Origin of the sequence: Novosphingobium sp. PhB165 (assembly GCF_004341845.1) — a bacterium.
Lineage (GTDB): Bacteria > Pseudomonadota > Alphaproteobacteria > Sphingomonadales > Sphingomonadaceae > Novosphingobium.
Genome location: NZ_SLVB01000007.1, coordinates 1 through 57,671, shown reverse-complemented (window position 1 = coordinate 57,671; position 57,671 = coordinate 1). Strand labels below are relative to the sequence as shown.

General features: G+C 61.9%; 50 protein-coding genes and 1 pseudogene (1 of these 51 running past the window's edge). 21 read left to right on the top strand and 30 right to left on the bottom strand.

The genetic code is table 11. From position 1 onward, the window contains the following. On the top strand, positions 1–630 hold the 3' end of the coding sequence (locus EDF56_RS19685; protein WP_243652715.1) for a hypothetical protein. 1,170 nt of this gene lie to the left of the window's left edge; 630 of the gene's 1,800 nt are visible here — the last part of the coding sequence; its start codon lies off the left edge, out of view; the stop codon is at positions 628–630. A gap of 128 nt (positions 631–758) precedes the next feature. Here EDF56_RS19685 and EDF56_RS19680 read toward each other — a convergent pair whose 3' ends face one another. Beyond that, on the bottom strand, positions 759–2,324 hold the full coding sequence (locus EDF56_RS19680; protein WP_132390730.1) for an EAL domain-containing protein: 1,566 nt from the start codon (positions 2,322–2,324) through the stop codon (positions 759–761). Positions 2,325–2,688: 364 nt separating this feature from the next. On the opposite strand from EDF56_RS19680, the gene EDF56_RS19675 reads away from it, so the two are divergent. Then, the gene (locus EDF56_RS19675) at positions 2,689–3,210 is read left to right on the top strand and encodes a hypothetical protein (RefSeq protein ID WP_132390728.1); all 522 of its coding nucleotides are present in this window, start codon (positions 2,689–2,691) and stop codon (positions 3,208–3,210) included. Positions 3,211–3,406: 196 nt separating this feature from the next. On the opposite strand, the gene EDF56_RS19670 is transcribed toward EDF56_RS19675, so the two are convergent. The 6 genes from EDF56_RS19670 to EDF56_RS19640 all read right to left on the bottom strand — a co-directional run bounded on the left by EDF56_RS19670 (position 3,407) and on the right by EDF56_RS19640 (position 11,845). Then, complete coding sequence (locus EDF56_RS19670; RefSeq protein WP_279389727.1) at positions 3,407–3,700, bottom strand: HU family DNA-binding protein; 294 nt, start codon at positions 3,698–3,700, stop codon at positions 3,407–3,409. Positions 3,701–4,391: 691 nt separating this feature from the next. After that, positions 4,392–4,706 carry a hypothetical protein gene (locus EDF56_RS19660; RefSeq protein WP_132390722.1) on the bottom strand — a complete coding sequence of 105 codons (315 nt, stop codon included), beginning with the start codon at positions 4,704–4,706 and terminating at the stop codon, positions 4,392–4,394. A gap of 256 nt (positions 4,707–4,962) precedes the next feature. Continuing rightward, on the bottom strand, positions 4,963–6,471 hold the full coding sequence (locus tag EDF56_RS19655) for a tryptophan halogenase family protein (RefSeq protein ID WP_132390720.1): 1,509 nt from the start codon (positions 6,469–6,471) through the stop codon (positions 4,963–4,965). Between the two features lie 76 nt (positions 6,472–6,547). After that, positions 6,548–7,852 carry a cation:proton antiporter gene (locus tag EDF56_RS19650; RefSeq protein ID WP_132390718.1) on the bottom strand — a complete coding sequence of 435 codons (1,305 nt, stop codon included), beginning with the start codon at positions 7,850–7,852 and terminating at the stop codon, positions 6,548–6,550. Between the two features lie 553 nt (positions 7,853–8,405). Further along, positions 8,406–10,496 carry a radical SAM protein gene (locus EDF56_RS19645; protein WP_132390716.1) on the bottom strand — a complete coding sequence of 697 codons (2,091 nt, stop codon included), beginning with the start codon at positions 10,494–10,496 and terminating at the stop codon, positions 8,406–8,408. Between the two features lie 530 nt (positions 10,497–11,026). Then, complete coding sequence (locus EDF56_RS19640) at positions 11,027–11,845, bottom strand: alpha/beta hydrolase (RefSeq protein ID WP_132390714.1); 819 nt, start codon at positions 11,843–11,845, stop codon at positions 11,027–11,029. A gap of 80 nt (positions 11,846–11,925) precedes the next feature. Between EDF56_RS19640 and EDF56_RS19635 the strand changes: the two genes are divergently transcribed. Then, the gene (locus EDF56_RS19635; protein WP_132390712.1) at positions 11,926–12,126 is read left to right on the top strand and encodes a hypothetical protein; all 201 of its coding nucleotides are present in this window, start codon (positions 11,926–11,928) and stop codon (positions 12,124–12,126) included. Positions 12,127–12,306: 180 nt separating this feature from the next. Here EDF56_RS19635 and EDF56_RS19630 read toward each other — a convergent pair whose 3' ends face one another. Both EDF56_RS19630 and dctA read right to left on the bottom strand, forming a co-directional pair. After that, a complete protein-coding gene (locus EDF56_RS19630; RefSeq protein ID WP_132390710.1) occupies positions 12,307–13,737 on the bottom strand; it encodes a carbohydrate porin in 1,431 nt (476 codons plus the stop codon). Between the two features lie 68 nt (positions 13,738–13,805). Continuing rightward, complete coding sequence (gene dctA / locus EDF56_RS19625) at positions 13,806–15,119, bottom strand: C4-dicarboxylate transporter DctA (protein ID WP_132390708.1); 1,314 nt, start codon at positions 15,117–15,119, stop codon at positions 13,806–13,808. A 308-nt stretch (positions 15,120–15,427) separates the two neighbouring features. On the opposite strand from dctA, the gene EDF56_RS19620 reads away from it, so the two are divergent. From EDF56_RS19620 to EDF56_RS19605, 4 genes are all read left to right on the top strand, one after another. Beyond that, positions 15,428–16,675 carry a LysR family transcriptional regulator gene (locus EDF56_RS19620; protein WP_132390706.1) on the top strand — a complete coding sequence of 416 codons (1,248 nt, stop codon included), beginning with the start codon at positions 15,428–15,430 and terminating at the stop codon, positions 16,673–16,675. Positions 16,676–17,013: 338 nt separating this feature from the next. Beyond that, entirely contained in the window at positions 17,014–17,328 is a 315-nt protein-coding gene (locus tag EDF56_RS19615; RefSeq protein ID WP_132390704.1) for a metalloregulator ArsR/SmtB family transcription factor, read from the top strand. Then, the gene (locus EDF56_RS19610; protein WP_132390702.1) at positions 17,325–17,684 is read left to right on the top strand and encodes an SRPBCC domain-containing protein; all 360 of its coding nucleotides are present in this window, start codon (positions 17,325–17,327) and stop codon (positions 17,682–17,684) included. The genes EDF56_RS19615 and EDF56_RS19610 overlap by 4 nt, the downstream gene beginning before the upstream one ends. 46 nt (positions 17,685–17,730) lie before the next feature. Continuing rightward, a complete protein-coding gene (locus EDF56_RS19605; RefSeq protein WP_132390700.1) occupies positions 17,731–18,357 on the top strand; it encodes an ATP-dependent Clp protease proteolytic subunit in 627 nt (208 codons plus the stop codon). 141 nt (positions 18,358–18,498) lie between these two features. Here EDF56_RS19605 and EDF56_RS19600 read toward each other — a convergent pair. After that, positions 18,499–18,687, bottom strand: a pseudogene (locus tag EDF56_RS19600) (hypothetical protein); the annotation flags it as partial. 267 nt (positions 18,688–18,954) lie between these two features. Between EDF56_RS19600 and EDF56_RS19595 the strand changes: the two are divergent. Together EDF56_RS19595 and EDF56_RS19590 are read left to right on the top strand one after the other, a co-directional pair. Then, complete coding sequence (locus EDF56_RS19595) at positions 18,955–19,677, top strand: MBL fold metallo-hydrolase (protein WP_243652714.1); 723 nt, start codon at positions 18,955–18,957, stop codon at positions 19,675–19,677. Between the two features lie 97 nt (positions 19,678–19,774). Further along, positions 19,775–20,095, top strand: coding sequence for a cupin domain-containing protein (locus EDF56_RS19590; protein WP_132390698.1), 321 nt, complete (start codon positions 19,775–19,777; stop codon positions 20,093–20,095). A 91-nt stretch (positions 20,096–20,186) separates the two neighbouring features. Here the strand turns inward: EDF56_RS19590 and EDF56_RS19585 are convergent, their stop codons facing one another. From EDF56_RS19585 to EDF56_RS19570, 4 genes are all read right to left on the bottom strand, one after another. Continuing rightward, positions 20,187–21,608: a hypothetical protein gene (locus EDF56_RS19585; RefSeq protein WP_132390696.1), complete on the bottom strand. Its 1,422-nt coding sequence runs from the start codon at positions 21,606–21,608 to the stop codon at positions 20,187–20,189. Next, a complete protein-coding gene (locus EDF56_RS19580) occupies positions 21,605–22,171 on the bottom strand; it encodes a TetR/AcrR family transcriptional regulator (RefSeq protein ID WP_132390694.1) in 567 nt (188 codons plus the stop codon). The genes EDF56_RS19585 and EDF56_RS19580 overlap by 4 nt, the downstream gene beginning before the upstream one ends. Positions 22,172–22,296: 125 nt before the next feature. Beyond that, positions 22,297–23,508: an acyltransferase gene (locus EDF56_RS19575; protein WP_243652713.1), complete on the bottom strand. Its 1,212-nt coding sequence runs from the start codon at positions 23,506–23,508 to the stop codon at positions 22,297–22,299. Positions 23,509–23,574: 66 nt separating this feature from the next. Then, on the bottom strand, positions 23,575–24,573 hold the full coding sequence (locus EDF56_RS19570) for a LacI family DNA-binding transcriptional regulator (RefSeq protein ID WP_243652712.1): 999 nt from the start codon (positions 24,571–24,573) through the stop codon (positions 23,575–23,577). Positions 24,574–24,832: 259 nt separating this feature from the next. Between EDF56_RS19570 and EDF56_RS19565 the strand changes: the two genes are divergently transcribed. From EDF56_RS19565 to EDF56_RS19555, 3 genes are all read left to right on the top strand, one after another. Continuing rightward, a complete protein-coding gene (locus tag EDF56_RS19565; RefSeq protein WP_132390688.1) occupies positions 24,833–25,048 on the top strand; it encodes a hypothetical protein in 216 nt (71 codons plus the stop codon). A gap of 82 nt (positions 25,049–25,130) precedes the next feature. Next, complete coding sequence (locus EDF56_RS19560; RefSeq protein WP_132390686.1) at positions 25,131–25,745, top strand: hemerythrin domain-containing protein; 615 nt, start codon at positions 25,131–25,133, stop codon at positions 25,743–25,745. A gap of 297 nt (positions 25,746–26,042) precedes the next feature. Next, positions 26,043–26,252: a hypothetical protein gene (locus tag EDF56_RS19555; RefSeq protein ID WP_132390684.1), complete on the top strand. Its 210-nt coding sequence runs from the start codon at positions 26,043–26,045 to the stop codon at positions 26,250–26,252. A gap of 416 nt (positions 26,253–26,668) precedes the next feature. Here EDF56_RS19555 and EDF56_RS19550 read toward each other — a convergent pair whose 3' ends face one another. The 8 genes from EDF56_RS19550 to EDF56_RS19515 form a co-directional block, all read right to left on the bottom strand. Next, positions 26,669–26,899: a hypothetical protein gene (locus EDF56_RS19550; RefSeq protein ID WP_132390682.1), complete on the bottom strand. Its 231-nt coding sequence runs from the start codon at positions 26,897–26,899 to the stop codon at positions 26,669–26,671. 264 nt (positions 26,900–27,163) lie between these two features. Then, complete coding sequence (locus EDF56_RS19545) at positions 27,164–27,397, bottom strand: hypothetical protein (protein ID WP_132390680.1); 234 nt, start codon at positions 27,395–27,397, stop codon at positions 27,164–27,166. Positions 27,398–27,767: 370 nt separating this feature from the next. Beyond that, positions 27,768–30,326 (bottom strand): TonB-dependent receptor, encoded by a 2,559-nt coding sequence (locus tag EDF56_RS19540; protein ID WP_165912263.1) that lies wholly within the window; start codon positions 30,324–30,326, stop codon positions 27,768–27,770. Positions 30,327–30,574: 248 nt separating this feature from the next. Continuing rightward, positions 30,575–31,321, bottom strand: a complete 747-nt coding sequence (locus EDF56_RS19535; protein WP_243652711.1) for a glutathione S-transferase N-terminal domain-containing protein — start codon at positions 31,319–31,321, stop codon at positions 30,575–30,577. A gap of 4 nt (positions 31,322–31,325) precedes the next feature. Then, complete coding sequence (locus tag EDF56_RS19530) at positions 31,326–32,213, bottom strand: SDR family oxidoreductase (protein ID WP_132390676.1); 888 nt, start codon at positions 32,211–32,213, stop codon at positions 31,326–31,328. After that, a complete protein-coding gene (locus EDF56_RS19525) occupies positions 32,176–33,972 on the bottom strand; it encodes an AMP-binding protein (protein WP_132390674.1) in 1,797 nt (598 codons plus the stop codon). The genes EDF56_RS19530 and EDF56_RS19525 overlap by 38 nt, the downstream gene beginning before the upstream one ends. Positions 33,973–34,027: 55 nt before the next feature. Further along, the gene (locus EDF56_RS19520; protein ID WP_132390672.1) at positions 34,028–35,182 is read right to left on the bottom strand and encodes a 12-oxophytodienoate reductase; all 1,155 of its coding nucleotides are present in this window, start codon (positions 35,180–35,182) and stop codon (positions 34,028–34,030) included. A 179-nt stretch (positions 35,183–35,361) separates the two neighbouring features. Then, positions 35,362–35,946, bottom strand: a complete 585-nt coding sequence (locus tag EDF56_RS19515) for a TetR/AcrR family transcriptional regulator (protein WP_243652731.1) — start codon at positions 35,944–35,946, stop codon at positions 35,362–35,364. 294 nt (positions 35,947–36,240) lie between these two features. On the opposite strand from EDF56_RS19515, the gene EDF56_RS19510 reads away from it, so the two are divergent. Then, a complete protein-coding gene (locus EDF56_RS19510; RefSeq protein WP_243652730.1) occupies positions 36,241–38,178 on the top strand; it encodes an energy transducer TonB in 1,938 nt (645 codons plus the stop codon). A gap of 33 nt (positions 38,179–38,211) precedes the next feature. Here the strand turns inward: EDF56_RS19510 and EDF56_RS19505 are convergent, their stop codons facing one another. Beyond that, the gene (locus tag EDF56_RS19505; protein ID WP_132390666.1) at positions 38,212–39,096 is read right to left on the bottom strand and encodes a 3'-5' exonuclease; all 885 of its coding nucleotides are present in this window, start codon (positions 39,094–39,096) and stop codon (positions 38,212–38,214) included. A 119-nt stretch (positions 39,097–39,215) separates the two neighbouring features. Between EDF56_RS19505 and EDF56_RS19500 the strand changes: the two genes are divergently transcribed. Beyond that, positions 39,216–40,073 (top strand): oxygenase MpaB family protein, encoded by an 858-nt coding sequence (locus EDF56_RS19500; protein ID WP_132390664.1) that lies wholly within the window; start codon positions 39,216–39,218, stop codon positions 40,071–40,073. A gap of 40 nt (positions 40,074–40,113) precedes the next feature. On the opposite strand, the gene EDF56_RS19495 is transcribed toward EDF56_RS19500, so the two are convergent. After that, on the bottom strand, positions 40,114–41,361 hold the full coding sequence (locus tag EDF56_RS19495; RefSeq protein WP_165912261.1) for a cell wall hydrolase: 1,248 nt from the start codon (positions 41,359–41,361) through the stop codon (positions 40,114–40,116). A gap of 330 nt (positions 41,362–41,691) precedes the next feature. Between EDF56_RS19495 and EDF56_RS19490 the strand changes: the two genes are divergently transcribed. The 4 genes from EDF56_RS19490 to EDF56_RS19475 all read left to right on the top strand — a co-directional run bounded on the left by EDF56_RS19490 (position 41,692) and on the right by EDF56_RS19475 (position 45,545). Further along, positions 41,692–43,008: a cytochrome P450 gene (locus EDF56_RS19490; RefSeq protein WP_132390660.1), complete on the top strand. Its 1,317-nt coding sequence runs from the start codon at positions 41,692–41,694 to the stop codon at positions 43,006–43,008. Continuing rightward, entirely contained in the window at positions 43,005–43,211 is a 207-nt protein-coding gene (locus EDF56_RS19485; protein WP_132390658.1) for a ferredoxin, read from the top strand. The genes EDF56_RS19490 and EDF56_RS19485 overlap by 4 nt, the downstream gene beginning before the upstream one ends. Positions 43,212–43,605: 394 nt before the next feature. Continuing rightward, a complete protein-coding gene (locus tag EDF56_RS19480) occupies positions 43,606–45,246 on the top strand; it encodes a cyclic nucleotide-binding domain-containing thioredoxin-disulfide reductase (RefSeq protein ID WP_132390656.1) in 1,641 nt (546 codons plus the stop codon). Next, positions 45,243–45,545 (top strand): UBP-type zinc finger domain-containing protein, encoded by a 303-nt coding sequence (locus tag EDF56_RS19475; RefSeq protein WP_132390654.1) that lies wholly within the window; start codon positions 45,243–45,245, stop codon positions 45,543–45,545. Before EDF56_RS19480 ends, EDF56_RS19475 begins: the two co-directional genes overlap by 4 nt. 29 nt (positions 45,546–45,574) lie before the next feature. On the opposite strand, the gene EDF56_RS19470 is transcribed toward EDF56_RS19475, so the two are convergent. From EDF56_RS19470 to EDF56_RS19445, 6 genes are all read right to left on the bottom strand, one after another. Further along, the gene (locus EDF56_RS19470; protein WP_132390652.1) at positions 45,575–48,037 is read right to left on the bottom strand and encodes an AMP-binding protein; all 2,463 of its coding nucleotides are present in this window, start codon (positions 48,035–48,037) and stop codon (positions 45,575–45,577) included. A gap of 333 nt (positions 48,038–48,370) precedes the next feature. Continuing rightward, positions 48,371–49,468, bottom strand: coding sequence for an NAD(P)-binding protein (locus EDF56_RS19465; protein ID WP_132390650.1), 1,098 nt, complete (start codon positions 49,466–49,468; stop codon positions 48,371–48,373). Between the two features lies 1 nt (position 49,469). Then, on the bottom strand, positions 49,470–50,558 hold the full coding sequence (locus tag EDF56_RS19460; RefSeq protein ID WP_132390648.1) for a type III polyketide synthase: 1,089 nt from the start codon (positions 50,556–50,558) through the stop codon (positions 49,470–49,472). Further along, the gene (locus EDF56_RS19455; protein WP_132390646.1) at positions 50,555–51,772 is read right to left on the bottom strand and encodes a beta-ketoacyl-[acyl-carrier-protein] synthase family protein; all 1,218 of its coding nucleotides are present in this window, start codon (positions 51,770–51,772) and stop codon (positions 50,555–50,557) included. The genes EDF56_RS19460 and EDF56_RS19455 overlap by 4 nt, the downstream gene beginning before the upstream one ends. Beyond that, positions 51,769–51,999, bottom strand: coding sequence for an acyl carrier protein (locus EDF56_RS19450; protein ID WP_132390644.1), 231 nt, complete (start codon positions 51,997–51,999; stop codon positions 51,769–51,771). Before EDF56_RS19450 ends, EDF56_RS19455 begins: the two co-directional genes overlap by 4 nt. Beyond that, entirely contained in the window at positions 51,996–52,427 is a 432-nt protein-coding gene (locus tag EDF56_RS19445) for a DUF2147 domain-containing protein (RefSeq protein WP_132390642.1), read from the bottom strand. The genes EDF56_RS19450 and EDF56_RS19445 overlap by 4 nt, the downstream gene beginning before the upstream one ends. A gap of 180 nt (positions 52,428–52,607) precedes the next feature. Between EDF56_RS19445 and EDF56_RS19440 the strand changes: the two genes are divergently transcribed. From EDF56_RS19440 to EDF56_RS19430, 3 genes are all read left to right on the top strand, one after another. Beyond that, entirely contained in the window at positions 52,608–53,021 is a 414-nt protein-coding gene (locus tag EDF56_RS19440; protein ID WP_132390640.1) for a cupredoxin domain-containing protein, read from the top strand. 35 nt (positions 53,022–53,056) lie between these two features. Beyond that, complete coding sequence (locus tag EDF56_RS19435; protein WP_207904795.1) at positions 53,057–53,728, top strand: methyltransferase domain-containing protein; 672 nt, start codon at positions 53,057–53,059, stop codon at positions 53,726–53,728. Positions 53,729–54,148: 420 nt separating this feature from the next. Next, positions 54,149–57,671 (top strand): MBG domain-containing protein (locus EDF56_RS19430; RefSeq protein WP_132390636.1); only part of this gene is annotated, 3,523 nt, incomplete at its 3' end.

Sequence of the window (57,671 nt, the reverse complement as noted above, 5' to 3'; positions counted from 1 at the left end):
GCGAAGCGATTGGCGACGGTCCATCGCATCACTAGCGATGTGCAGCAGATGGCGTGGAACACCGATCTGCGCTGCTATCGCATGGGCACGGAAGGGCGCGGACTGGCGGTGGTGGCCGCCGAGATCCGCGGATTTGCCGCCACCCTGGCGACGATCGCATCGGCCATCGCGCAATCGTTCGACGGGCTGACTGCTGCTGCCGCGACGATTGGCGGCACCGAAGAGGACGAGCCGGTGGACGCCGGGCAGGCACTGAAGGAGTCGCTGGATTGCATCCGTGACGGTGGCCAGCGCATGCGTCGCGGGCTGTCCGAACTGGACCATGGCGCGTCGGCGGTGGCGGAAATCCTTCAGGAAACGACTGACAGGATCGATTGCGAGGCCGAAGTCGGCGACCCCTTGCTGGAAATTGCCGATCGCCTGGCGGTGCTCGGCCAGGAATGTGCCGATGTGCCCGAAGAGGCCGTGGCCGCGCTCGGCGACCTGCTGGGCACGATCGCCGCGCGCTATACGATGGCCCGCGAACGCGAAGTGCACCGCGCTTTCATGCCGAACGCCAGCGAGGATGCCGCACCGACAGTCGACATGTTCGACGATGATGATGACGATTTCGACGACGGCCTGTTCTGACCGGCGTCGAGGCTGACCTGCATCGGTACCGTGCGGTGGGCCCGGCCGCGGGCGTTTGGCAGGAGGTCGGTATCGTTGCGGTTTGTCCCCCTCCAATTGCTGACCTGAGGAAGGGGGCATCCACCCGATCAGTTCGGTCCATCATTCAACTGATGGCAGTACTCGATGAATTTTTCGGCCGACAGCGCCGGTGAGTAGAGCCAGCCTTGCGCAAATTCCACCCCCGCCGAGCGTAGGTATGCTTCTTGGGAAGGCGACTCGACACCCTCGGCGACTATGGTGAGATTGAGGCTGTGCGCCATATCGATCAGGTGCGGCGTGACGACGCTGGTCGCGGCGCTCCGGCCTATCGTATCGACGAATGATTTGTCGATCTTGATCGTGTCGACCGGGAGCGCTTCGAGCAATGACAGGCTCGAATAGCCGGTACCAAAATCGTCGATCGAAACCGCATGCCCTGCGGCGCGGGCGCGCTCGATAGTGGCGCACGCCAGTTCGGGCTTGATGAAGCCACGCTCCGTCGCCTCGAGCCAGATGTGGCTTGCCGGTATACCCCACCGCTGCAACGCCGCATGCAGGTTGGGCAGGAAACGCCCGCTTTCCATATCATTTGCGCTAATGTTGATGGCTACATGTACATCGAGCCCAGCGCCGAGCATCCGTGCGAGATCCTCTGCAACGCATTCTATCATCAGGTCGGTAATGGCTTCGATCAGGCCCGTTCTTTCCGCGAGAGGGATCAGCAGATCGGGTGGCATGCGGTCGGGACCGGGGCGCCTCCAGCGGACCAGCGCTTCCGCGCCAATGCATCGTCCACTCTGCAACTCTATGAGGGGTTGATAGTGGGCAATCAGCTTGCGGTGCCGAATGGCGAAATCCAGCTCATTCTCAGGCGAAAGCCGCTGGCGGGAGACCCAGGCAATGGTCCCGATGAGAATTGCCGACACAATCAGTCCGGTCGGCACAAGCAGCAACCACTCCCGGCGCAGGCGTCGCTCAAACTCTTCGCGGTCGGAGACGGCAAAGGCCATCAAGCCAGCCCCGCTCGTTGATACGAACATATTGCGATCGTCCATGCCGGACCCGGTATGGTGCGCCATCGCAGATATAAGGCTGTTATCCACGTGGCCTGAAATAGCGATCGGCCGGCCATCGGCAGTGGCAACCCCCAGCGCCATTTCACCATCGCGAAGTACGTCAACCAGCCGCTGAGGATTGATCAACACTCTATGATCGCCAAGAACCAGCCCGATCACGGGGTGACCTTGGCTGACCAGGGGATTGACCTGTAGCTGCAGGGCAAAACCGCCAGGAAGCGGATGTTCCGGTGCCTGTTCGGGAACCGAGTGAGACACCGTCCCCCAGCTCGTGCAGGCAAGTTTTCCATCGTTGAAATAGCCAACCTGGTCGATAAATCGATTATCGAAGGCAAGTTGCCGCATGCGGGCGATGTGCGCGGGTGAACAGCCAACCCAACCTTCCTGCTCCAGCTGCTTCAACGTAGCTTGGGCGTTGCTCAGCGTGAGGGTTGCGCGCTCAAGGGTCCAGCCAGCGTATTGCGCCAGATGTGCGCGCTCGGCTTTGTGCGCGCGCTCTCGTGAGAGCAGCGAAACGCAGATCAAAGGCAAAATAGCCGCGCTCAACGCAAGAAGCGTTGCAGCATACAATATAGAGCGACGACGCCTAGCAATCATCCTAGGCTCCTCAAATTGACCGCCAAAGTTACGGTTACGCCGCGAATTTATATTCCAAATCGAGAGCAATTCCATTTTGTAATTAAGGCAGCCGGCACGGTTTTTGGAGTGTGCCTGACTGCGTAATCCAGTGTGGATTTTCCGGGCCGGATGCTTCAAACAGCTAGGCAGCCTTTCGTCCGGGGAGATAAAGAATTCAACGCCGTAGCTCCCGACGATCTGAAATCAGTTCAAGCACGGCATGATGACCTCGGCAGGGACTGGCGCCCCATCCATCCTCGATTTTGACAGCCCGATTGCGGCAAGTTGCCGAGCCTCAGGCCGGCAAGCGCCGCTAGAACACACCGTCAGGGAGCACATTTCTATGCGTAAGATTATTTCGGCAGTCGCCGTGAGCTTGGCGCTTTGCGCGACGACCACGGCGCAGGCGGCCGATACGGCAAGCTGCATTACCCAGCAGGAAATGGACGGGATCATCACCTACTTTCTGCCCAAGGTGTTCGACCAGGTCGCGCAGAAGTGCAGTTCCGTTTTGCCTGCCGACAGCTACGTTCGCACCTCACTGCCCAGCCTGGCGACGCAGTTTGAGAACCGTAAGATTGCGGCGTGGCCTATGGCGAAATCAGCGTTTCTCAAACTGGGTCAATCGGAAGGCAAGGAGATCGCCGGCGTGTCGGATGACGTGTTGCGCCCATTGATCGACGAGGCGTTATCCGCCCGAATGTCCATTCCGATCAAGCCTTCGACCTGCGGCGACGTGAACGACATCATGGAAGCACTGTCACCTCTTTCACCCGAGCAAACAGTGCATCTCGCCTCTGCGATCATCACGGTGGCGACCCGCGATGGGAAGGCAATCCTTCCTTGCCCAAGGCGCGCGGACTAATCCGAACGTCGAACTAGGGGCAATCGAACCGCAACCCGGGCCTATCGTGGCTGCAAAGCTCCGGGGCCCCTGGGATAGCGCGCGTTGCAGTAAGGTGTTTTCCGCCACAAGATCTCGTGGCGCAGATGTCGGCGGCCCATGAAGAGGACGGCACGGCGCTGGTGGCGGCGTGCCGTCCCATTTTTAAAGTGCTGGCTTAGCCGTTCAACTTGTCCTTGACGGCCTTAGCTGGGGCGAACGTCAGCTTCTTCGAGGCTGCGATCTGGATGGTCTCGCCGGTCGAAGGGTTGCGGCCTTCGCGAGCCGGAGAGTCCTTTACTTTGAACTTTCCAAAGCCGTTCAGCGAAATTTCGTCGCCCGCAGCCGCCGCTTCGGCGATCGCTACGAAGACCGCATCCACGGCCTTCTTGGCATCAGCCTTCGTGACGCCAGTTTCAGCAGCCAGCTTCTCGGCGAGATCGGAATTGTTCATTGTCGTATTCTCCTGCAGTTATGACTGAATTCTGCCGAGAGGATTATAGCCGACGACGCAGGTCAGCAATGTCATCCCGCCAACGCCTGTGCACAGTTCACCCGGGCCCCTCGGATTTCATCCAGCCCCCTGTCCGATTACCCCGGTCGGCAAGCCGGGTGGGGCATGCATGGTCAGCATCTCTGACTGGTCGGTCGGCGTCGCGATCCACGGCGGGCCTGCGCCCTATGACGGAGTGTTCGGCCCACGGCTCAACATCGCTGCGATCTCGCGTTCTGCATCCGTCGCGTCACTAATGAGCAGGCGCAATGCCTTCGCAGTGTCTTCCAAGAGGCCGGCGCCAATAGGCCGCTCGCCATTTATGAAACGTCGGATAGCCCGCTCATCTATGTTGAGGCGCCGCGAGAAAGCAGTGGTGCCTCCAAAGAGTTGGACGCAATAGGCAAAATGCTCGCGTTGCTCGTCGCTTGAAGAAATCGTCATTCTCTCTGCCTGTTGGTTGGTTTTCGCAGTTATAAGTTATCTTGCGAATGACGTAAAACGGGGCGTGTCGGAGGGGGCGCAGCCGTTCAACCATGCATGTAACTGCCTTCAAGTTTCGGGATACCCGTTCTTCGGTGGCGCTCCAGTTATCTCGAAATCAGCTCGCTATCCCATGGTTTGACGGAACGGACGCCGCCCTCATCTGATCCGCTGCGGCAGCCATTGCCTAGTTGCCGTCTGCATCGACCGTGAAAACCATGGGCTTGCCCCGAGAATCGGGTTCCCACCCAGCCAGCAACGCTGCCCGGATTCCCCGAGAGACAATCGCGTCGCCGATTTGAAGGCGCCCTCGTTGCATTCCTTTTAGCAAACGCTTCGGCGGGGGAAACTCCAGCAAAGCGCCGCGCTGGGTGTGTTTGCGGAGCAATGCAACTGTCATGCCTCTCCAGCCATCGAAGTCACTCCACTGCGGCTCGCTCCGGAGCTCCCATTCATATTGAAGTCCATCGACCTCGACGATACCGGCTAGCTTGTTGGTCATGGCAACACGCCTAGCAGGTCTCTGCTCGCAAACCACCCGTCGATCCTCAAAGTAGCCAGATGGGCGGGACCGCTGTTTATGGGCGCGGAAGGGCGCTCTACAACGGCGTATCCCATCTCCTTCAGGAGGTGCTGGGGAAAGCGGCCGATACTCTCGTGATCTTTCAGGAGGACTGGGGACGAAGTGGCCTCTCCGTCCCCGCCTATGCGCCACTCCTACGAGCCCTGATTGATCAGGGCTGGGTCGGGTCCGATCGTCAGAACGCCTCGGCCGGACAATAGGACCTGATGAAGTCCGGATGGGTCGGCATCTTCGCGGCGATTTTGGAAATTTCAGATCGCATCCGATCCAGATGGCCTCGCAGCTCAGCGTCCGGCATCATCTCGGCAAGTCGATGATAGCCAAGAGGGGCGAGGCGCTGGCCCAGCAGGACTGACGTCCAGCTGTCGACGCGGAAAAGCTCGTCCTCCAGCTTGAAGGCGCGCGCATCTTCGCGCCACAGGTCCAGCCGTTCCTTCAGGGAATCGGGAATGTCCATGGTCCGGCAACGGCGCCAGAAGGCGGAATCGTCCCGCTCGGTGACGTGATAATGCAGAATGATGAAATCGCGGATGGATTCGAATTCCAGGCGCGATTTCTCGTTGAAATGGTCGATCAGCGCTTCGTTGCAGCCGTTGAACGGGAAGTCCTGGATCAGCCGGGTGACGGCCGCCATCATCAGGTGGATGCTGGTCGATTCCAGGGGCTCGATGAAGCCGCCGGCAAGGCCCAGGCCCACGCAATTGCGGAACCAGCTCTTCACGCGCATGCCGGTCTTGAAGCGCAGGAGCCAGGGCTCGATCGTCGGCTCGCCGTCGATCTCGGCCAACAGCTTTGCCCGGGCTTCGTCATCCGACATGAATTCGTTGCAGAAGACGATGCCGTTGCCTTCACGGTGCTGCAGTGGGATCTTCCAGCGCCAGCCCGCCTCGTGCGCGTAAGCGCCGGTATAAGGCTGGGGCGGATTGGACGATCGCGACTGGACGGCGACGGCGCTGTTCGTGGTGATCCAGCGCCCCCAATCCTCGAATTCGACGCCGAGAGCCTGCCCCAGAAGAAGGGAGCGGAAACCGGTGCAATCGACGAAAAGGTCGCCTTCGACCCGCTCTCCCGATTCCAGCGTCAGCGCATCGATGAAGCCGCTTTCGGGATGGAGATCGACATTGCGGATCTTGCCTTCGATCCGTTTGACGCCCGCCGGCTCGGCAATGGCGCGCAGGAAGCGGGCGTAGCGCGTGGCATCGACATGATAGGCATAACCCATGTTCGGTGCCGCGTTCACCGACATGCGGTTGGCCTCTCCGGCTACCCATTCCAGGCAATATTCGCCCAGTTCGCCGCCAAATCCGCGCGATTTTGCATGCAGCCAGAAGTGGTGGAATTCCGCCATCCACGAAACGCGCGTGCCGATCGTGCCGAAGGGGTGGATGTAGCGATCGCCAACCCGGCCCCAATTCCTGAACTCGATCCCCAGTTTGAAGGTCGCCTGTGCGGCGGCCATGAACTGGTCCTCCTTGATCCCCATCAGGTCATGGAAGCTCTTGAAAGTCGGCACGGTGGATTCGCCGACACCGACGGTCGAGATCTCTTCCGATTCGATCAGGGTCACATCGATCAGCCGCCCCAGATGACGCGCGAGCGCCGTGGCGGTTACCCAGCCAGCGGTGCCGCCTCCTGCGACTACGACGCGTTTCACCACACGGTCCGACGAAGGATCCTGCTGCATTTCCACTTCCCATGATGGCGGCATCGAGGCCGCATTGTACGATATTCGAACGACTGTGTCCGGCTGAGCGGACGGTTCAGATGGCCGGGACGGTCGGACGTTCCGCCGCTTCGTCCGCATCCTCGTTCAGTGAGCCCAATGCGCCGCTGGCCCGGGCGCGTCGGCCATAGACGAGTTCGAACAGGGGGGAGGCCATCAGCGTCGTCACCAGTGCCATGACGACGAGCATCGAGAACAGTGCCGGGCCGATGATGCCCTTCTGCAGCCCGATGTTGATGATGATCAGTTCCATCAATCCGCGCGCGTTCATCAACGCGCCAACGGCCAGCGCGGTCGGATTGTCCTGCCCGGTTAGCCGAGCCGCCGCCCAGCAGGCCGCGCCCTTGGCAAGGATGGAGCCGATCAGGATAACCAGCGCGATGCCGACGAGTGCGATGCTGTTTACCAGCGTCAGCTGCGTGTTGAGGCCGGAGAAGGTGAAGAACATCGGCACCAGCAGCGCCAGCGTGAAGGGTTCCAGCTGGTTTTTCAGTTCACGGCTGAGCAGCCCGCGCGGCATCGCCACGCCCAGCAGGAAGCCGCCGAACACCGAATGGAGACCGGCCGTATCCATGGCCCAGGCGCTGAGCATGAACAGCGCCACGATGGTCGCCAGCAGTGGCGGCACAATGCGTCCCTCGCGCTCTGCCCAGCGCGCCAGCGGCGCCAGCAGGTGGGGGCCGGCGGTGAGCATGAACAGCGCGAACAGTCCCCCGCCCGCCACGGCCTTGATCGCCACGGCCGGGCCGCCGCCGAAACTGGCAAGGACTATCGCCAGCACCGTCCAGGCGCCCACGTCGTCGATCGCGCCGGCCGATAGCGACAGCGATCCCAGCGGCGTACGCGCGAGCCCGCGCTCCTGAATGATGCGGGCAAGGACGGGGAAGGCGGTGATCGAGATGGCTGCTCCCATGAACAGCGTCGCCTGGAACGTGCTGACCTGTGGTCCGAACAGGTTCAAGCCGAACAGCCAGGGGGTCATCGCCACGGCAACCAGGAAAGGTGCTGCCATGCCGGACAGGGACACGGCAAAGGCGCTGCGGGCGTTCACGCGGAAATGGTCGGTCCTGAAGCCAAGGCCAACGAGAAACATGTAAAGCCCCACGCCCAGTTGGGCGCCGACGTAGAGGACGGATTTCGTTTCCTTGGGAAACAGGAAATGCTGGATGTCCGGGGAAAGCAGCCCGAGCAGCGATGGGCCGAGCAGAATGCCGGCGATCATTTCTCCGATGACCTGCGGCTGATCGAAGAAGCGCTTCATGGCCCAGCCGGTCGCGCGGCATGCGGCGATGATCACGAACATCTGCAAGAAGAACGCGACGCTCAGTTCCGCGGGACTCATGCATCTCTCTCCAATAGCCCAGCTGCCGCGCTTGGGTTGCGCGGTCATTCAGGCGAGGGAAGTGAGCCGGGCTTGCCTCTTCGCGCAAGCGGTTTTCCCTGGCGGCAGTGTCCCTGGGAACCGATTTTCAAAGGTGAGGCGCGGTTTGTTGCCGAAGTGCCACAAGTGCCGGAAATTGGGCATTGATTGCGATGTCATAGCGCCCCGGAAACACATCCGCACCATGCCCATCCGGTTAATGACGTGATCAGCCTCCCACATGGTGAAGAATGGTCAATGCTCGCGTCTCGCCGGGTTTCCAAGGCAGCCGCGCCACCGCCGACAGATGATGCCCCGTGTTGCAGAATCGGCACGTCCATTCGGGCAGCCCCAGCGCTATCAGGGCAAAGCGTAAGCTTCTGGTATAGCTCAGGCAGCGCGGCCCGCCGGACGCTTCCGCTCGAACCGCTTTTGCATCACCCGAAAGGAAGCCTGTCTCCAACAAAGTGAGGTCAGAATCTGACCTCAAATCTCCCAAAAAGCTCGCGCTAGGAACGAGATCATGCCCATCGGCTCAGATCCCGTCGCGGAAATGCCCGGCAGGGCGTTCCGGCCCTGACATCTGCTTGCTGGCACAATGCCGCTCGGTCCCACCAAGACAGATCTGGCAGCCACGACTTGTGGCGATACCGTTAGAAAGCTGCGCAAACATTCGCAGCGCCTGCTGGCTTGTCAGCGCATCGTGCAGATTGTCGAAGTCCGACAGAGAGCCAAAAGTCGCGGTGCTGTTGAGATCGAGACAGCAGATGCCGAGCCGGCCCGTGGCAAAAATCGCCAGCGAAGGAACCTTGGTAAAGCCGCAACTCCGCCCGGTCACCAGCTTGCGATCGACAGCCCAGCGCGGATCGTATTCGAGCAGCAGATTGGCATAAGTGCCAACCGGCCGTGCCGACATGAAGGCACTCTGCCTTCCGCCGTTCACATCCACCCAACTCAGGATCGGCATATGGTCGTGATCGCCATGGCTGGCCTTGAGAAAAGCGCGGTAAATGTCCTCCTGGCTACTGCTGAGCGCTATGACCTGTGCCTCCGGCGGCGCAGCGGCAGCGATATCCGCAGCGATAGCCTCCCATTTGCGGACATGTTTAAGCATCCGTTCCGGCGTTTCAGGGAAGGCACTGCGGGTAACTTCATCGACGCGGAGATCTACAGCTCCGTTCGAAACCATCTGATAGAGGCGAAGGTGTGATGGCGCCTGTTCGTAGGCCATCTGCCGCAGCAGCCCGGAAACGCGTGTGACCAGCGTCTCGTAATCGCCGATCTTGTGGCTGCGGGTCGCCTCGTAGGATTCCTGGCTGTCGTTATGGAGCGAGATCGCGATACCGGCGGGATAGTTTCCGGAAAGCTGCTTCAGCTTCTTCTCAACCAACGTCATCCCGTGGGACGTGAAGAAGGTGGGAAACGGTAGCTTGCGCTCACGAATATAAGCCAGGATCTCTGAAATATTCGGATGCAGCAGGGGTTCGCCATAAGCGTTCAGCTGCATCGATCCCACGCTGAGCGTATCTGCCAGCTGGTCGATCAGATCCTTCACTTGCTGAAGCGGCAGCCAGGAACGCGCATCCTCGCGGAACATATCCGGGCAGAAAGTACACTTCTGATTACAGTGGTTCGTGATCTCCAACCACACAGTGTCGACGTGGGGCTTCCCCCCACGCATCGGATAGCCGGTCACCGCCGGGTTTGCGCCAGGTGCCACGAAACTGCGCAACATGGCCGCAGCACTTTCCGCCTCGGCGGTGTCAAGGAACGGGAAGTTGCCGCCGGCCATCTGCGCCTCAAGAATGGCAGCCGCAGCAGACGTTACCTTCGGCGCCGCAGCGAAAGCCCAACGCATTTGGTCGGCTTGTAGACTGGCTTCATCGCCACATGCAGCCTGAACCGCAACGAGCAGCGCGAGATCCGCAGCCAGTTCCATCTTGTCCTCGTCCCCCACTGGCAGCGCCAGGGCAGCGCCGGCGAGGGAGCGGGTCTTCGCAAGATCACCGGCGGCCAGCGCGAAGCGAATTCCCGCCCGGTGTGCGGCAAGGTTGATTGGGGATACGTCGATTTCAGCCCGCGCCGCCTCGGCATCAGCAAAAGCAATAGCCGCATCGGCCAAGTAGTCGCCTATCGATGATGCACAGCTGGCCCAACGGCACCGCGCCACCCAGGCAGAGTGGTTAAGGCCCGGACCAGTGCGCTGCTTGCGGGCATCGGCGAGCAAAAGCGCAGCCTGCTCGTGTGCACCGGCGCAGGAAAGCAGGCCGACAAGCGCCAACAAACTCTCCTCGTTCAGCACACTCACATCTCTGGGACCGCTCCCGAAAGTGCATTCCAGCATCAGGTCAAACATCAATCCGGCCAGTTGTGGCGGAATGGCCAGGAGTGCATCATAGACGGCAGGCGCCCGGGCATCGGTGCGAAACGCTTCGATCAGCAGACGAACGCTGAGGGCGAGGACCGAGTTGATCCCCGGCATCTGCTCTTGCGTTACGCCTTCCAGCGGGGCGAGCGCATCACCGATGCCGGTCAGACCGTCGCGTTCGATTAGACGCTGTGCCTGTTCCACCACGTCGACCGGCGCGATAGGACGCGCTTCAGGATGGATGATGGATTCAAACATAATGGACTGCTCCAGCTGAGCGCATCCGGCCTTCTGCCGTCGCGTTAAGGTGTGGCACCGAATGCCCGGTTTATTATAGGCGCTGCTGGCGCACTGTCGGTCGCATGCGGCGCGACTTTCAGCCTATGGTCGAGGTGGTAGGCATAGGGAGCCGCCCTGTGTCTGGACTGGGGGCGCTCAGCTGCCGAAGCTTCTGCGGTGGCGACGGCCGCTACCCAACGGGTTCTCGGTTAAACATTTGAAAGTCTCGCGGTCCGCTTGGGCGGAGTGGGCAACTTCCACATGCCGCGGTTACCCTTCAAGCTCCCTCGGGCGGGCAGGGAGCGAGGCGCGAAGCCTGCGGCGGAACGCACCTCCGTCAAGGCCAGACGACGCTGCGTGGGCCGCTGTTTTGATTGAGCTGTTGGTCGACGAATTTTCGAGGAGGATTTGGGCTTCCTGTTCGTTCCTTCGTCACGATGATGAAACCCGAATCCTCCTCAATTTATGACCCAAATGCTTACCTCAACGGTGATGGGTTAGAGATGTCGTCATGACCTGATGAACGAAAGCAGGTCAGGATTGAGGACATCTGCATGTGTGGTCAGCATGCCATGGGGATAGCCGGGATAGATTTTCAGCGAACCATTCTCAAGCAGTTCGACCGCGCGTGGCACTGAACTTGCGAACGGGACGACTTGATCCGCTTCGCCGTGCATCACCAGTACCGGCACGGTGATCTTCTTGAGGTCTTCGGTATAATCTTCGAGCCAAGAGTCGACAGTCGCGTGGTGAGCGAGAGCACCGCCGGCCATCCCTTGGCGCCACCAGTTGGCAATGACAGCCTCCGAAGGCTCGGCCCCATCGAGGTTGTAGCCGTAGAACGGATTCTCAGGCACAAAACGGAAGAACTCCGACCGGTTGCCCAGCACACCTGCCCGTATCGCTTCGAACCATTCCGGCGGTTGCCCGGACGGGTTGTCCTCGCTGCGGTACATGTTCGGCGTCAGTGAAGCGACCAGCACGGCCTTCGCGACGCGCTCCTGATGGCGAGCGACATAGCGAGCCACCTCACCGCCACCTGTCGAGTGTCCGATATGGATCGCGTCGCGCAGGTCGAGGTGTTCAGTCAGGGCCGCTAGATCGGCAACCCAGTGATCCATGTCGTTGCCGGTGCCGGGCTGGTCGGACCGGCCATGGCCGCGCCGGTCGTGGGCAATCACCCGATACCCGTGATGAAGGAAGAACATCATCTGTGCATCCCAGTCATCCGCCGTCAGCGGCCAACCGTGACTGAAAACGATCGGCTGACCTGCCCCCCAATCCTTGTAGAAGATCTTTACGCCGTCTGTGGTTGTAATCGTAGACATTGTTCAGCTCCTTCACAATGTGCCGCGGATGACAGTCATTGTTCGCTGGCGCGGCGCTCCAGCGATGATCCGGAAAATAAATGACCCGTCGGCTATTAATTGGTCAAAATGTTCAGCTCAGCAGGGAAGGCAAAGCAAAGCGCTCGAAGCTGTCGAAGGGCGACCGGCTACATTCGATTGGCTCGCATGACCGCTCCTTCATCAATCGGCGCGACGGCAAGCTGTCCTGGATTCTTTCCAGCCGACAATTCCCCATCCTCCTGCGCTTCACGCAAGCATGAGACAAGCGCAACCGACCACTCGCGATAGATTCGAGCTTGATCCGCACGTCCTCGCCCGTCGGCGTGACCTCCATCGCCTCCCAATATTGGGGCATTACCGCGACGGCAAAGGCCCGGAGTGCTGATGAGGTCTTCCCCTCACTGCATTGCGGTCACGCGAATGTACGGATCCAGCTCCAATCATTTGCCGAAAAACTGGGCGAGTTTGAGGTCGACGCGAACGCCCAGAACGACCGCGTTGGGTATGTCGGTCTTGCGGCTCGTCGCGTAGATGGGGTCCGGATTGATGGCGTATTGCACATTCGGCATGATCCGCAGACCCGGCAGCGCGGCAAAGCCATAATTGAGTTCGGCAATGATCTCGTTCGATCCCGGGGATCCGGTACCTCCGGCCTTGGCCCGCAGGTCGCGCAAGTACGCAATCTGCTGGGCGCTGAAATGGGTGTCGGAGACAATGAAGCCGATGGTGTCGTCGTCGCGCCCTTTGAAGGTGCCTGTCTTCACCAGTCCCGCCGAGGCAAACCAGTCAAGCTGCTGGGTGTTACCCGCATTCACGAAGAGGCGGCCGAATGCCGCAAGGCTGCGCTTGCTCTTTCCCGGTGCACGCGCAATCGTCTGGTCGACCATCGCGTAGATCCCGAGCCGGTTGCCGCCCAGCGCAGCCCGGGCAAGACCGCTCTGCGCCGCGCTGGCGCCATGGATATCGTAATAGGGGCTCTGGCCGCCGTCGGTGTTGAGGTAAAAGCCCAGCTTGTAGAGTCCGGGCAACCGGCTGGTCGCAGGATCGCTTTCATAGCCGACTTCGCCAGCGATGAGCGCGCCCGTGCCTTTACCGAGCGATAGATCGACGCCGCCTTTTCCTTTGAGATTGAGATCGTTGTTGTAGTCGAAAACGCCGAGCTGCACGTAGGCCCGCTTGCTGAGGGAATATTGCGCCTTCGCTGCCCAGGACGAGTTCGGGAATGCGGTGATGCCGATATCGCTGATGCCGCCGTACGCGGTGAGGCAGGCGGTATTGCTCATGAACACGCAGTTGAGCGGCGAGTTGTTGAAGTAGCTGTTCACGGCGGCGCGCCCGACCATCAGATTGAGACGGCCGAAATCGTGCTCGATGTTGAACTGGGTCAGGCGTGGTCCGGGCACCGGGCGCCAGGTCTGCTGAAAGCTGATCGAGTTGCCGATATAGTCCCGGCCAAGGCTGTCTCCGCTGAACCAGGCGCCCTGGACGTGAAGGCGGGTGTCAGACCAGCCGAGCACCTTTTCAAGATCGACATTGGCCGCAGCGCTGACCCAGTGAGATTCGGCAAAGCCTTTGCGATTGCCGCCGATCGGGTTGCCGGCAATGTTGCCGACGACATCGAGCGAGAGGTCCACGCCATCCTTCTTGAGCGAGCGGAGCTCTTTGCCGATCACATTTTCTTGCTGAAAACGCGCGAAACCGGAAAGCGGAGTGGCCGTCGGCGCGGCGCCGGCCGACTGGTCGCCGACAGCAGCCGGCGCGGCCGCAGGTTCTTCGACCGGTGCAGCAGGCACTTCTTGATCCTGCGCGAAGGCGGCTGCGGGCAGGACCTGCGAGGCCATGAGCACGGCCAGGACGCGGGTTACGGACATGAATCTCTCCTCTTCCGGCCGCGCCGTGGCGCGACCGGGCTATTGTCTTCGGGGATTGGGGACGCCGTTTAGGCGGCGATGCCCAGTCGGCGGCGCGCCGCGTCAGTGCCGACGGCAGCTGCCAGGGTTCGCTCGTCGAGCTTGCCTTCCCACTTGGCGATGACGATCGTTGCCACCGTGTTGCCGACAAGGTTCACGAATGTGAGGCCTTCGGCGAGGATGCGGTGGATCCCGAGGATCAGCGCGATCGAGGCGACGGGAATAGTGCCGGTCGTATTGAGCGTGGCCGCCAGGACGACGAAAGCCGCGCCCGCGACACCCGCCGCGCCTTTGGACGTCAGCAGCAGGACGGCAATCAGACCGAGTTCGTGCCAGAATGTCAGATGGGTATTGGTCGCCTGCGCCAGGAATACCGCAACGGTGGTGAGATAGAGGCAGGTGCCGTCCAGATTGAACGAATAGCCCGCAGGCACGACGAAGCCGACGACGCTTTCCTCGCAGCCGAGCGCCCGCAGCTTCTCGATCAGGCGCGGCAGGACCGTCTCCGTCGACGTGGTCGCCGCGACAATCACGATCTCGTCCCAGATATACCCGAGCAACCTGAGAAGGTTGACGCCGCACCACCAGGAGATGCTGCCCATGACGATCGCGGTGAAGGCTGCGCAGATGACGAAGAATTCGAGTATCAGTTCGCCGAGCGAGAGCAATGATGCCGTGCCGAACTGGCCGACCGTGAATGCGATCGCGCCGAAGGCGCCTAGTGGCGCGAAATACATGATGTATCCGATGATCCGGAACAGGCCTTGCGAGGCGCTGTCGATCACGTTCATCATCGGCTTTGAACGCTCCCCGCCCGCCGCCATGGCAATGCCGAACAGGACTGCGATCAGCAGGACCTGGAGGACATGGCCTTCGGTCAGCGCGCCCGGGAATGTGTCGGGGATGATGGCCATGAGATAGCCGGAGATCGACTGGTCATGGGCGCTGGCGACGTAGCCCTGGATCGAAGCGGTGTCGATCGAGGCCGCATCGATGTTCATTCCCGCGCCCGGCTGCCAGAGAGCTACTCCGATCAGGCCAAAGATCAGCGCGAGAATGGTGATGACTTCAAAGTAGACGATCGACTTCAGCGCAACGCGCCCGACGCTTTTCATGTCGTTCATGCCGCCGATGCCGTGCACCACCGTCACGAAGACGATCGGTCCGATCATCATCTTGATCAGCTTGATGAAGGCATCGCCCAGCGGCTTCATGGCCACCGCAGCATGCGGCACGAAATGGCCGAGCAGGATGCCGATCAATGTCGCTGCGAGCACCTGAAACCACAACTGCCCGAATATGCCGAAACGCCCGGCAGGCTTCTTCTCTTCCAACGCTTTCATAACTCAGCTTCTTGTTTCGTTTTTGGCGACCCATCGGATTGAAGCTGTGCCGTTCGCGAACAACGGCTGTTTAGCGGCGAATGAGTTGGGCTCGGCAAATCCGGAATGGCCGGGACGATCCGTGTCTGCCTGCGCAAGTCGGCTCGCCGCGCACAGGCAACAATTCACCGTTCCGTTCATTCGTGACCATAAGCTCAAGCATTCGCTCGATTGTATCCTCAACCCGTGTGTTGTCCTATCTACACGGCAGTGAGCGCATTCCGGCAACGTCGAAATGCAACCCATCCATAAGCAAAGCTGAAGTCCCAATGATCGACCCGATGCGCCTGAACCTCCGCCACCTCGACGCGCTGGCTGTTGCTGCGCGGCTGGGCTCCATCAGCGGGGCATCCAAGGAACTGCACCTTTCCCAGCCCGCCGTGACGCAAGCGGTGGCTAGCCTGGAAAGCCAGCTCGGCTATGTTCTGCTGGACCGTCAGCCCTCCGGGGTGCAGCCGACCGAGGCCGGGCGCCGCATGACCGCGCGTATCGAGCGTGCGCTGTCCTATCTTGAGCGCGGCGGCCGGGTCCTTCGGCGCAGCGCCCGCCTGCCCGTGCTCCCCAATATCGAACGGCGCATCACGCTCGGGCAGCTTCGGACGCTTATGGCGGTGGACGAAGCCGGCAGTTTCGCACTGGCTTCGGAGCGTGCCCAGCTATCGCAGCCTGCGCTCCATCGCTCGGCCCGCGAGCTGGAAGAACACCTGGGCGTGCCCCTGCTGGAGCGGCAGGGCAGGACCGTGGTCTCGACTCCGACGGCGGCGCGTTTCCTGCGCTTTGTCCGGCTCGTCCGCGCCGAGCTTGAGGCGGGTATCGACGAACTCAGTGCGCTCCATTCACAAGGTGGCGGACGTGTCAGGATAGGGACGATGCCTGTGGCCAAGGCAGTCCTCCTGCCGCAATCGCTTGCCCGTTTCGCACATATCTATGCCGATGCTCAGGTAAGCGTCGTCGAGGGGCCCTATCCTGAACTCCTCAACAGCCTGCGCCACGGCGAACTGGACATTCTGGTGGGTGCGCTGCGCGATCCGCTGCCCGTGGCCGATGTCACCCAGGAAGGACTGTTCTCCGACGATCCCGTCATTGTCGCGCGGTCCGGACATCCGCTCGCCGGGCGAAAATTTGAATTCGAGATGCTGCTGGAATTTCCATGGGTCATTTCGGCCGGCGGAACGCCCGGACGAAAGCGCTGGGAAGAGATGTTCACGTCGCGCGGTCTCGCGCCTCCCAAGCTGCGGATCGAATGCGGATCTTTGCTGGTCATCCGGGGCCTGATGCTGGAAGGCGATTGGCTGACACTGCTCTCACCGGATCAATTCCTGTTCGAGGCGCGCGCAGGATTGCTGACACGCATATTTGGCGGCGGTTTGACGTTGCAGCGCCGGATCGGAATCACAACCCGTACAGACTGGCAACCCACCAAGTTACAGGCCGCTTTTGTGGAAACCTTTCGACAAGTTTGTGACGCATGGGAAACCGGGAAAACGGGCGAGGCCGAACCGTTCCGGTTTGGCTAGAATCCTCGCCGCTCGTCATGGTCGATAGCGAGCGGGATGTGGTAGCAGCCGGTTTCGGGGAGGGCGCTTTCGGCGGCGAACGGCCGAATAGTTGGCGAGATCGAGCCAACGCTGCTGTGCTGCGCAGTCGATCCCGGACCGCCGTTCAGCCAGGTCAAAACCACGCAGCCTGAACATATCTCACGCAAGAGGCGGACGATTGGTTGCCGGCGAAACCTGGAGGGGTGAGCGATCGGAGCGGTGCGCGATTGAAGAAAGTAAAGCGTCTCGGCGCACTCACTTCTTCAAAGTTCATATCAGGGCTTGCGAATCGGATAAGTGTAGGCTTATGTGTTGGCATGATCGAGAACGACATCTTCAAAGCTCTGGCCGATCCGACCCGCTGCGCAATCTTCGAGAAGTTGGCGGCGGGGCGCATGAATGCCAGCGCTTTGCGCAATGGCATGACGATCAGCCAACCGGCGATGTCGCAGCATCTATCGGTTCTGCGGAATGCCAAGCTAGTCCGAGAAGAACGACAGGGCCGCTTTGTCAACTACGAGGTGGATCCGGACGGTCTTGCCGCGCTTGCCGGGTGGCTCGCGAAATATCGCGTTTACTGGCCGGAACGGGTCGATGCCCTCAAATCCTTGCTGAAGGATATGGAACCATGACCGAGAGAAACACCGACGATCAAGGCAAAACCCTCTCGTTCATCTATGACATTGATGAGCCGCCTCACAAGGTCTGGCGCGCGATCACCAATCCCGACTTTCGTGCACATTGGCTGCCAGCCAAGGACTTGGCCGATCCGCGAGCGGCGGCCATGATACTGGGAGAGTCAGTCAGCTACCGGATGCGGGAAAGTACGCCGCCATATCTGGAAAGTCTCGTCACCTTCCGGATTGCGGCCAACGACGACGGCGGAACGAGCCTGCGGATCATTCACGAGCTTGCGGATGCGCGGATCGATCGGATGATCAAGGCTGCTGCCAACACCAACGGCTCGCCCGTCATGCTTGCAGCCTGACCGGACACGACTCCCACACACATCACGGAAGTCAGGAGTTCGCCAAATGCGCGAAGCGATGCAACTCGTCCCCATGGTCATCGAGCAATCCAGCCGGGGAGAGCGGTCTTTCGACATCTACTCCCGATTGCTACGAGAGCGGATAATCTTCCTCAACGGTGAGGTGAACGACACCGTATCTGCGCTTGTCTGTGCGCAGTTATTGTTCCTGGAGGCCGAAAATCCCGGGAAACCCATCAGCCTCTACATTAATTCGCCGGGCGGCGTCATCACCAGCGGCCTCGCCATGTATGACACCATCCAGTATATTCGCGCGCCGGTGCACACGTTGTGCATGGGCACGGCCTATTCGATGGGCTCCTTTCTCTTGATGGCCGGCGCACCCGGCGAGCGGGCTGCGCTCCCCAATGCGAGCATCCTCATTCATCAGCCGTCCGGCGGCGCGCAGGGCAAGGTGTCCGACATTCTCATCCACGCCGAGGAAATTCAGCGGACCAAGAACCGGGTCACCAGTCTCTATGCCAAGCATTGCAGTCGCAGCTACGAAGAGTTTGAGCGCGCCATGGACCGCGATCACTTTATGACCGCCCAGGAAGCAGTTGAATGGGGTCTGATCGACCGGATAGTGGAAAGTCGGGCGGAGCCTGGGGATCTGCCTAGCGCAACAGCTTGATCCAGCTCGGCGTCGGACAGGCGCGGAGATCAACTTGATGAATGAATGGGGTATCAGGACGGCCAGAAGCCCCAATTTCAGCGGCCAGCGTCGAGGTAAGCCGAGTGGCTGCCTTCAATCGTTTATTTCCAAATGTGCCGGGGCCCCCGCGCCCCACAGTTCCATCCATCGCACGTCGACCTTGTTGCCGATCTCTTGCGGACGGATATAGTCGTGGTTCTGATCGGCCACAGCGCCTCGCCAGAGGCCGATCGGGGCCGAAGTCTTGCGGTCAACGTAGCTTTCGTGCGGCGCGCGTCCGTACTATTCCACCGTATCCAGATTGGAGGGGCAGGGCCAAGGCGCATAGGGAAACGAGCTTTGTGAAAACGACAATCGCTTCTACGCTGCGGAAATGACAGGTAAAGCTAGCTCTTCCGCTCTTATAATGGCCCTGCAATCCCTGCTGCTGGTATGCGGAACGGCGTCTCCGCTCGCCGCCGCCGATATGCGATACGACCCGCCTCGATTTTCCAAATGGATTGATGGCACATCCGCGAATGAGCCCGAGACGCAGGTGCAACGCATCGACGCAGATACCTTCGTGATCCGCCATCCGTGCAAACCAACTTCGAGGCGCCTTTCCTCTATTTGCTGTTCGGTCGCGACCGGGCGCTCCTTCTCGACAGCGGCGCCGGGGGGCTGCGGATCCGGCCTACGGTGGATCGCCTGATCGGCGAATGGCAGCGCAGGAATGGCAACCGCCCGGTTCACCTGACTGTGGCCCATTCTCATGGCCATGGTGATCACGTCAGCGGTGACGGCGAATTCCGGGACAGGCCAGATACGGAGGTAGTTGGTCATACACCCGCGCAAGTTTCGGCCTATTTCCGGATGGCGGACTGGCCCCGTGACATCGGCCACTTCGATCTTGGCGGCCGGGTCCTGGATATAATTCCGACGCCCGGACACGAGCCGGCGCACATCATGGTCTATGACCCCGGAACCCGGCTGCTTTTTTCCGGCGACATGCTCTACCCTGGCAGGCTTTATGTTCCGATCGATCATTTCGACGAGTTTCGCGAGAGTGTGGAACGGCTTGCCGCCTTCTCCAAAAGTCACCCGATCCGCGCATTGCTCGGAGCCCATATCGAAATGACGTCCGTCTCGGGGCAGGACTACCCGATGCGCGCGCCCGCGCATCCCGCCGAGCATCCGCTACCGTTGCCTCCCTCTGCCATCTACGAACTTCAGCGCGCTGTTGAACACGCAGATGTTCCGCCGGTGATCGATCGGCATGCCGATTTCATCCTCTACCCCCGCCCGGCCCATCCTTCATAACGAATCCGAAAGCGGCCGGGACGTCATCCTTGCCTTTTCATTTCCCAGGCTGGTGGACATAGTCGAGACGATGGATCAAGGCGCGGATCGGACAGAAATGCCACCTTCCAATCTCTTTGTCGTAGAGCAAGGGTTCGAGGCGGACGAGCGGTTCGAGGACCTGCTGCGGCGGCCCGGTATTCGAATCGAACGGATCGTCTCGCATGGTCATGTGACGCCTCCGGAACAGCCTTACCAACAGGACTGGGACGAGTGGGTTCTCGTGCTCGAAGGCGCTGCCGAACTCATGCTGAACGGTCTTGAGCGGCATGCACTCGCGGTTGGAGAGCACTTGCTGATTCCCGCCGGTACGCCGCACCTCGTAACCTATACTGCTTCACCGACGATCTGGCTGGCCATCCACATCGGCGAGAGTTGAATCGGCAATACATGCTGGGGAGGACGTCAGTCTGGCGCTGCTGACCTGCGCTCAAATCGAGCTTCGGACGCCTTCTTGCGAAAACGCCGGATCAGGTTCGGGCAGATGCCAGTTCACATGATGGACGCCGGATTGTCATTGCCATGATCGCAAGGCCTAACGTCACGGCAAGGCACACCCACGCAAAGGCGTCTCCGACCCGGGCGTAGAGTGTTTCGCCGCCCCTGCCAGCAACGGGCAAGTCACCAATGGCGACGGTCAATCCCTCTCGAACCGGCTGCTTCACCAACACTCGGCCGTAACGGTCATTCAGTGTGAGCAGCCCATCCCGCGCGCTGCGCGCAAGAGGCGTGCCGGTCTCGATCGAGCGTAGTATTGCGGGTCTGGCATGTGCCCAGGCATCGCGTCCGAAATCCCATGCGGGCACCGCAAACATCATCGGATGGTTCGCCGCTGCATCCTTCCGGATCGTCGCCTGAAAATCCATGTCCTTGCAGATTTCCGGCATCACGCCGCCCGGCAGCGTCAGCGAAGTGGTACCGGGCGTGAAATCGGGGGTTTCCAAGCCGACCACCAGGTGCCGCTTGGCGTAAGTCGCATTGCGCGCGTCTGCGCCCACCGCAGTAACAAGATTGCGCCGCGCGCCGGCGAAATCGCCGTTGTAGCCGACCAGCGCAATGGCGCCGATTTCACGCGCAGCGGCATCCACGGGCGCAAGTGCCGCCTGCGCCCATTCCGGCCCCAGACGGGTACTGTTTTCCGGTAGCAAGACGACCGCCACGTGCTTTCCGGCAAGAGCGCGGATCGCCTTGGCGTATGCCGCAAAGATCTGCCCTGTTCGCGCCTCGTCCAGCGCGTCGGTGTTAGCGGCGAGGTTGTTGCTCCCCATCAGCGCCACGCGTACCGAGCCCTGACTCTGCCCCGTCATGCGCCACGCGCCCAGACCGGCGTTTGCGGTGAAGATCGCGGTCGCTGCGAGGAGCCAGGCAAGGCTGCGTCGGCGCGCGCCTTCGGCAAGAGCAGCGGCGACCAATCCGATCAGGAAAGTCACCGCCGCAAATCCGCCCAAGGCAGCGGACTGCGCCATGATCGGCACGTCGATCTGAGAATTGGCGGGCGAACTTACTGCCCCGCCAGCAGGGGCGAAGGAGATAAGGAAATCCGTTGCCGCGAACCCTGCGGCAAAGGCGAGGACGCCCGCTATCGCCCCGAGCCTTAGGTGAACCTTTCGCGAAAGCATCACCGTCAGCCCGAAAATCAGTGCGGGGCCAAATAGTATCTGCGCAAGCACGGCTACGGGCATCACCGAGCCATAGGCAATCAGCAGGTTGCTTGCTCCAAGTGCGTAACTGACGAAGGCGGCAAGGAAACTCGAAGCCGCGCGCTTGCCCGAAAAGGCGTACCACAGCACCGGAACTGGCGCGATCCAGGCGAGGTACCAGTGCGTGCCAAGACCCAGAGAGAGGAAGAATCCCGCTCCGGAAAGGAGCGTCGCAGCCAGCCAGACGATCATGCCTTGTCCTCCCTGATCTGACTTTCGATAAAGCGGCGCATCGTGGTGCGGTAGAAGGTCCTGAAGTTCTCGACATCGCCGGTAACGCGTCCCGCCCGGTGAAGCGAAACGAGGCCCTGACCCAGCGCAGCGATTGCAACCATGATTTCGCCCGCGCGCTCGGGGCCCGCAAATTCCGCGATCAGCTGCATTTGCAGCGATACCGCTGGCGATCCGCCAGCCAGATAATCATCCGGATACTTCAGGGCCTTGTCGGAATAGACAAGAAATGCGGCGTCGAAGCGTGCGGGAGCCTCGAGCGCATAGGCAAGGTATGCGTCACCGATTGCTTCCAGCCATGCCCGCGCGGGGCGGCTGCTGATCGCGTCCACTCTCTTGCGCCACTCGGCTATGCCCTCGGCGACCAAGGCATCGATGAGCGCCTGCCTGTTTTCGAAGTGGCGATAGATCGCCATGGGCGTGATGCCTACCGCACCGGCAACCTTGCGCAGCGAGAGGCCTGCCTCGCCATTGACCTCAAATTGCTGCCAGGCGGCGGCAAGGATGCTCGCTCTCGTATCCATGTATACAGTGTATACTCGGGCGTTTCGCGTGGCAAACGTATTTTAATGCACTGCTCCGGTCTTCCGTTTCCAAATGCCGTAGGCTCCGGCGTGCGGATATGGCTCTTTGGGAAATTGGTCGCGTCTTAGGACGCTGCAGGCGAGGGAGCGATTTCGGCGCTATGCGAGGGGCGGGACTGATCTATGTCCGAACGCCTGGCCTTACGGTCCAACCAGCTGCGCAAGCGAGCGCGGATGGGCTCGTCCCACCAGATCAACGACAGCCACGCCACCAGAACGAGGAACGGCACCAGCGCCGTGCCGGACTGCGCCTGCGTGGGTTGCTCGTTCGCCACGAAGTTCATCCAGATGTAGAGGAACGGGAAGTGCGTAACGTAGAGCGGATAGGAAATCCGCCCGCTGACCTTGCAGAGCCGGTTCATTCTCTGTCCGGCATTGGAATGGCTGCCGGTCACGATGATCAGCGGAAACAGCACGATTACGCATGCGGCTTCATAGATGCCGTTGAGCTTGATGCCGCCAACCTCGGGCAGGATCGGGCAGGCAATCGCCACGATCAGGACGGCCGAGAGGAACAGAAGTCCGAGGCGAATGCGCGGGAGGCGGCCGCGCACCCGATAGAGCCATAGCCCGATCAGGAACGGGTAGCAGAGACGGAGCGGTGCGGCCCACCAATGATCCCATCCCGAGCCAAGATCGAGTGAGCCGAAATGCAGGCCGCACATGGTCAGCATGATCGCGCCCACCGCAGCGAGCGCCGCGAGGCTCCAACTGGGCAGATGGCGCAGTACGAACGCATAGGCGAGGTTGCCGATATACTCCTGAAATAGCGACCAGCACGGACCGTTCAGCGGGTGCGTGTCTCCGAACCGGTTTGGCAGACCCCACGCCGGCAGCACGAGGAGGCTCATGACCAGCGCAAGCAGCAGGGCGCCCCACGATGCGGACTGGGCTGTGCCGGCAAAGGGATCGACCAGATAGCTGACGAAACCGAGAAGCACGCCGATGATGACCATCGGCTGCAGCCGGATCAGACGCAGCGCGAGGAAGCGGCCGGTGGTGAGTCGGTTCCAGCGATCGTCGTAGGCATAGGCGATCACGAAACCCGAAAGCGCGAAGAAGAAATCGACGGCGAGAGGGGCGTGATGGAGGAAGACTTTCGCGCCCTCCCAGTTCACCGTGATGCCCTGGATGTGGAACAGAACGACGAGCATCGCCGCCGTGCCGCGCAGACCGTCGAGAACTTCGAAATGTTCCTTGCCGTTAGCCGTCCCGTCCGCGGCGCCGCTATCATGCGAGGCCGCTTCGCCTGGGGGCGATGTTCGAACAAGGTCCATTGGTCTCTCCGCTGTTTTGGCGGAGGGCATTGCTGGATTTAACGATAAACCTCAAGCGTGAATTTATCAGCTCGATCCACGTTCGATGACCTTGAACGGCAGCACGACATCGCGCGCAGCGCCATAGGTTTCCGGATCGCGGGCGGCTTGGACAACAAGGTCCAAAGCCTGTGCTGCCATCTCGAGGATCGGCTGATGGACCGTGGTTAGCAGGGGCCAGACACGCGTCGCGATGAGCGTGTCGTCAAAGCCGGTTACTGCGAGTTCTGCCGGCACTCTCACGCCCTGCCGGTGCGCCTGCCACAAGACGCCTGCGGCCATGTCGTCGTTGGCAGTGACGATGGCATCGGGACGACCGGGGAGGGCCAGAAGCTTCTCCGCGGCCTCAAGGCCCGACAGGAAAGTGAAGTCGCCCGAGATGCACAGTGCGGGGGCGAATGACAGGCCGTGGTCGCGCAGCGCATCGATGTGGCCCTCCAGTCTGGCCACGCTGTCCGAATGGTTTGCCGGGCCCGTCACTACGGCGATGCGGCGGCGTCCACCCGCGACGAGATGGCTCGTGACTGCGTGCGCCGCTGCATGATTGTCGATGCGCACCGTAGTGATGTCGGCGAGCGCAGACGCAGTCGAGATCGCTGCCACCGGAACGCCGAGGCTGGGTGACGCAGCACTCTCCGCCATGCTTTCGGCGAACGGCGGGATGAGGAGAAGCGCTTGCGCGCCCGATCGCACCAGCCCGTTCGCGAGGGCTATCGTTGCCGCCGGCGATGAAACCTTGGCTGCCCGGATGATCAGCTGAAGCCCTTTTTCGGCGGCCGCGATCGAGACTGCCGCGATCATGGCGTTGATGAACATGCTGTCTCGGTCGGCATGGATCAGGCCGAGCCTTGCGACAGCGGATCCTGTCAACCGGCGGGCAGCGAGGTTCGGCACATAGCCAAGCTCTTCGATGACGGCCATGACCCGGGCTCTCGTCTCGGCGCCCACTTTGCCCGTTCGGTTGAACACGTTCGAAACGGTCATCGTGGAGACGCCGGCACGCTCGGCCACGGACTGGATGGTCACTCGATCGCTATACTTTCGGGGGCGTCCCATTTACCTGCCAGATTGTCTCGTGCCGTGTCGCGTGGATGGACCATTGGCGGGGGCAGGGCAATGGCCTCGCCATGCACGATTGGACGGGCGCCGGTCTCGGACGGCGCGCGTGAGCCATGAATTCGGCGTCAATTGCCAGCTGACTGCCGCAGACTGATCCGCAAGGGCGAAAGCGGATCGGCGGAACCCTGTGGGGAACTGGGGGTTTTATTCCCCGAAAGGGTTTCTCATGATCGGTAAAATCATCTCGGCTGTCGTCGGCAGCAAGATCGCCCAGGATACACCGGGGCTCAGTGGCCCGGGCGGCGCGGCGCTTGGCGTTGTCGCGATATCGGTGTTCCGTCGCCTCGGACCGCTCGGTATGGCCGCAGCGGCAGGTGGGTGGCTCGCCTCGCGCGAACTCGACAAGCGGGCGCGGCGCAAGGCCGCTGTGCCCGGCAACTGACAGCACTCAACGCTGATCAAGATCCACCAAGGCTTGGGTCGATAGGACCCGGATGCCTTCGCTGCCAACGGAGCGAAGTCCTATGGTCGCAAAATCGAAGAAGAAACCCCTTACCCCCGCAGAAGCCAAGGCTAAGGCGGTCGCCAAGGCCAAGGTTATTGCCCCTGATGTGCCTGCGCGCATCGGGCAGACTCCTGAAAATGACCTTCGCGGATTGCCAGACGTGTTCGGCCGCCTTGTCGAGGATCATGACCGTCACCGGGCACTCCTTGCGATGATCGAGGCAACGAATGGCGCGGACGAAGAACGCCATGCGCTGTTCGAGGAACTCGTGCGCGAGTTGAAGTCCCACGCGGCAGCCGAAGAGCAGGCGCTCTGGTCGACCGTGTTGCGCAATCCCGAAACGACCGAATTTGCACGGCACGCGGTTGCCGAGCACAAGCAAATCGACAAGATGCTCGACGACCTGGCCGCGCGCGACATGGGCAAGCGTAAGTGGATGGAACGCTTTGGCGACCTCAAGGAGGAATATCTCCATCATATCCGCGAGGAAGAGCAGGAGCAGTTCGTCGAAAGCGCGAAGATCCTCTCCGATGCCGACCGTCAGCACATGCGCGCAGTGTTCGAGCGGCGGAAGAAGGAAGAGAAGGCTGCCGCTGAAATGACGCCGAAGCTGAAGATCAAGGCGATAGCTTGACCGCTGGAAATACGGGATGTTTGGCGCCTTCGGCGCTTCTTGGATTTCGCGTTCCGCGGCAAGCAAGCGAACCTCGTGCTGGCAATGATTCGGTCGCGGCCTGATGACATTGGATCGGAGGCGGAAGATTCCGCTTCCGGTCGATCTTCCTGAAAAGGGGGGGATTTCTGCGGCGGGGCCGCGCCCTGAAAGGCGCGGCCCCGCCGCTAACACTCAAAGTTCGTTGCCCTGATCTGCCCGACACACCACCGGTTCGCGAACGCGAAAACATGCCAAAGACACCACGAAAACAGGGCCGTGACCGAACTTCATTCCATCGAAAAGTTCGTCATCCGGCTCTCTCCCGAGCCGGTCTGCGACGACTGCATCACCCAGACGCTTGGCCTTTCACCGCTCGAAAACGCCGATCATGCGGCGCGCGAGCTGGCAGGTTCGAACGGCTTCGAACGCAGGAAAGACACATGCAGCCTGTGCGGAGAAATTCGCCTCGTCACAAAGCGTCATTGAGCCGTCGTCACAGGACCGCTCTTCGCAACGAATAGTGTTATGGGCCCGCGTCTCAGGCCAGGCCGGGACCGTTCCCTAGCCGGTCGCGATGCCAGCGTGTCCTGCTGACACGGCGAATAGCTGACCGGCAATCTTCGCATCGTCCGACATAGCATAGGCCATCCCAGAAGACCTGTCCGGCCTTGGGTCGATGCCGGTCGAACCGGCAGCGCAGCGCTCGGAGAATGATCGATTTCATGTGGGAATGCTCCTTCGATCTGCGTCGCGTCCCGCATGGCCTATCGAGAGCATTTCTCCTGAACGGTTCCTGTCGGAAAGGGCACAAATCGGCGGCCGATACATTGTCGTGTATCGCGACAATTATTGCGTGGAATGGGGCACAGGTTTGGCTGCGCGAATGTGGGCACTCCTGTCAATCAGGGGCGCTTCGGTCCGCTTTTGCCGTCTGCCGCCGCCTTCACCGAGACGGCCCAGGCGCGCAAGTAATGCCCGCGCTTGTGGTATTCCTCGCCGGCCTTGAGATGCACCATGGCGGCGTGGCCGAGCGATTGGGAAATTTCGGTCGCAGTGCAGACGCCTTTTTCCTCCAGCAGTCCTGCGATGGCGGCAAGCGCATTGCCGAATGCGAACACGGCATCTTCATCCATCGTCGTTTCTCCCGGTCCTGATTGTCGCTCGCTCGATCCTGCACTGTGCCGAGAGCCCATGCCAGTGCGCATGAGGAGCGAGGAGCATCTCATCGTGCTCGCCGCGCACTCTGCCGAATCCGTGCTGGCCCGCCGCGTGAAGCGCGCTCTCGCGGTTCGGTGCCCCTTAAAAATCCGGGTCGCGACAACCCTACGGAAAAGGACCGCCCCAATGCCTTCCGGAGCGGTCCTTTTCATGTCCCGATATCGCGTAGATCCTGCCTATCAGGCAATCTGTGACCTTGAAGAGCCGCGATAGTCGTCTCCGCCGTTCACTCCGTGCCGAATGGTGCAGAGCTTGCGTGCTCCCTGCCAGAGTTCGGCTGCCCGTCCGGTTCTGACGCCGGAGGCCTTGCGGTGCGCCGTGACCAGCGCATCGGCAGCGTCTTCCGCGTCGAAATCGAGACGCAGCGCGCCCACGTTCCCGTCGTCCGGGAACTTCAGCGTGTAGATGTTCATTCAGGCTCCTCCAATCGTGCAGGTCGTTTGAACGCCCTTGTCGCGATGTGGCTCCGTAGCATTGTCTTGGGTCAATTTCGAGACAATCGGATACCGGCGGCCGATCACGCGGCGGTCGGCGACCCTATACGCATGGGTAGCGTCCGCGCGGATGGCATTCCCCGCGAGCCTTGAGATGGACCATCGCGGCGCGACTAAGTGACGGGAGCGCCCCACATTGGGTTCATCATCAATTTACGCGCCTCCGGCGCCACCAAAAATCGTAGAGCGGTTGATCCGACCGCATCGGATCAACCGCTCTACGATTTTGGTTTGCCTTGTTTTCTGAATTATCAGGTAGTTATACCTGATTGGAGAACGCGCTTATTGTTCAGCCGAAAGGCCGCAAAGTCAGTCTGATCCACAATTCGCGACCCGGGTCCATATAACACAGCATCTCGTCGACGCCCGCCGGTCCGGCAGCATTGCCGCCGGTGATCTGGCCGCCGAGCAGACCATTCTGGAAGTTCGACGGTGAACAGTTGCTCGCCGTATATTGCTTCGTCAGATTTTTGCCAATCAAGGCCACTTCCCAGCGGTCGTCCGGACCCTGCAAGGTCAGGCCGGCATCGACTTTCGCATAGCCACTCTGGTAAAAATCTTTGCGCTTGCCGGGGCCGGTGAGGAATTTCGAGGTCAGATAATTGTTATTGGAAACGATCAGCTTCCAGTCGCCGATCGGTATCTCGTAGTCGAAGCCGACGTTCCCGCTCCAATCAGGTGCGCGCAAGAATGGGGAGCCGGAAAGGTCTTGGGCGAAATAGAAGCCCTGCTGACCGTTGACCGTCACTGCGCCGGCGCCGGGGTTCGCCTGGTCGGGCGAAGGTACAAATTCCTGGTTGCAGCCGTTTGAGATTGTCTGGCCACCGTAGCACGGCACGTTGTTGAGCGTCTTGAACCGGGCGTGGGTGTAATTTACCGCCGCATTGAGCGTCAATCCTTCCAGCGCGGCGGGTCGGAAGTGAGCTTCTGCCTCAGCGCCGTAGCTGCGGCCGCTACCGGCGTTGACCGTCCGAATGACGGGTATCGATCCGACCGTGGGTTCGATGCCGCCAACCTGCAGGCCGGTATACTTATAGTCGAACCCTGCAAGTGTGAAGCTCAGTTGGTTGTTGAAGGTACGGCCCTTGATCCCGCCTTCGAAGCCGGTGACTTTCTCGTCGCCGAAAGAGTTGTCCAGCCAGCCATTGGCGTTGAGCGTCTGAGGCGTCGCGATACTGAAGGAGCCCGATTTGTAGGCTACCTTGTATGAGGCAAAGATGTTGAGGTCTTGCGTGGGCTTGTACGTGATCGTCACTTCCGGGGATGACCGGGTGGAATTCACGCGAGGCGTCGCTACCGGGACAATGTAAGGCGTGGTGGGCGTCACCGGCAGTCCGGCGCCGAGATTGGTGAGTGAATAGTAAAGCAGGGGATCCTGTTCCCGCTTTTCATTGGTCACGCGCACGCCGCCCGCCAGTTCGAGTTCGGGCGTTATCTTGTACCGCAGCTGGCCAAAGGCAGAGTACGTCTCGATGTCAAATTGGTTGAGCCCGTCCTGCAGGGGAATGCCGCTCGCGGCTGCCGGGACGAAGAATTTATTGGCGTATAGTGTCACCCGATCGGAAACTTTGCCGTCCTGGTAGAAACCGCCAAGCGTGAAGTTGAAGGGGCCGGCAAAGTTGCTGTTGAAGCGCACTTCTTCAGTGAAGTCTCTGCGCCGGAAACGCGGGTTCGTGACGGCAAGCAGCGGACCGGAAAACCCTGAAAGCGACGGGTTCAGGGCGCTGTCCGAATGCAGGTTGTAATAGCCTGTCACGGACGTGGCGGTGACATCGTCAGTCAGGTTATAGTTCAGTTCCAGCACACCGTAGCGCTGTGTAGTTTCAATATAGGAAGTCTCTTTATTTAGACCAACAAAGTTCGCGGGATTCATGTCAACGATGTAGCCGACGCGATCGAGCTTGCAATTGTCGTTGGGGTTGATGAACGGTGCGTTGCCGTAGGCCGGTACTCCGCCAACGCCATCGGGGCAGGACTTCAGCTGGCCATTTTCGGCATCGTAGCTCTTGTCATGGACAAGATTGACCTTGAGCTTGGCGTTGAACCGCCAGCTTGGATCCCAGATCACCGTGCCGCGAACCTGATAGCTGTCGCCGCGGCCGGTTCGGCTGAAGCGAGGGGACAGGCCGCCGAGCGCCGATACGGGGAGCGACACGCCCGGCGCCGGTGAGAAGGTGGCCGTCGCTGGTATGTCCGCGTCGTTGAAATAGTACCCGTCCGTCTTCGAGTAGACGCCGGCGATGCGCGCCTTCAACGTATCGCTCAAAGGCCCCGAGACGACGCCTTCAAAACGCATGGCATGCGCCTCTGCCTCATAGCCGGCGGTACCCTTGACTTCGAGCTCGTCGGTTGGATCAGCGGTGTGGATCGCGATCACGCCGCCGGGGCTGCTCTTGCCGTAGAATAGGGACTGCGGCCCCTTCAGCACTTCGACCTGGCCGACGTCGAACATGCCGCTGGTGAAGGCGAGGCCTTGTCCAAGCGAAAGGCCATCGATGTTGAGCGAAACCGACTGGTCGATTCCCGGATCGAACGAACTGGTGCCCACGCCGCGCAGAGTCACCTGCTGGCCGATCGACAGCACCGCCGTTCCGATCATCAGCCCGGGCGTGAGTTTGGTGAGATCCTTGAGATCGAGGGTCTGCTGGCGGGAGAGGGTCTCGGCCGACACGACCTGTTCGATCACCGGGACATCGAGTTGGGTTTCCTGGCGTTTGCGCGCCGTAACGATGATGTCGCCTGGTGCGACGCTGACAGCGGCTCTGCCTTGCTGGTCAGGCTGTTTGGCAGGCTGTTCGTCGGCAAGGGCCGGATTGGCAGTGGCAAGTGCGACGACAATGGCCGTCATGCTAGAGAACATCGTGCACGTCCTGGACATAGCTCTCTCCCCGATATTATTTCTGGCTGGCTACAGCGGTTAATTTTTATTTCGGTATTACTAAATTGTTACTATGAGTTTCCGGATATTGAAAACAATGTAATGTCGTGAGAACGGCGGCGCGCCCTTTGATCGCTGTGGCGATTGGTGGGAAATGACTGAATAATTGGATTAATATTTCAAATGCCTTTAATCATAGGGTGCATTGGCCGTCGCCATCAGCTCATCCTCTTCACGGAAGTAAAGTCTTGAACCGGTACTTCGTCGGTGCGGCCAAAGAACCTGTCGAGATCGCTGGTGGTCGCGGCTGTCATGGTCGTTGCGGAGGGGGCGGCGAATTCCTCCACGATCCGCGCCTTGGCGCGCCTGACGGCAGGGCGGTAGGCGATTGCCTCCCGCCATCGCCTCATCGCCGGATAGCTGTCGATCGAAAGGCCATGACGTTCGAGGTACTCGGCCCAAGGGAAAGTGGCGATGTCGGCGATCGAATAGGCGTCACTGGCGATCCATTCGCGGTCCGCCACCCTGTCGTCGATGAGTTGGTAGAACCGCTTTGCCATCACGGCGTAGCGGCCCAAGGCGTAGGGCTCGCTACCTTCGGGGAGCAAACGGAAATGGGTATACTGGCCAAGCATCGGTCCGATTCCGGCCATCTGCACCATCAGCCACTGGAGCACTTCGTAGCGATCGGCCGATCGGGCCGGAAGAAATTTTCCGTGCTGTTCGGCCAGCCAGATCAGGATCGCGCCAGACTCGGCAAGCGGCCTGCCAAGCGCCGGATCCTCGATGACCGGAACTTTGCCCACGGGATTGAGCGCAAGGAACTCGGGCGTGAATTGCTCGCCCTTGAACAGGGCGACATGCTTGAGGACATAGGGCAATTCCAGTTCCTCAAGCATGATCGCCACTTTGACGACATTGGGGCTCATCACGCCGTGGAGGATGATCGGTTTCTGTTCACTCATCTGATCAACCTTTGGCAAAGAGCCGGCCGATGGAGCCGCCAAGCGGAGCAGGCATGAACCCATCGTCAGGCCAATCGATCCAGCCGCCGCCCGCGCTCGTGCCGCCGTCGATATGCAGTGTCGTCCCGGTGATGGACCGCGAGAGGTCGCTCGCCAGAAACAGCACGCCGTTGGCAAGATCCTCGACCGTCGGATCGCGCTTCATCGGGACATATATCTTCGACGCTTCGGCAAGGGTTTCGGGCCCGAGCTTCTCGATCCTGGCAAAGTCTTCCGGATAGAGCGACCCATTCGACGTCTTCGCCGGTGAGGTATCCGGCGCGATGAGGTTGACGCGGATCTGGTCCGCGCCCAATTCCACCGCGAGCGCCTTGCTGAAGTTCGTGGTCGCCGCCTTGGCTCCGGCGTAAACCGCGAAAGTTGCGGCGCCGCGATGCGCCTCGATCGTCGTGAAATTGATGATGCTGCCGCCGCCGCTCTTGCGCAGCAGCGGGATCGCGCGCCGACAACTGTCGATGATATATCCGTAGTTCATGCGGATATCTTGCGCATTGTCTTCGCGCGTGGAGTCTTCGAATCGGGAGCGCTTGCAGCGGGTGGGCACGTTGACCACGATATCGACCTGGCCGAAGACCTGCTCGACGCGATCGTAGAAGGCGTCAAGCGCTGCCGGATCGGCGACATCGGCATGATAGGCCAGAATGCGTACACCCAGCGCTTCGACTTCGGGCACGATCGAGGCCACCTCGTCCTCGTGATTGTCGCAGGCAGCGATATGGATCCCGGCTTTGGCCAGAGCTAGTGTATAGGCCCGCCCCTGGATTTCTCCGCAGCCGCCGACGACCACGGCAACTTTACCCTTCAGTGCGGCATGAGCTTCGAGGAGCCCCATTTCCTTGATCCTCTCGTGGTGTTCGTGATCGCTTGTCAGACGGGCAACTCGAATTCGATGACGGGCATTCGCTCAGCCTGTTCGATGCCAGCTTTCGTAACTCGGATGATCTGATCTTGGCACTGCCGGTGAGGACCAGTTCCTCCTCACGCAAGAAAAGGATCTCTCGTGGTATCTTGTAGCTCGCGAGTGACTGCCTGGCGAAATTCCGAACCGCCATGGCATCGAGAATCACGCCGTCCTCCGGGACGATGCAGCCGATCACGATTTCGCCCAAGGTGTCGTGCGGGACTCCGATGGTCCGGGCAACTTTGACGCCGGGACATTTCTCCAGCACCGCGTCGATTTCGAGCGGCGATACGTTGGCGCCTCCGGTCTTGATGATGTCCGAGAGGCGGCCGTCCCACTGGAGCCGCCCCAATTCGTCGAGATAGCCGCCGTCACCCGTGTGGAAGAAGCCGTCGGCATCGAAGGTGTCGGCAGGGTCGATGCCGAGATAGCCGAGCATCAGCGTCGGCCCCTTTACCGCAATCTCTCCCCGGCTTCCGCGCGGCAGGGTCTTTCCGGTCTGCGGGTCGACGATCTTCATTGCGTTCCCGGCCAGTACCTCGCCCCAACTTCGGCCACGGACATTCTCGGGCGAGGAATTTGGAAAGCAGGTGGTGACCGTGAACGTCTCGGTGCTGCCGTAATTGCAGACCGGTTCCGACCATGTGCTGCGAATGGTCGGATGCTGGGCAAGTGGCAGAGCGAAGTCGACATATTTCATGGCAGAGAGGTCGACCGTGTCCCAGTTCGGCGCCTCCCGCATTTGCTTGGCCTGATGGGGCCAAACGACAGGATAGTTGACGCGCTCCTTCTCAAGAAGTTCGAGCGAGGCGACCGGGTCGAACGTCGATTGCAGGACGAGGCAGCCGCCCGACGAAAGCGTGGCCCCCAATACGGTCGCAAAATTTCCCGACCAGAAGAAACCGTTCGGCGCCCAACTTCGGACGTCTTCGGCCAACCCGAACATCCGCGGCCAACGCCAGAAGTGGATGCACATGCCGCGATGCGTATTGAGGATGCCTTTGGGCAGTGCCGTGGAGCCCGACGAATAGAGGATGGCCCCCAGTTCGTGCGGCTGAACCGCCGCCGCCATTTCCTCGATCACGGCTTCCGGTATCGATGCCGCACTCGCGAGAAGCGCGTCCCACGGTTCGATCGCTCCGCTTGGCAAAGTGGCGCCCACCCTGAAAAGGCGGCGCAGGAACGGATAGTTCTGCGAAACCAGTTTGCCGGGAGCGCACTGCATGATTGCTGGCTCCAATTCGGCCAGCATCTCGCAGAAGTCTTTCTTGAGGACTTTTCCTTCGAACAAAAGGATCGACACGGCCGAACTGCGCAGCAGGTAGTCAAGTTCCGTGGATGTCGAAAAAGTGCTGAGCGTCACGGCGACGCCGCCGGAAAGAGCCACGCCGAAGACGCCGGCGAGCCATTCCGGACGATTGGTCATCATGACGCCCACGCGGCTGTCCTTGCCGACGCCATGCGCGCGCAGTCCGCGCGCGACCTGCATCGCGCGGTCCCAAAGGTCAGCATAGGACCAGCGGATCTCGCCGCCATTCTCGTGCATGACGAGTGCCTCGCGCTCTGCGAAGCGTGCAGTAACCTCACGCAAATAGCCGCCCAAGGTCAAAGCGCCGAGATCAGGCTCTTCGGACAGCGCCGGCCCGTAGACAATCGGAGGGAGGGCAGATCCGCCGTTTGACTTGGCCATCGTACTTCCTCCCTGACAATCTCTGAGCCAAGCCACGCCGGGCCCGTTATCGTCGCTATTTCACGTGCGCCATCAGCGGGTCTGCCATCAGGCTTGTCGCGAAAGGCTTGAGCTGATCGAATGCGCTGGCCCGCACGAGTTTGGGCCAGTCGGGTTCGGCGATCATCGCGCGGCCGACCGCAACGAGATCGAAATCGCCGCGATCGAACCGGCGCATCAAATCGTCCAGTCGCTCCAGGTTGAGCGGCGCGACCGTGTCGGCGCTGAGGCTGGCGAGGAAATCCATGTCGAGCCCGATCGAACCGATGGTGCAACTTGGCACACCGGTTACTTTCTTGACCCAGCCAGCCAGGTTCAGATCGCTGCCGTCAGCGAAAGTCGGCTCCCAAAAACGGCGCTGCGAACAATCGAACAGATCGACGCCTGCTTCGACCAGCGGGGCGAGCAGATCTTCAAGTTCTTGCGGCGTTTCGGCGAGGCGGGCATTGAAATCGGCCATCTTCCAGAACGACATCCGCATGATGATCGGCATGCCGGGTTCAAGCTCGGCCCGGCAGGCGCGGATCACTTCCGCGGCGAATTGACCGCGGGCTTTCGGGCTGCCGCCGTAGCGGTCGGTGCGATGGTTCAGTTCCTTCCAGAGAAACTGGTCGATGATATAGCCGTGGGCGCCATGCAGTTCGATGCCGTCGAAGCCAAGCTCTACGGCCTTGGCAGTGCTGCGAGCATAAGCGGCTATCACTTCGTCGATCTGCGCATGGGACATGCCTTCGGCCACCTTCTGGCCCGGTGCAATATAGCCCGAGGGGCTGACCTGGCCCAGTTCCGGACGGTAAACTATGCCCTTGCCCGCGAGCAGATCCGGACCGCTGGGGATCAACCCGACATGCCATAGTTCGGGCACGCAGAGGCCGCCTTCGCGGTGAACCTTGGTGGCCACATTGCGCCATGCATCCCACGAGTCCTCGCCGCGGATCCGGCCCAGCATCGGATTGTCGCCCGAGGAGGGGTGGTCGATGTAGGCCCCTTCGGTGATTACCAGGCTGGCGCCGCCTTGCGCGCGCCGGGCGTAGTATTCGGCCGAGTCATCGCCGGGGATGCCATTCTTGCAGACTTCGAGCCCCATCGGCGGAAAGACGAAACGATTGGGCAGGGTGAACTTGCCGAGCTGGAACGGCGTGAACAGCCCCTCGAAATCCACTGGCCCCATGACATCTCGTCCTCATGGCGCGGAACTTGAGCCCGCTGCCCGGATGTCTCCTATAGAAATTAAAGCACTCGCTCAATATTTTTGTAGGGCGTATCATGCGAACGGATAAATTGTACTCGGAAGGGCGCACCGATCAGCCGGAAGTGGCAGTGTCGGGCGATCGGCCATTTGACGCCCCGTTACGGGGCTGAAGCCGGTTCCAGCTTGTTGAGCAGGCTCTCGAGAAACGCGTGAACGGCATCATGGGCCAGCGACGTTCCCAAGGCTTCTTCCGTCCCGAGTGTTCGGCTGATGGCGGCAATGAGAAAGGCCACGACTTCCGGAGCCGGCGCGCTTTGTATGTTGGCACGCTCCAAAGCGCCTGCGATGATCATGCTATGGATGTTTCTGGTCGTTTCATTCGCCCGCCGGACTTCGTTGCCAATAGCCTCGGAATGGCGTGCAAGAGCGATAAATTCGATGGTGAGGCGGGCGTCGGCCTGCTGGAGAGACTCCTCCCAAAGGCTGCGCAGCGGGCTCGTCGATGTGAGTGAACGGACTTGGCGGGCCAGATAATCCTCTTCCGCGCGGCGAAACAGGGCGAGCATCAGATTGTCCATCGTACCGAAGTGATAATGGACGAGCTGGGACTTCAGGCCGGCCACTTCGGCCACTCGTCGTGAGCTGACGGCGGCATAGCCCTCATTGCACATTATCTGCTGAGTGGCGTCCAGGATGGCCTTCTTGGTTCCGGCGCTTTCGTCACTCTTTCGCTTCCTGGTCATGGTCAAGTTCGGTGCTCCCAATCCATCGCAATACCTCTGTGGCATAAAATAAGCGACTGCTTAAAAAATCTTGTTGAGCCGCCGCGCTTTGGGTAGAGATCGGGCCGCGAACGCTCCTGCCATATCTTGATAGGGCACTTCAAATCCGGGGCCGTTCGGAAAGGGACATCCCTGCCAACCGCGAGCCCGCCGTCAAAGCCAGAATGGCATCGATCACCGTGGACATCGCGCAAGACGCGCCATAGGTCAGCCGTTGCATCTGCGTGATGCGATGGGGGAAGATTCGTGAGTCTGATGCTTTTTCTTGCGGCCGCTTCGGCCGCTGCCGCACCTGTGGCGCCAACGACGCTTCAGGAAAAGTTCGATGCGGCCAGCGCTCTGCAAAACAGCGGCCAATGCAAGGAAGCGATCGCGCAGTTCGAGGCGCTGGAAAAGGATCCTCACCTCAAGCCGGGCTCGTTCCCCGCTTCGGCGGTGGCGGTTCGCAAGGGCATCTGCCTGGTCCGCCAGATCCGCCGCGATGAAGGGGAGCGCGCGATCGCGCTGGGTCTGCCCGCACTGGTTGCCGCCGGGCCGGACTTCGCCTCCGACGTATCGGAAGCGCGGATGGCATTGGGCGATGTGCGCATGGCCCTTTCCGATCGCACGGGCGCCGCGGCCTACTACCGGTTGGCGCTGGAAGGCCGCACCGGCGCCTTCCGGCTCGACCCGCTGCTGCGTCTGGCCCGTGCGACCGCATTCGACGGAACCGAAGAAGCGCTTGCCCCGGCGCGTGAAGCGCTGGCGATCATGGACTCGCTTCCGGAGATGAATAAAAAGAACGCCATCGCCTATCGCACGCTCTACGCGCGCACTTTGCTCAATCAGGGCCGGGCGGAAGAAGCCTACAAGGAGCTGAAGCAGGCACTGGCACTCAGCGGCGGGCTGACCCTGCGCACGACGGTTGACGAGGTTTCCTTGCGCGGGGACCTGGCGATGGCAGCCATGTTGATCGGGCGCCGCGACGATGCCCGACTCTATCTGGCCTATACCGGTGCCGGACGCCTTTCCGGCAAGCCGTTCGTCCATGCGGAATCGATGGATCCGCCGCTGTGCGGTGAGGAGACCGGCCTGCGCCCGGATGACGTGGCCGTGGTGGAGTTCGGTATCAATGACGATGGCACCGTGGCTTACGCGCAGACCGTCTATTCGCGGGGTGGTCCGCAAGTGGCGGCCGCCTTCGAACAGGCCGTGCATGATTGGTATTGGGGGCCGGACAGTGCCGCAGCCATTCCCGCCTTCTATCGCGTCGCCGCGCGCGTGGAAGTGCGCTGCAGCAATCGGCTGGGCAAGGCTCCTGGCCTATGGGCACCTATGAACGCGCGCTTTGCCAACTGGGCCGCGACGGTCCTGCCGGCGGATACTCTGGAGGGCGATCGTATCGCCGTGCTCGCCCGGCTGCACCGGCTGGGAGAAGACGAAACCGGCGCCGCCAACGCAGCGGTACGCGTCGCAGCGCTGGGCATGATCCTGGATCTCGATCCTTATGCCCCGTCCGCGTTGGCCGACAAGGCCGTTCAAATCGCCACGCAGGCTTCTCTTCCGGCAGAACTCACGAACTCGCTGCGCGTAGAGCAACTGGTGCATCGCGATCCGGACAGCAAGCAGAGGGCACGGGATCGCAGCCGGGCGAGGGCTGCGCTGGCGGCGGAGCCGGCGATCGCCGCCGACGCACTGGCCGCAGACACGCTCCTGCTCGATGCCGCGGGAGAGCGGACGACGCGGCGCGATCCGCAGACCGACGCCTGGGTGGCGCAAGTGGCGCAAGATACGCGGCTGCCCGAAACCCATCCGCTGCGGCAGCTCGCTTGGCTGGAGCAAGCCAATCGCGCCGCAGCAGCGGGCAATCTGAAGCAAGCCCAGACCTATTACGACAAGACTGGACTGACCGATGAACAGTGCGCTCTGCTCAGCCTGCCCCCGGCGCTCCGGCGTACCAATGTGACTGGCGGCGACTATCCCTTGTCAGCCATGCAAATGGGCTTCGAAGGCTGGGTCAATCTGGAATACGACATCAACGCCAATGGCTCGACGGCGAACGTGCGCCCGCTCGTTTCCTATCCGCCGTTGATCTTCGGAAAGGCGGCGACCGAAGTTGGCAAAGGCGTGCAGTACGACATGAGCTATCGCCCGGGGGCCTCCACCGCCTGTACCGCGAACACCAACACGATCGCCTTCGCCATGCGCCCCTGATACCCGTGGCAGCGTCGAGCGTGTGCGGCTTCCTCAGGACTTGCCGTGCCGCTCGCATGCCGTGACGGAGATGAACGCCGGTTCGCCGAACCCGCGGTAAACCTCGTTCGTCAGCCAGAGCTTCTCGTCATCATGATCGGTCGCGGAGATTTCCTTTGACCAGAACCGGAGCGCTGCATTCCAGCGATAGCCCCTGGCCTTGAGCAGATCCTTGGATTCAAACGGGGCGTCGATCGCATTGACGCGGTAGCTTGGCTGTTCCGACGCGGCGAGCAATTTGGCAAGGATCGTCACGCCGTCTGGCAGGTCGTGCGCGAGAAGGTAGATCAGCGCCAGAATGTCGTTTTCGGCGCGGTGCCCCTCATAGAACCAGCCGCACTGCGAGACGAGATGGGCCAGCGCCTTGCCGTCGAAGCCCAGTTCAAGCCAATCCGGTTCGGCCATCGAACACGCCCACGGCTTGCCCGCGATAGCCGGCAGCCGCTTGTCGACGAAGGGGCGGTCGAAGCGCGCGTTATGGGCGATTATGAGGTCGGCGGAGGACAGGATCTCGATCGCGAGTGCCTCGTCGATTTTCTGGTTTTCGAGAACCTCGTTGGTGAGACCCGTCAGTTTCGTAATTCGGGGATCAAGCGGCACGCCGGGATCCTCGCGCCATACCCTTGGTTGTCCGACCTGGACGATGCGGCCGGTGTCATCGAAGCGGAAACGCTGGATGGCGAGTTCGATGATCTTGTCCGTCTCGTGGTCAAGGCCGGTCGTCTCGACATCGATGGCAACGCCGATCCTGCTGGTGCCACCTGGCCTGGGCGCATGAAATCGCGAGACCGGCTGAAGACGGCGCAGCACGCGGAAATCGGGGCTGGGATCCAGGAACGCCGCGGCGCGGTACAGGGCATCGGGTGAGGAGCGGGACATGGCTGCGGCTTGATAGAGGTGTGGCCGGAAAAGGCGGGGCCGGAGCCTTACCGTCGGCCAGTCGTTTTGTCATCGGGCAGTCGCTATCGCGTCGTCTCGATTTCAGGCAGGATCGCCTTATGGCTGCGCTGAACATTCCCGGTCCCGCTTCCGCCGTGCGCGGCCTGCTCGTGCGGCAGGTGCGCGGCGTTTTCAATGACCGCGAGAAGGGCGAGACGCCGGTCGTTCCTTCGAACGAGGCATTGTTCGAGGTTGATAGCCCGATCCGCATGGTTCACGCCGATGTCGTGGCCATGATGGTGGGCGGCATGCGGGCGCTGCTGTTGCAGATGCTCCATCCGGCGGCGTTGCAGGGCGTGCTGGATCATTCCGATTTTCGCGAGGATGTGCAGGGGCGGCTGCGCCGAACCGCGCGGTTCATTGCATTGACCACTTACGGCCATCGCGATGAGGCCCGGAAAGCCATCGACAGGGTCAATGCCATTCACGCGCGCGTCACCGGGACAATGCCGGATGGCCGGACGTATTCGGCGACCGAACCTCGGGTCCTTGCATGGGTACATCTTGCGGAGGCGACGAGCTTTCTGGAGGCCTATCTGGCTTATGGTGATCCCGGCATGCCACCGGCCGCGCAGGATCGCTATTTCGAACAAAGCGCGGTCGTGGCCGAGATGCTGGGGGCTTCGCCGCTTCCGCGCAATCGCCTGGAAGCCCAGTCGCTGATGGCTGACATGCGAGGTGAGCTCGAAGGCAGTCTTGCGGCGCGCGAGGTGGCCTCGTTCCTGTTGAATGGCGAGCGGGAGCGGCGCTCCGGCGCGGTGGCGAGAACCCTTGCGGTCGCGGCGGTGGATCTCCTGCCACCGTTCGCGCGGATCTTGCTGGGATTGAAGCGGCCGGGGGCTTCGGCGTGGCCGCAAATGATCGGCACGCGGGCCATGGCGGAGGCGGTGCGATGGGCCTTTGCCGGGACGCGGTGAACGGTTTTCGAGGTTCGCACGGGCAGGGCGCGGATGCCGGCTATTGCAAGGCGGTCGGCGCATCGACTTTCACTGCGGGCGCGCTGGCTGCGACGATCTTGGGCGCGGTTACCTTGCGCAGGCACTCGGTGGGATCGTTACGGGGAAAGAGCTTGCAATCCCACGCGGTCATCTCGCGGTGGCTGGCCTGATCGCGCAAATAGAGAAAGGCCATGGACCGCCGCGCGCTAGTCGGGATCGGATAGCTTCGGGGAATGTCCGCGCTGTCGACCCAGCCCGTCACCTCGCAGAAACTGCGCCCGCGACAGAGATCGAGCGCGAGCGATCCGAAGGAGCCGGGGGCGGTGCGCGGCAAAAGCAGGCCGAAGGCATCGCCCGACGGTTTCAATAGTTTCAGCCGGGCGCCCCGCAGGTCCACACCGATCACATCCGGAGACGTGGGATCGGGCGGGTCGGCCAAAGCCGTCGCTACGGCCGGAATAAGGTCGGCCCCGGTCCCGGCCGCAAGCGGATCCGGTTCCTGGCCGGTTGCAAGCGCTGTTAGAGGCGCAATCGTCGACTCTCCGGGATCGACACGCTGGCGAAAGGCCGCCGGACTGCCCCAGCCGCCACGCCAGCGAAAGAACAGGTGCGGTCCCACGCGCGCGATCTTGTCGAGTTCGCCGCTCCAGGGCGGGGCTACCCAATCCGTATGATAATGCGTGGCATGTCCAACCGGCGCGAACACGGCGCCATTGAGTGCGCTTGCCGCGATCGCGCGGGCCTTGTCCCAAAGCCAGGGCATCGGCCGCCTTGCCATGGCACCGTCGCACGTGAAGGTGAATTGGCAACCGGTCGCGCGCTCGGCGCCCTGGAACACGACGCCGCAGGCACTGGCGGGGAAGGCGGGATGGCGCATCCGGTTCAGCACGACCTGCGCGACCGCCCGCTGCCCGTCGAGATCGCCGCCGGCTTCGTAGTACTCGGCGCTGGCGATGCAGTCGATCGCGCGAAGTCGGTCCTCCTGCGATCCGACGAAGCGGAACGGCGCGGCCGGCGTCTCGCGTCCGCTGGCAAAAGGAATGGAGGCATTGATCCGCCTGGCCGCCTCGCGCGCGGCATCGTCCGGCATACCGGGGGGAACCACCTCGGGAAGAGCGGGCAGGGGAGTGGAGGGCAAGGGGAGGGCGAAGGCCTGCAAGCCTGTCGCTACACCGGGGATCATGCGCGTGACCGGGCCGATCTCTCCCGTGACGCCCCCGCCTAATGCCGAGGCCCCGGGCAGCAATCCGAGCAGCAGCGGAGCCATCAGTCCCCCGGCCCGGAGCTGTGGGTTTGCTGAAAGCTCCGCCATTGGCGCGCATATACCGCGCCTTTGGCGAAGCGCGGAAGACCCATACCGGCCGAACCGTGGTGATTGCGCGCCTGTCTGCGTTACTTGGCCGCTTATTCCCGGGACTCTGCCGACCGTTTCTCCATTCTTTGGACAAAGGCCAAAAAATGGGGCTGATCGTTCAGGCGATGAGTATTTGTGTCCAAACCGGGCTTGTGGCTGGTCTCCGGCGTCATTGCTATATGCCCGATCGGCTATCAGCCAAACATAGACCGTGAACATTCCGGCGACGCCAGAGGAGAGACCATGAACGACACGCCCCACGCGTTTGAGGAGCATGATTTCTTCCGCAGCGACCGGTTCGTCAACGACCCGTACCCCTATTTCGACTATCTGAGAGACCAGTCTCCGGTAGTGCGTGAGCCGCATCAGGGCATCATCATGGTCACCGGCTATGACGAAGCCCTTGAGGTCTATAACGATCCCGCTCGCTTCTCTTCCTGCATGTCGACGACTGGACCGTTCGCAGGCTGCCCCATTCCGTTCGAGGGGCATGAAAACGAAGATGTTTCCGAACTGATCGAAGCCTATCGCGATCAGACGCCGTTCAGCGATCAGCTTCCGACGATGGATCCGCCGGTGCACACCATGCACCGGTCGCTGCTGATGTCGCTCATCACGCCGAAGCGCCTCAGGGAAAATGAGGAGTTCATGTGGAAGCTGGCGGACGAGCAGATCGACACCTTCCTTGCGCGCGGCGAGTGCGAGTTCATGGATGCCTTCGCGCAGCCCTTCGCCGTGCTTGTCGTATCGGACCTGCTCGGCGTGCCGCCTGAGGATCGGGTCGAGTTCCGCAAGCACCTCATTCGCGTGGAGCAGGAGAGTGGCGGCGCCGTGGTCGGCGGCACCGACGGAGGCGTTCATCACTCGCCGTTGCAGTGGCTGTACGATACGTTCTCGGCCTATATCGCGGACCGCAGGACCAATCCCAAGGAGGATATCCTGACCGGCCTCGCCAAGGCGACATTCCCCGGCGGCGAGGTGCCGGAACCGATCGACGTCGCCCGCATTGCGGCCAACTTGTTCGCCGCCGGGCAGGAAACCACGGTGCGGTTGCTCAGCTACGCTTTCCAGGTGATCGGCGAGCGGCCGGACCTCCAGCAGCGCCTTCGCGAAGACCGCAGCCTCATCCCCAATTTCGTCGAGGAATGCCTGCGCATCGAGGGCCCGGTCAAAGGCGACTTCCGACTGGCCAAGAAGCCGACGACCCTTGGCGGGGTCGATATCGCCGCCGGCAGCTTCCTCTATATCTCGAACAGCGCGGCCAACCGGGATTCCCGCAAGTTCGAAAACCCCGGCGAATTCGACATGGCCCGCAAGAATGCCCGGCTCCACGTGGCATTCGGTGCCGGTCGTCATGCCTGCCCCGGCGCTCCGCTGGCGCGGGCGGAGGCGGTCGTCAGCCTCAACCGCATGTTCGATCGGACCAGCGACATTCGCATTTCCGAGAAAGTTCACGGCCCGCGCGACGCACGCCGCTACAGCTATCTGCCAACCTTCATTCTGCGCGGACTGACGCACATCAATCTGGAGTTTGACCCGGTGGAGGCTGTTGCGCGATGAAAGTCCGTGTCGATCCGGATCTATGCGCCGGTTTCGGGATCTGCGTGGGGCTTTGTCCCGAAGCGTTCGAGTTGCACGACGACGGCTATGCTACCGTGCTGGTCGGTGAGGTGCCTGCGGAATTCGAGGATATGGTGCATCGGGCGGTCGACCGCTGCCCTGCGCGGGCGATTTTCCTCGTTGACGACTCTTCCGTTGACTAGGGCGTAAACTCATAAACGGCGCCATCGAGGCGCCCAAATGGCGAACATCTCGGGCCGAAGGGGCCGCCGGGCGGGCTGGTTGCCCGTCCGAGGCCGCTTTGGTTCGAGATGGAAGCCATTTGGGCGTCCCTTCGGGATTTGGCCAAAATGGTCCATCGCTGCGTCAGGAAGACTTGAAATATCGACATATTCCTTCGTCTTCCTTCCTGGCGCTGAACCATTTTGCCTCAAACCTCGATGGCGCCGTTTATGAGTTTACGCCCTAGGGCATAAACTGAAACGCTGAACCACAAGCCAATCTATCATGACGAGAGAGAGAATAGCGCTCGATTAAAAGGTCGGTTACGCTCCGATAGGGCATCCGGAACGATCGGAACCTCGGCAGGAGACTGGCATGAGCACGATCTCGAGTCGCGAATACCAGATGTTCCCGGTGCTTGGCGCTGCCGAAGTGGCCGCCGCGCGGCGTTTCGCGAGTGGGCCGGAGCGCGTTTTCGCCCCCGGCGATGCGGTTTATTCCATTGGCGACCGGGATTCGCCCACCTGGCTGGTGCTCGCGGGGCATATCGAGGTCCAGCGCCGCGACGGGTTGAGCCGGGAAGCCCATGTCACCACCCATGGTCCCGGCCAATTCACGGGCGAGATCAATCAATTGGCCGGTCGCCCCTCGATCGCGGGCGGGCGGGCCGGACCGGATGGTTGCACGGCGATCCCGATCGATGCCGCGCATTTGCGGGCGCTGATGATCGGCTCGGCTGAACTGGGCGAGACGGTCATGCGGGCCCTGATCCTGCGCCGCGTGGGGCTTATCGAGGAGGGCGGCGCCGGCACGGTTCTGATTGGCGTACCGGGCAGCCCGGATGTGGTCAGGCTGGGCGAATTCCTGCGTCGCAGCGGTTACCCCTATCTCGTCCTCGACGTGAGCGAGGACGGCGAGGGCAAGGCGATGGTCGAGCGGCTGGGCGTGGATCCCGCGGAATATCCGCTGGTCGTCTGCCCGACCGGCCCGATCCTGCGCCGCCCGCGCGAGACCGATCTGGCGGCTTGCCTTGGCCTTTCCGCGCAGATCGATCCCGATGTAGTAAACGATGTGATGATCGTCGGCGCCGGTCCGGCGGGCCTTGCCGCAGCGGTCTATGCCGCTTCGGAAGGACTATCTGTGGTCGTGCTCGATGCGCGTAGCATGGGCGGACAGGCGGGTGCCTCGGCGCGGATCGAGAATTACCTCGGCTTCCCCACCGGCATTTCCGGGCACGCGCTGGCGGGGCGGGCCTTCAACCAGGCGCTCAAATTCGGCGCGCAGATGGCGATTCCGGCCGAAGTGGAAGATCTGAAGCGGAACGGCGACCATCTGTCTCTGCAACTCGCAGGTGGGCATGGCGTGCAGGCGCGCGCTGTGGTGGTCGCCTCGGGCGCACGCTATCGGCGCCTTGCGATCGAGGGGCTGGAACGCTTCGAAGGGGCGGGCGTATCCTACTGGGTCTCACCCATCGAGGCGCGGCTCTGCGCGGGCGAGGAGATTGCCCTGGTCGGCGGCGGCAACTCGGCAGGGCAGGCCGTGGTCTTTCTCGCGCCGCAGGTGAAGAAGCTGCACATGATCGTGCGGCGCGATCTTGCCGATACGATGTCACGCTACCTGATCGACCGGATAGCCCAGTTGCCCAATGTCGAACTGCATGTCGGCGCCGAAGTGGTGGCGCTGGAGGGTGACGTCGTTGGCGGACTGGCGGGTGCGACTATCCGGTACAATGCGGATGGTACGCTTCACCAGCAGGCCCTGCGTCACATGTTCCTGTTCATCGGTGCCGATCCCAATTCGGGCTGGCTGCCGCCGGGACTGGAAAGGGATAACCACGGCTTCGTCGTGACCGGGCATGGCCATCTGCCGCTCGAAACGACGATGCCCGGCGTCTTCGCCATCGGCGACGTTCGGGCCGGTTCGACAAAGCGGGTCGCCGCCGCCGTTGGAGAGGGCGCGGCGGTGGTTTCCCAGATCCATACGATGTTCGCCACCAATCGGAAGGACGCGCCATGACGGGATGTTCGCACAGCATGACCATCAACGAAGTCACTCCCAGCGCCAAGGGCTGCGAAGAGTGCCTGAAGATCGGCAGCCCGTGGGTCCATTTGCGCCTGTGCCGCAGCTGCGGCCATGTCGGCTGCTGCGACGAATCCCCTCACCGCCACGCCCGCGCCCATTTCCGCGAGACGCACCATCCCATCATCGAAGGCTATGATCCGCCCGAGGGATGGGGCTGGTGCTGGGTGGACGAAGTCGAGGTCGATTTACCTGATCGGACCCCGCAATGGGGTCCGATACCGCGCTTCTACTGACCTCTCGGCCCTTCGAAACAGCCGCTGCTTCACCCGCGCAGCAGGGCGTCCTTGGGTATGCCACCGGCGTTCACCCTGCCCCGATAGGTGCTCAGGAACACACGCACCTTGCGATCGACCCAGTGGTACGAGTGGGCAAAGACAATGCCGAACCCGATGGCGACGTAAAAGGCAATCCACGGCCTCGGTCCATGAAACAGCCGGATGACTATCGACCGGACTTGTGCGTGGCTGAGATATATGAACATCGACGAGCCGGCGATCTCGGATACTATCGACTTTACCACCGAGGGCACCTTGATCGCGGTGCCAAAGAGCAACAGCGCCGCGCCGCCGATGATGTAGGCGCTGGCCGAGGTGTAGCCGTGATGGATCAAAACCGCGGTGCTCACGATCACCATGGCCACGACCCGGTTTTGACGATCCCGTGCGCAGCCCATCAACATGCCTGCGGCGACCGTCCACAGGTACCAGATAGGCGTACGATGGTAGAGATAGTTCGTATCCCAGACCCGCTCGACCATCCAGCTTGCAATAGTCGCAATAACCACAAAGGCGGTGCAGAAAACCATGGGGCTATTCGTAATGGCCGTACGAATTTTCGAGAACGAAAGCATCACAGCCACTACGAGTATCAGCTGAATGTATATTTCCGCAAAATAGTAGTACGCGATATGATATTGGCTGGGATCGAACCAGTTCGAGATCAGCAGCAAAGGCTTCAGTTCGAACGTTCTGGCCCAACTCTGCATAAAGGCGACGACCAGGATCGTCGGAATGGCGACGTTGAGCACGGTTCCGAAGATCGTATCGACTTTGCCGGTTCTGCTGATTTCCGGCCATTGGAAGCGGATGATGCTGTAACCGCCCAGCATGAACAGGAAATAGGCAGCGCCCCAATTCTTGCTGTAGATGAATGTATCGAGATGCTCGGCAACAATGCACAACATGAAGAATGCGCGCGTCAACGTGGAGGCGTCCAGCTTGCGCCATCCTCCTCGTTCGCTGGTCCCCGCGCGCTTTTCCAGTTGTTCAATGGTCATCGATTCCCACCCGTCGGGCAGAGCGCCGAAGCGCTCCTCAAGTCCGAGCGAAAACTGGATGTAGCTGAGGGAGTCTCCTCCCATGGTCTCGAAGCTGTCATTCGGCCCGATGCGTCGACCGGGGAAGAATTGCCGGAAGAAGCCCAGTACGTCGCAAGGCTCTGCTTCAACCGCCTGAGCTGAAACGGGAGCCGCGGCGGCGACTTTGCCTGCCTCCACAAATTCATCGGCCAGAAGGCGGCGCAAGGGCTTGCCCGTCGCTGTCCGCGGAAGGGCGGACACGATCCTTACGTGCAAGGCATCGCCTGCAACAATTCCAAGCTCTTTCAGAGCCTCTGCCGAAGCAAAGTGGAGTTGATCGGTGGTAATGTCAGGCGTCTCTGCCGCCACCAGAATACCTTCGCCGCGAAGTGCGTCAGGCACCTTGGTCACGATGATCTTGCCGCCTTGCCTCAGATTTTGACCAATCCGTGCCTCAAGTGTATCCGGGTTGATCTTTATACCGCCGACGTTGATCAGATCATCTGCCCTGCCGTCGTAATAAAGTTGGCCGTCTTTGATGTGCCCCAGGTCGTTGGTTTCCAGCCAGCCATCGGGGCCGCAAAGGTCCAGCAAGGCTTCGGAATCCAGGCGCCAGCGGGCAACGTGAGGACCACGAATACGGATGCGCCCCTCTTCGGATATGGCCACCTCGGTCGCGCCGACGGCCGTACCGACCGATTCCAGCAATTCGTCCGGAACTTCCGAGATCCGCAGGAAAGTGCTGCGGGACGCTTCGGTGAGGCCGTAGTGCTGAACGATCCGGGCATTGGGAAAGAGTTCACGAATCTCGCGCTTTTCAGCCGCGGACATGTATTGCGAACCGATTTCCATCCAGCGCAGCTTCTTGCCGGCGTCACCGATCACGGCCTTCGCCTGAAGCAATATCCGCAGAAGCGTGGGAACCGCAGACAGGGCGTTGACTTCGCCTGACTTGAGCATTCGCGATAGTTCGAGGGGATCGAAACCGCGTGGCGGCAGATAGGCCTGGCCGCCCACCGCGCTGACGGCGCGTATGCGCGCAAAACCGAAACTGTAGTTAACCGGCACGCCCACATACTCACGCACGTCAGACGTCAACTCCATCTGGTTTATTATGCGTTCCGAGGCATCCGCGAGATTGGCATAGGTCAGGACAATACCCTTGGGTTTGCCCTCCGTACCCGAAGTATAGGTAACCTGAGCCGGAAGATCGGCCCGGATCAGAGGATGACTTGCAACAAACCAGCCACCGCCTTCTTCGGGGGTGATGCAGCGTTCGATGTCCAATCCGGTCAAGGCATGGGCAAACGATTCGTCGGGAACGTTGACGATAAGCTGACGAGCTTCATTAAGCGAAAATACGCTTTCAATATAGGAGAGAGAATTTCGCGTAATGAGCGCTACGGCTGTCAGCTTCTGGTGTTGCACTGTGGACCCCTCTCCGCTGATCTTCGGGCAATTTCAGTGAATGCATCACGAAATGTTCACGGCATCTGTCCATAAAATATGGCGACCCGCAGATTAAATCCGCCAATATTTTCACGCAAGTAGTGAGAAATGCCAACCGAGAAGCTTGGTCGGTGGATCGGGGTTCATTGATTGACCCGGAAGGATCTACGTCTTGCAAACCGCCCGGAAGCGCGAGTCTCGGAAGATCATCGGCCAGTTGCGCCAAAGGATGCGGAATGATGGCCCCGTTCTTCATTGAGGGCCTTGGCTTTGTAGGAGTGCTGCCGTTGCCGGCTTCTCAAAAGAGTGCTGCTAGGCTTCGTTCCAGGCAGGCAGCCGCGTTGCATGGGCTGCGCGGGTAAGAAGAGGGGGGTGAAGGCGCGCCAGCCAATATGCGGCGAAGCGGAGCGCCGATGATTCCAGCCCGTTCTGAAGGACCATTGCACGGGTAATCTGGCGGCGTGTCTGGGCCGCAAGCCGGCGATGATAGGATGCGGCATCCGCTTCCGAAAGGACGCATTGCGCCGCGAGAAAGGCGCTGCGCAGGGCTATGGCCATGCCGTCGCCAGTAAGCGAGGGCGTCATCGCCCAGCGGTCGCCCAGGCTCAGCGCCGGTCCTTCGGCGTGGTCGCGGGACGGCAGGCCGTAAGTCAGGTTGGCGACCGCCACCGGCTTTTCGAACAGGGCATCGCCATCTGCCAGTATCCGTTGCAGCACGGGATTGCTTTCGAACCATCCGCGCACCGCCGTCCAGTCCCCGCCCAGCTGCGAGAACGTCTTGCGGCGCAGTATGAGGCAGAGGTTGGCCCGCTCATCCTCCACGAGCTGAAGGCCCGCGTAGCCGCCGTCGAACAGTGCCAGCACGATCGTTCCCGCCAGTTGCCGCGCGGCTGCCGGCGTGAGGCGGTAGTGCATCTTGAAGCCGACGAAGCCGTCTTCGGCGCGGCCGGAAAGGACCACGCCCTGTTCGCGAACGGGTAGCTTACCGGTGGCGAGCAGGACGCGGCGGCCTTCGCGCTCCCCCCGCGTCGTGCGCGCGGTACGTCCGCTTAGCTCCAGTACCCGCACGCCGCGTTCGACGTGGGCGCCATACGTCTCGGCTTTGGCGATCAGTGCCTCGTCGAGCGTGAAACGGCTGAGGCCAAGCGCCGTGAAGGGCAGGGCGGCCTCCACGTCATGGTGCCCTTGCACGACGCGGATCCGCTCAATCGGCACGGCGCCGAGCGCAAGAGGATCGACACCCAGCTGGTGCAGATGGCCGACCGCCTCGATCGACAGGAATTCGCCGCAGACCTTGTGATGCGGGCCGGTCTCGCGTTCCAGCAGGCTCACATGTTTGCCGTCGCGCGCGATCAGGCACGCGGCGGCGCTGCCCGCAAGGCCTCCGCCCAGAATGAGGGCATCGGCCACCTCAATCCTCGATGGTGAAGCGGAAGCTTTCCGCCGCCATGCCCGGGCCGAAGGCCAGCGCCATGCCCGGACCTCGCGCCTCGTCCGCCAGCATCTTGGCCAGAATGAACATCAGCGTCGCGGACGACATGTTGCCCCGGTCGCGCAGGATGGACCGGGAGGGGGCAAGCGCCTCGGGCCCAAGGGCGAACCCGTGCTCCACCGCGTCGAGGATGGTCCGTCCCCCCGCATGGACCGCCCATAGCGCGAAGTCCTCGGGCGATTGCCCGCGCAGCAGGCCATGCCCGTCGTTACGCATGGCATCTGCGGCGAGCGCGGCGGCAATGCGGGCGGGAACTTCGCCGCCAAGGTGCATGTCGAAGCCCTGATCGCGAATGTTCCAGGTGATCGCATCGGCGGTTCCCGGTATCGTCGCGGCCCGGAAGTCGTGCAGGGCGATCCCCCCGGGCTCGGCGGTGACCAGCGCCGCAGCCGCACCGTCTCCGAACAGGAGCATCGCGAGCAGGCTGGGCAGATCGTGGTTGCGTTGGAAATGGATGCTGCACAGCTCGATCGTCACCACCAGCACGCGCGCAGCGGGCTCGGAGCGGACGATATGATGCGCCAGCCGCAGCGAATTGACCGCCGCATAACAGCCCATGAAGCCCACGACAGTACGCTCCACGCCGGGATCGAGGCCGGCCTCGGCCATGATGACCTGGTCCAGCCCGGGGGCCATGAATCCGGTGCAAGAGGCGACGATGAGGTGGGTAATGCCTGCCTTGCCGATATCCCCGTCAAGTGCGGCAATCGCCTCCAGCGCGAGGCGGGGTGCGTCGCGCTCGTAGCGTTTCATGCGGGTGCCGGTCGAAGGCCAGGGGCCGTTGCCGTAGAACCCGCCGGTCTCCACGACTGTACCGTCTTCCTGCACCACTGGCTGGAGGAAGGAAAAGCGCCGCTCGATCCCGGAACGCGCGGCCATGCGCTCGAACACATGACGGGTGCGTTCGTCGGGCAGTTCCGAAGCGACGAAGCGAAGGAACGCGTCGTGGACCTCGAACGGCGGATTGGCCGTTCCGATGCGGTTGATGCGGGCCACGGTGGATGTCATGCGCGCCGCCCCACCAGAACCGAATTGAGCCCGCCGAAGGCGAAGCTGTTGGATACGAGAATCTCCGGCTCGAAGACTTCGGGTTCGAGTACCAGCGGCAGGTCGCACTCGGGATCGGGGCCGAGGTAGTTGAGCACGGCAGGGGCGGTATTTTCGCCAAGCGCCATCATGCCGATCAGGAACTCGATTGCGCCGGTCGCACCGATCATGTGTCCATGTGCGGATTTCGTCGCGATCGCCCGGTGGCGTGCGAGCGCGGAGCCGTAGACCCGGTGCATGGCGGCCGTTTCGGCCGGATCATTGAGTCCGGTGCCGGTGCCATGCGTCGATATGAGTGCCGTGGCCTCACCGGGAATGCCGGCATCGTCGTGCGCCGCGCGGATCGCGGCGGCAATCCCGTCGACATCGGGCGCGGTCATATGGGCGGCGTCGCTCGATGTGCCGTAGCCGGCCAGTTCGCCGTGGATGGTCGCGCCGCGAGCCAGGGCATGGCGTTCGCTTTCCAGCACCAGCACGGCGGCCCCTTCGCCGAGGACCATTCCGCGGCGATCGCGTGAGAACGGGCGGCAGGTGTCAGGCGCCAGCACGCCGAGCGATTGCCAACCGGCGAGCGAACCGCGCGTGAGGCATGCCTCCGCCCCGCCCGCGATCACGATATCGGCGCGTCCGGCGCGGATCATGTGCATGCCTTCGCCCAGTGCCTGGGCGGACGAGGCACAGGCGCCGGATAAAGTCAGGGTAGGGCCGTGGACGCCCAGCAGCATGGACAGATGGGCGGCGGGCGCTGCGATCATCGAACTGGGAATGGTCTGGGGATGGGCCTTGGGCTGGCCTTGGCCGAAGAGCCGCTCGTAGGCGATTTCGACCGTGGTGTTGCCGCCGCTGCCGCAGCCCAGCACGATTGCGGTTCGCTGCGCCAGTGACGGATGCTGCGCCAGCCCGGCATTGGCAACGGCTTCCAGCCCGGCTTCGAGTGCGAATTCGGAAAGCCTGTCGAGCCGCCCCAGTCGGCGCAGGCGTTCCGGCTCCACGCCCTTGAGCAACGGCGCTTCTACTGCCGCATCGTCAACCCACGCCGCTATGCCCGGCGGCGCCGATGGCGCGAGCGGACGGATTGCGCTGCGGCCCTCGCGCACGGATTGCCAGTTCGCGGCAACGCCGTAGCCGAGCCCGCTTACACAGCCCATGCCGGTGATGAGGACGCGTTCGCTCATTGCGGCACGGCAACCCCGATGCGTTCGAACAGTTGGCGCAAGGTCATCTCGCGCGTGAGTTCCTCGGGCTGAAGTTCGATCCCGTATTGGTCCTCAAGCTCGAACAGCATGCTGACCAGATCGATGGACGAAATGTCGAGCGTGGCGAGCGTGATATCCGGCTGGAGCTTTTCGATCGGAAGTCCCGTTTCCTTGGCCATCAGGGCCAGGATATCTTCATAGGTCATCCGTGTTTCTCCTTGAACCGGGTCCAGTGTTTGGTGCGGCAGGCGAAGAGGAGGCAGCCGGTCACGTCGAGCCTGCCGTCCTGCGCCAGATGGATGGAAGCACGGTACGTGCGGCCTGCCTTCGGGTCATAAGCCTGACCGCCGCTCCACCCGTCCCCGCTTCGCACGAGGCCGGTCAGAATGGAAACGCCCACAAGCGGAAGGGCGCGGCGCGCGGGGTCCGGATTGTTGATGTCGTGCGCGGGGGCCTTGGGATCGAGCACGGCTACCAGTTTGCCGCAAAGCGCGCTGCCGCATGGGGCGATTTCAACCACGCCAGCCCCGTCATCGGTGAGCCACCGGCCATAGACGCCCGTTTGTGCCGCAACCGTTTGCGGGGAGCCGAAAATTGCGAGTGCACACGCCATCGCCATGCATATGCCCTTCATCGCTACGCTCCCACGCGATACATTTCGGAGACTGCGCGCTTTCTCCGGTTCCGGCAAGCCCCGCGAAGGGGCAGATAGCGCTTCAACGCATGACCGAATGGTGAGATACCTTTGCTGGCCCCGGCCGGAAAGAGGGCCGGGAAAAGTTTGTGCGGTCAAAAGGATGCAGGAGTTTGGCACATGATTGTTCGTGATGGGATCGCCATCGGCGTATTGATGCTTGCTGCCGCACCGGCTGCCGCGCAAAGTCCGCCGGGCCCGCCGGACTGGTCCCACGCCGAGGTCGTCTCCGTAGAGCTTTCCAACTTCAAGTTCACGCCCGACAAGATTACGCTGAAGGCCGGGCAGGCCTATGATCTGCGCCTGCAAAACCGGGCGTCGGGCGGGCATGATTTCGCGGCGCAGGAATTCTTCGCGGCGGCGAAGGTCATGGATGCGGACCGTGCGAAAGTCTCGGGCGGCAAGATTGCGCTGGATGCGGGGCAGAGTGTCGATGTCCATTTCGTCACGCCGCACGCGGGAACCTACAAGCTGCGCTGCACGCATTTCATGCACAGCTCCTTCGGCATGACCGGCGAGATCGTGGTGCAGTGAAAAGCCTGTCCGTCCGGTCCCGCCTGGAAGAGCAGATGGATGCTCTGGACCTTGACCCGCGTGTCTATGGCAAGGTCTTGCGCGATCTGGGGCGGGTCAATCGCTGGACTTTCACGGCGCATTCGACAACCGCCTTCCTGGCGCGCGCGCTTGGCGAGGGCAGGTCGTTCAGCCTGCTGGACGTCGGCTTCGGTTATGGCGACCAGTTGCGCACGGTGGCGAAGTGGGCGGCGAAGCGGAACATCGCCGCAAGGCTGATGGGGGTCGATCTCAACCCCGCCAGCGAGGGTCTGGCCCGGGCGGCGACACCGGCGAGCCTCAACATCGATTACCGCACCGGAGACTATGCCGAGCAACCCGAACGCTTCGATTTCATCGTCAGCAGCCAGGTTGCCCATCACATGAGCGACGATCAACTGGAGCGCTTCGTGCGTTTCATGGAAGCCGAGGCCTGCAAGGGATGGCTGATCTGCGACTTGCATCGCCATTTTTTCGCCTACCACGGATTTCCATGGCTGGCCCGCGCCATGGGCGTGCACCGCATCGTGCGCGAGGATGGGCAGCTCTCGATCGCGCGCTCGATGCGTCCGGGCGAATGGCCTCCCGTTCTGGCCAATGCCGGGATCGATCCGGAGGTTGTGCGGGTGGTCCGCCGCGCTCCTTTTCGCATTGCCGTTGAACGCGTGTTCCAACGCGCAGACCTATAGCGGGACGTTCCACGCAGAGTTGCTGAAGGCGATGCCTCGGGCGGATTGTGTCTCCGTTTCCGGCCATGCTTCGCATCTTTGAGCGCTTGAGCTGGATGGAAACGCCATCCGGTTTCAAGAATAGACGAAAACAGCGAAAATAGGAACGTTCGAGAAAGGGTGTGCAGTTTGTCTGTTTCGCTCAATAATGACGGGTTTCGGGCGCTCATAACAAGTTTGCATCGAATATTATGACACTTCTGCGGCGAGTTAATCCGTTAGCTATATGACTATAGGGTAGACTCTCTCCAGATTTCATGTGCATACATGGAACTGATTTTGCTTACCGCACAATGTATCCTGGTTCAGGGTTTTCACTGATTTCGGGCGCGATCATTCTTTATCGTTTGCGCGGCCGGAAGCGATGGAGGCAGGTGCCCGATGACGCAGATGCTTCGCGCAAGGCAAGTGCTCCTTCTGGGGTGTTCGGTTTTCGCAGGATGCTTCAGCCTCGCTGCCCACGCCGCATCAGCAGGACCCGCAGGGGCCGTCTACGATTCGTCCACCATGGCCGTCAGCCGCAGCGGCACAGTGACGACCGTTACCCAATCCGCCCCGCGCGGCGTGGTGGACTGGGCGAGTTTCGATGTGGCCAGGCAGGAATCGGTCGTCTTCGCGCAGCCTGACGCGCAGTCGGCCACGCTCAACCGCGTCCATTCCGCCACCGCGAGTGCGATCGACGGCGCCATTAGCGCCAATGGCCGCGTCATCATCCAGAACGGCAACGGCGTGGTGTTCGGCAGCAATGCCCGCATCGATGTCGGTTCGCTGGTCGCCACTACGCTCAATGTCGACGAACGGAGCTTTCTCGATAGCGGGCGGCTGGTGCTGACCGGTTCGGGCGATTCCTCCGCACAAGTGCGCAATTCGGGCCGGATAAAAGTTGCGGACGGGGGTTTCGTTGCGCTGCTGGGCGGGAGCGTCGCCAATGACGGGCTGATTCAGGCCCGCCTCGGCTCGGTCACGCTGGGTGCGGGATCGGCGGCGACCATCGACTTTACCGGCGACGGGATGGTGCAGGTGGCGATCACCGATCCGGTGACTCATAAGGCCACGGAGGCCGGTGCGCTCGTGGCCAACAGCGGGATCATTTCGGCGGACGGCGGCAGCGTGGTGCTCACTGCCCGGACCGCGCGGGACGTGATGGCCCTTGCGATCAATCTCGACGGCGTGGTGGAAGCCCGGAGCATTGGGACAAGCGCCGGGAAAGTGTCCCTGCTGGCGGAAGGCGGACAAGTGCAACTGGGCGCTGCCAGTCGGATCGATGCGAGCGGCATTGGCGGCGCAAGCGGCGGGCAAGTGGCGATCACCGGCACATCGGTAAACCTTGCCGGTGGCGCGCGCATCGACGCTCATGGTGAGGGGGCCGGCGGGACGATCCTTGTCGGCGGCGACTATCGCGGGCAGGGAACGCTGGCCCATGCGCATGACGTAACGGTCGCTTCCGGGGCATTGCTCGATGTGTCCGGTGTCGGGGGCGGCGGAAAGGTCGTCGTCTGGTCGGATGGGGCGACTCATTTCGATGGTCAGGTGCTGGCTGGGGCCACGGGCAAGAATGCCGCCGGCGGCCTTGTCGAAACCTCCAGTTCGGGCCTGCTCGACATCGGCGCCAATGCCGCGGTCTCGACTTATAGCGCGCTTGGCAGAACGGGCACATGGCTGCTCGATCCGACCAGCCTTGCCATCGTGGCGAGCGGCGGCTCCGCGTCCTCGCCGGGCGAGGCCAATGGTGCGACCGGGCCTTCCTCGATCAATGCCTCCACGGTCGTTTCCGCGCTGGCGTCGAACAGCGTGCAGCTGGTCGCTGACAACCTTATCACCGTCGATGCGCCGATCGTCGCGACCACTCTGGCCGGATCGCCCAACGGCCTGGAGCTGATCACCACCGGGCCGGACAGCGAGATCCACGTCAACGCGCCCATCCTGTTGCAGAACGGCAATCTGGCCTTGCGCGCCGAAGGCAATATCCTGCTAGGCACCGTGGGATCGACCGAGACGGACTTTACCCGGCGGGCCATCATCGCCACCGGTAGCGGCACGCTGTGGATGCAGACCCGCTCGACCGGCAGCATCATCCAGGCCGACAACAGCGCGATCCTGGCCGAGAATATCGGGGCGATCGGCGGCACGGTGAGTCTGGGCAGTTGGGACAATTTCACGCTGAACCTGGCCGGTTCGGCGCGGAGCGGCACGTTCCTGTTCCGCGAGACCAATGCCTCCAACACCAGCCCGGTCGGCACCGTGGTCGATCCCTTCACGCTCCAGACCCTGAGCGGCGTGGAGCAGACCACCACCGATCTGTTGCAAACGCAGGAGTTCACTTCGACGACCGCCCCAACTGGGCCGGTGGACGAGGTGCTAAATCTGGCGCTTACCGGGGCGCAGGCCGGGCAGACGTTCGACACGCTGGTCTTCTCCGCCTTGCCCTATCAACCCCTGCCGGGGAACAGCAACCAGCCCGATCCGTCGCTCACCGATTCTTCCGACTACGGTGTGCGCTCGCTGACTTATTCGATCGGCGGCAGTGCTTACACGGTTGCGCCTGAAACGACTGCCGCCAACCGCCCGGCTGGCTTCGCACTCGCGGCGGCGGGCGGTTCGGTGGTGACCTGGACCAACCCCGTCTACACCACGGCCGCATGGGGCGTTGAGGGCTTTTCCGGCGTTGGCGGGACGGATCCCGAGGAAATCGGCTATCACCCCCAGCAGAGCATTTCCGAAAACCTGATCGCCTCGCTCGGCGGGGCTACCAGCAGCGTGACGGCCGCGCTCCGCTTGTTCTTCGCGCCCGATTTCGGTGTCCAGTTCGCCGAAGCCGCGCAAGTCCAGTTCTATCGCACGACGACTACGCCCGGCACGGTGCAGATCCGGCAGGTCTCGCTCAGCGGCACCCCCAACCCGGTTTCGCGCGAATATGGCGATGCCAATCCGGCGTTCTCCTTCCAGGGAAGCGGCCCAACCTTCCTCGGCGTCGATCAATACGTCGCCAGCCAGATCAGCGGCTATGAGCTGCCGCTCCCGACAATCTCCACCAGCGCGACGCCGACGTCCCCGGTGGGCGACTATCCGCTGGTGGTGACACCGCCGCCGACATCCGGGTTCGTGTATGATCGGTACACGTACGATTTCAGCAACGGCACGCTGACCGTCATCCCCGCACCGCTGTCGATTGTCTCGGACAATTTCCTGAAGACCTATGGAGACGCCGATCCCGAACTGACTTTCGGCGTCACCGGCCTCAAGAACGGGGAGAGCGCCGCCACAGTGCTCAGCGGGGCGCAGGGGCGGACGGCGGGCGAAAACGTCGGCCATTACCCCACCAATATCGGCTCGCTGGCAGTCAACACCAACTACACCATCGTCTCTTACACGCCCGGCAATCTGGAGATCGTCCCCCGTCCGCTGACCCTGCTCGCCGATAGCGACAGCCGGGTCTATGGCGACACCAATCCCGGTTGGATCGCTGCCGGCCAGAACAGTCACTTCACGCTCACCGGATTCGTCAACAACGATCAGACCAGGACAAACCTGAGTTCGGTGGACTTCGCCACGACGGCCAACGTGCTCTCATCTGTGGGCGCCTATGCGATCACGCCGTCGAACGGCGTGCTGACCGGCGCGGCGGCGGGCAACTATGTTCTCACCTATGCCGATGGTTCGCTGTTAATCGATCCGGCGCAGTTGACGGTTGCGGCCAACAACCAGAGCCGCCTCTTCGGCGAAGCCAACCCCACGCTCACCGCGACGACGACCGGCTGGAAGAACGGCGATCAGGTGTCCAACACGATGGTCGCTGCGCTCTCCACGCAGGCCACCGAACTGTCCAATGTCGGGACTTATGCCATCACGGTGGACAGCGCCGCGATCAGCGGTCCCGCCGCCGGCAACTACGTCATCGTCCGGC

Coding starts and splice junctions, on each gene's coding strand:
- EDF56_RS19680 (WP_132390730.1), bottom strand. CDS start 2,324: ATGATTGCTAGGCGTCGTCGCTCTATATTGTATGCTGCAACGCTTCTT.
- EDF56_RS19675 (WP_132390728.1), top strand. CDS start 2,689: ATGCGTAAGATTATTTCGGCAGTCGCCGTGAGCTTGGCGCTTTGCGCG.
- EDF56_RS19660 (WP_132390722.1), bottom strand. CDS start 4,706: ATGACCAACAAGCTAGCCGGTATCGTCGAGGTCGATGGACTTCAATAT.
- EDF56_RS19655 (WP_132390720.1), bottom strand. CDS start 6,471: ATGCAGCAGGATCCTTCGTCGGACCGTGTGGTGAAACGCGTCGTAGTC.
- EDF56_RS19650 (WP_132390718.1), bottom strand. CDS start 7,852: ATGAGTCCCGCGGAACTGAGCGTCGCGTTCTTCTTGCAGATGTTCGTG.
- EDF56_RS19645 (WP_132390716.1), bottom strand. CDS start 10,496: ATGTTTGAATCCATCATCCATCCTGAAGCGCGTCCTATCGCGCCGGTC.
- EDF56_RS19640 (WP_132390714.1), bottom strand. CDS start 11,845: ATGTCTACGATTACAACCACAGACGGCGTAAAGATCTTCTACAAGGAT.
- EDF56_RS19635 (WP_132390712.1), top strand. CDS start 11,926: ATGACCCGTCGGCTATTAATTGGTCAAAATGTTCAGCTCAGCAGGGAA.
- EDF56_RS19630 (WP_132390710.1), bottom strand. CDS start 13,737: ATGTCCGTAACCCGCGTCCTGGCCGTGCTCATGGCCTCGCAGGTCCTG.
- dctA (WP_132390708.1), bottom strand. CDS start 15,119: ATGAAAGCGTTGGAAGAGAAGAAGCCTGCCGGGCGTTTCGGCATATTC.
- EDF56_RS19620 (WP_132390706.1), top strand. CDS start 15,428: ATGATCGACCCGATGCGCCTGAACCTCCGCCACCTCGACGCGCTGGCT.
- EDF56_RS19615 (WP_132390704.1), top strand. CDS start 17,014: ATGATCGAGAACGACATCTTCAAAGCTCTGGCCGATCCGACCCGCTGC.
- EDF56_RS19610 (WP_132390702.1), top strand. CDS start 17,325: ATGACCGAGAGAAACACCGACGATCAAGGCAAAACCCTCTCGTTCATC.
- EDF56_RS19605 (WP_132390700.1), top strand. CDS start 17,731: ATGCGCGAAGCGATGCAACTCGTCCCCATGGTCATCGAGCAATCCAGC.
- EDF56_RS19590 (WP_132390698.1), top strand. CDS start 19,775: ATGCCACCTTCCAATCTCTTTGTCGTAGAGCAAGGGTTCGAGGCGGAC.
- EDF56_RS19585 (WP_132390696.1), bottom strand. CDS start 21,608: ATGATCGTCTGGCTGGCTGCGACGCTCCTTTCCGGAGCGGGATTCTTC.
- EDF56_RS19580 (WP_132390694.1), bottom strand. CDS start 22,171: ATGGATACGAGAGCGAGCATCCTTGCCGCCGCCTGGCAGCAATTTGAG.
- EDF56_RS19575 (WP_243652713.1), bottom strand. CDS start 23,508: ATGGACCTTGTTCGAACATCGCCCCCAGGCGAAGCGGCCTCGCATGAT.
- EDF56_RS19565 (WP_132390688.1), top strand. CDS start 24,833: ATGATCGGTAAAATCATCTCGGCTGTCGTCGGCAGCAAGATCGCCCAG.
- EDF56_RS19560 (WP_132390686.1), top strand. CDS start 25,131: ATGGTCGCAAAATCGAAGAAGAAACCCCTTACCCCCGCAGAAGCCAAG.
- EDF56_RS19550 (WP_132390682.1), bottom strand. CDS start 26,899: ATGGATGAAGATGCCGTGTTCGCATTCGGCAATGCGCTTGCCGCCATC.
- EDF56_RS19545 (WP_132390680.1), bottom strand. CDS start 27,397: ATGAACATCTACACGCTGAAGTTCCCGGACGACGGGAACGTGGGCGCG.
- EDF56_RS19540 (WP_165912263.1), bottom strand. CDS start 30,326: ATGACGGCCATTGTCGTCGCACTTGCCACTGCCAATCCGGCCCTTGCC.
- EDF56_RS19535 (WP_243652711.1), bottom strand. CDS start 31,321: ATGAGTGAACAGAAACCGATCATCCTCCACGGCGTGATGAGCCCCAAT.
- EDF56_RS19530 (WP_132390676.1), bottom strand. CDS start 32,213: ATGGGGCTCCTCGAAGCTCATGCCGCACTGAAGGGTAAAGTTGCCGTG.
- EDF56_RS19525 (WP_132390674.1), bottom strand. CDS start 33,972: ATGGCCAAGTCAAACGGCGGATCTGCCCTCCCTCCGATTGTCTACGGG.
- EDF56_RS19520 (WP_132390672.1), bottom strand. CDS start 35,182: ATGGGGCCAGTGGATTTCGAGGGGCTGTTCACGCCGTTCCAGCTCGGC.
- EDF56_RS19515 (WP_243652731.1), bottom strand. CDS start 35,946: ATGACCAGGAAGCGAAAGAGTGACGAAAGCGCCGGAACCAAGAAGGCC.
- EDF56_RS19510 (WP_243652730.1), top strand. CDS start 36,241: ATGCTTTTTCTTGCGGCCGCTTCGGCCGCTGCCGCACCTGTGGCGCCA.
- EDF56_RS19505 (WP_132390666.1), bottom strand. CDS start 39,096: ATGTCCCGCTCCTCACCCGATGCCCTGTACCGCGCCGCGGCGTTCCTG.
- EDF56_RS19500 (WP_132390664.1), top strand. CDS start 39,216: ATGGCTGCGCTGAACATTCCCGGTCCCGCTTCCGCCGTGCGCGGCCTG.
- EDF56_RS19495 (WP_165912261.1), bottom strand. CDS start 41,361: ATGGCTCCGCTGCTGCTCGGATTGCTGCCCGGGGCCTCGGCATTAGGC.
- EDF56_RS19490 (WP_132390660.1), top strand. CDS start 41,692: ATGAACGACACGCCCCACGCGTTTGAGGAGCATGATTTCTTCCGCAGC.
- EDF56_RS19485 (WP_132390658.1), top strand. CDS start 43,005: ATGAAAGTCCGTGTCGATCCGGATCTATGCGCCGGTTTCGGGATCTGC.
- EDF56_RS19480 (WP_132390656.1), top strand. CDS start 43,606: ATGAGCACGATCTCGAGTCGCGAATACCAGATGTTCCCGGTGCTTGGC.
- EDF56_RS19475 (WP_132390654.1), top strand. CDS start 45,243: ATGACGGGATGTTCGCACAGCATGACCATCAACGAAGTCACTCCCAGC.
- EDF56_RS19460 (WP_132390648.1), bottom strand. CDS start 50,558: ATGACATCCACCGTGGCCCGCATCAACCGCATCGGAACGGCCAATCCG.
- EDF56_RS19455 (WP_132390646.1), bottom strand. CDS start 51,772: ATGAGCGAACGCGTCCTCATCACCGGCATGGGCTGTGTAAGCGGGCTC.
- EDF56_RS19450 (WP_132390644.1), bottom strand. CDS start 51,999: ATGACCTATGAAGATATCCTGGCCCTGATGGCCAAGGAAACGGGACTT.
- EDF56_RS19445 (WP_132390642.1), bottom strand. CDS start 52,427: ATGAAGGGCATATGCATGGCGATGGCGTGTGCACTCGCAATTTTCGGC.
- EDF56_RS19440 (WP_132390640.1), top strand. CDS start 52,608: ATGATTGTTCGTGATGGGATCGCCATCGGCGTATTGATGCTTGCTGCC.
- EDF56_RS19435 (WP_207904795.1), top strand. CDS start 53,057: ATGGATGCTCTGGACCTTGACCCGCGTGTCTATGGCAAGGTCTTGCGC.